Source organism: Streptomyces sp. NPDC054932 (assembly GCF_053610205.1).
In genome coordinates this window covers 28386-78217 of the sequence record NZ_JBSGXU010000016.1, presented here as the reverse complement: position 1 = coordinate 78217, position 49832 = coordinate 28386, and the positions used below count along the sequence as shown (strand labels likewise).

The 49832-nt window shown below is 72.4% G+C and carries 44 protein-coding genes and 2 pseudogenes; 23 read left to right on the top strand and 23 right to left on the bottom strand.

The genetic code is table 11. The features are described from left to right. From ACWGE1_RS07250 to ACWGE1_RS07240, 3 genes are all read left to right on the top strand, one after another. Window positions 1-3293 (top strand): response regulator (locus ACWGE1_RS07250; RefSeq protein ID WP_453419561.1); only part of this gene is annotated, 3293 nt, incomplete at its 5' end. Further along, entirely contained in the window at window positions 3253-5880 is a 2628-nt protein-coding gene (locus ACWGE1_RS07245; RefSeq protein WP_453419560.1) for a SpoIIE family protein phosphatase, read from the top strand. The genes ACWGE1_RS07250 and ACWGE1_RS07245, both read left to right, overlap by 41 nt. Before the next feature lie 86 nt (window positions 5881-5966). After that, on the top strand, window positions 5967-6521 hold the full coding sequence (locus tag ACWGE1_RS07240; RefSeq protein ID WP_453419559.1) for a YbaK/EbsC family protein: 555 nt from the start codon (window positions 5967-5969) through the stop codon (window positions 6519-6521). Window positions 6522-6539: 18 nt separating this feature from the next. Here ACWGE1_RS07240 and ACWGE1_RS07235 read toward each other — a convergent pair whose 3' ends face one another. Beyond that, complete coding sequence (locus ACWGE1_RS07235) at window positions 6540-7253, bottom strand: intradiol ring-cleavage dioxygenase (RefSeq protein WP_453419558.1); 714 nt, start codon at window positions 7251-7253, stop codon at window positions 6540-6542. 212 nt (window positions 7254-7465) lie between these two features. Between ACWGE1_RS07235 and ACWGE1_RS07230 the strand changes: the two genes are divergently transcribed. Then, on the top strand, window positions 7466-7996 hold the full coding sequence (locus ACWGE1_RS07230) for a VOC family protein (protein WP_453419557.1): 531 nt from the start codon (window positions 7466-7468) through the stop codon (window positions 7994-7996). 31 nt (window positions 7997-8027) lie between these two features. Here the strand turns inward: ACWGE1_RS07230 and ACWGE1_RS07225 are convergent, their stop codons facing one another. Then, a complete protein-coding gene (locus tag ACWGE1_RS07225) occupies window positions 8028-8879 on the bottom strand; it encodes an aldo/keto reductase (protein ID WP_453419556.1) in 852 nt (283 codons plus the stop codon). A 95-nt stretch (window positions 8880-8974) separates the two neighbouring features. On the opposite strand from ACWGE1_RS07225, the gene ACWGE1_RS07220 reads away from it, so the two are divergent. After that, window positions 8975-9097, top strand: a complete 123-nt coding sequence (locus ACWGE1_RS07220; protein ID WP_453419555.1) for a hypothetical protein — start codon at window positions 8975-8977, stop codon at window positions 9095-9097. Here the strand turns inward: ACWGE1_RS07220 and ACWGE1_RS07215 are convergent. Beyond that, window positions 9087-10106 carry a hypothetical protein gene (locus tag ACWGE1_RS07215; RefSeq protein ID WP_453419554.1) on the bottom strand — a complete coding sequence of 340 codons (1020 nt, stop codon included), beginning with the start codon at window positions 10104-10106 and terminating at the stop codon, window positions 9087-9089. The two genes, ACWGE1_RS07220 and ACWGE1_RS07215, sit on opposite strands and share 11 nt — an antisense overlap. Before the next feature lie 730 nt (window positions 10107-10836). Between ACWGE1_RS07215 and ACWGE1_RS07210 the strand changes: the two genes are divergently transcribed. From ACWGE1_RS07210 to ACWGE1_RS07190, 5 genes are all read left to right on the top strand, one after another. Continuing rightward, window positions 10837-12408 (top strand): S8 family peptidase, encoded by a 1572-nt coding sequence (locus ACWGE1_RS07210; RefSeq protein ID WP_453419553.1) that lies wholly within the window; start codon window positions 10837-10839, stop codon window positions 12406-12408. Between the two features lie 398 nt (window positions 12409-12806). Continuing rightward, a complete protein-coding gene (gene rox, locus ACWGE1_RS07205; protein ID WP_453419565.1) occupies window positions 12807-14234 on the top strand; it encodes a rifampin monooxygenase in 1428 nt (475 codons plus the stop codon). 82 nt (window positions 14235-14316) lie between these two features. Continuing rightward, window positions 14317-14685 carry a hypothetical protein gene (locus ACWGE1_RS07200; protein ID WP_453419552.1) on the top strand — a complete coding sequence of 123 codons (369 nt, stop codon included), beginning with the start codon at window positions 14317-14319 and terminating at the stop codon, window positions 14683-14685. A 21-nt stretch (window positions 14686-14706) separates the two neighbouring features. After that, complete coding sequence (locus tag ACWGE1_RS07195) at window positions 14707-15612, top strand: AraC family transcriptional regulator (protein WP_453419551.1); 906 nt, start codon at window positions 14707-14709, stop codon at window positions 15610-15612. Window positions 15613-15769: 157 nt separating this feature from the next. Beyond that, window positions 15770-16519, top strand: coding sequence for an SDR family oxidoreductase (locus ACWGE1_RS07190; RefSeq protein WP_453419550.1), 750 nt, complete (start codon window positions 15770-15772; stop codon window positions 16517-16519). 10 nt (window positions 16520-16529) lie between these two features. On the opposite strand, the gene ACWGE1_RS07185 is transcribed toward ACWGE1_RS07190, so the two are convergent. The 3 genes from ACWGE1_RS07185 to ACWGE1_RS07175 form a co-directional block, all read right to left on the bottom strand. Further along, entirely contained in the window at window positions 16530-16847 is a 318-nt protein-coding gene (locus ACWGE1_RS07185) for a hypothetical protein (RefSeq protein WP_453419549.1), read from the bottom strand. Between the two features lie 109 nt (window positions 16848-16956). Then, window positions 16957-17520: a hypothetical protein gene (locus tag ACWGE1_RS07180; RefSeq protein ID WP_453419548.1), complete on the bottom strand. Its 564-nt coding sequence runs from the start codon at window positions 17518-17520 to the stop codon at window positions 16957-16959. Between the two features lie 490 nt (window positions 17521-18010). Continuing rightward, window positions 18011-18748, bottom strand: a complete 738-nt coding sequence (locus ACWGE1_RS07175) for a VOC family protein (protein WP_453419547.1) — start codon at window positions 18746-18748, stop codon at window positions 18011-18013. Window positions 18749-18953: 205 nt separating this feature from the next. Here ACWGE1_RS07175 and ACWGE1_RS07170 point away from each other — a divergent pair, with 205 nt between their 5' ends. The 3 genes from ACWGE1_RS07170 (at window position 18954) to ACWGE1_RS07160 (ending at window position 20750) form a co-directional block, all read left to right on the top strand. Further along, window positions 18954-19520, top strand: a complete 567-nt coding sequence (locus ACWGE1_RS07170) for a TetR/AcrR family transcriptional regulator (protein ID WP_453419546.1) — start codon at window positions 18954-18956, stop codon at window positions 19518-19520. Window positions 19521-19544: 24 nt separating this feature from the next. Beyond that, the gene (locus tag ACWGE1_RS07165; protein WP_453419545.1) at window positions 19545-20456 is read left to right on the top strand and encodes an SDR family oxidoreductase; all 912 of its coding nucleotides are present in this window, start codon (window positions 19545-19547) and stop codon (window positions 20454-20456) included. Window positions 20457-20522: 66 nt separating this feature from the next. Continuing rightward, window positions 20523-20750 carry a hypothetical protein gene (locus ACWGE1_RS07160; protein ID WP_453419544.1) on the top strand — a complete coding sequence of 76 codons (228 nt, stop codon included), beginning with the start codon at window positions 20523-20525 and terminating at the stop codon, window positions 20748-20750. 22 nt (window positions 20751-20772) lie between these two features. Here ACWGE1_RS07160 and ACWGE1_RS07155 read toward each other — a convergent pair whose 3' ends face one another. Together ACWGE1_RS07155 and ACWGE1_RS07150 are read right to left on the bottom strand one after the other, a co-directional pair. Continuing rightward, window positions 20773-21495: a hypothetical protein gene (locus ACWGE1_RS07155; RefSeq protein WP_453419543.1), complete on the bottom strand. Its 723-nt coding sequence runs from the start codon at window positions 21493-21495 to the stop codon at window positions 20773-20775. A 28-nt stretch (window positions 21496-21523) separates the two neighbouring features. After that, window positions 21524-22147, bottom strand: coding sequence for a hypothetical protein (locus ACWGE1_RS07150; protein WP_453419542.1), 624 nt, complete (start codon window positions 22145-22147; stop codon window positions 21524-21526). A gap of 239 nt (window positions 22148-22386) precedes the next feature. On the opposite strand from ACWGE1_RS07150, the gene ACWGE1_RS07145 reads away from it, so the two are divergent. Beyond that, window positions 22387-24930, top strand: coding sequence for a bifunctional serine/threonine protein kinase/MFS transporter (locus ACWGE1_RS07145; RefSeq protein WP_453419541.1), 2544 nt, complete (start codon window positions 22387-22389; stop codon window positions 24928-24930). 6 nt (window positions 24931-24936) lie between these two features. Here the strand turns inward: ACWGE1_RS07145 and ACWGE1_RS07140 are convergent, their stop codons facing one another. The 3 genes from ACWGE1_RS07140 to ACWGE1_RS07130 all read right to left on the bottom strand — a co-directional run bounded on the left by ACWGE1_RS07140 (window position 24937) and on the right by ACWGE1_RS07130 (window position 29201). Then, the gene (locus ACWGE1_RS07140; protein WP_453419540.1) at window positions 24937-26208 is read right to left on the bottom strand and encodes an NAD(P)/FAD-dependent oxidoreductase; all 1272 of its coding nucleotides are present in this window, start codon (window positions 26206-26208) and stop codon (window positions 24937-24939) included. 164 nt (window positions 26209-26372) lie between these two features. Next, window positions 26373-28010: a LuxR C-terminal-related transcriptional regulator gene (locus ACWGE1_RS07135; RefSeq protein ID WP_453419539.1), complete on the bottom strand. Its 1638-nt coding sequence runs from the start codon at window positions 28008-28010 to the stop codon at window positions 26373-26375. A 150-nt stretch (window positions 28011-28160) separates the two neighbouring features. Next, window positions 28161-29201 (bottom strand): AraC family transcriptional regulator ligand-binding domain-containing protein, encoded by a 1041-nt coding sequence (locus ACWGE1_RS07130; protein ID WP_453419538.1) that lies wholly within the window; start codon window positions 29199-29201, stop codon window positions 28161-28163. Window positions 29202-29435: 234 nt separating this feature from the next. Here ACWGE1_RS07130 and ACWGE1_RS07125 point away from each other — a divergent pair, with 234 nt between their 5' ends. Continuing rightward, window positions 29436-30053, top strand: coding sequence for an RICIN domain-containing protein (locus ACWGE1_RS07125; protein WP_453419537.1), 618 nt, complete (start codon window positions 29436-29438; stop codon window positions 30051-30053). Window positions 30054-30088: 35 nt separating this feature from the next. Here ACWGE1_RS07125 and ACWGE1_RS07120 read toward each other — a convergent pair whose 3' ends face one another. Together ACWGE1_RS07120 and ACWGE1_RS07115 are read right to left on the bottom strand one after the other, a co-directional pair. Further along, a complete protein-coding gene (locus tag ACWGE1_RS07120) occupies window positions 30089-30544 on the bottom strand; it encodes a hypothetical protein (RefSeq protein WP_453419536.1) in 456 nt (151 codons plus the stop codon). After that, the gene (locus tag ACWGE1_RS07115) at window positions 30541-31623 is read right to left on the bottom strand and encodes an AraC family transcriptional regulator ligand-binding domain-containing protein (protein WP_453419535.1); all 1083 of its coding nucleotides are present in this window, start codon (window positions 31621-31623) and stop codon (window positions 30541-30543) included. Before ACWGE1_RS07115 ends, ACWGE1_RS07120 begins: the two co-directional genes overlap by 4 nt. A 257-nt stretch (window positions 31624-31880) precedes the next feature. Here ACWGE1_RS07115 and ACWGE1_RS07110 point away from each other — a divergent pair, with 257 nt between their 5' ends. Further along, entirely contained in the window at window positions 31881-32012 is a 132-nt protein-coding gene (locus ACWGE1_RS07110) for a hypothetical protein (protein ID WP_453419534.1), read from the top strand. A 123-nt stretch (window positions 32013-32135) separates the two neighbouring features. On the opposite strand, the gene hemC is transcribed toward ACWGE1_RS07110, so the two are convergent. Beyond that, window positions 32136-33068: a hydroxymethylbilane synthase gene (hemC, locus tag ACWGE1_RS07105; protein WP_453419533.1), complete on the bottom strand. Its 933-nt coding sequence runs from the start codon at window positions 33066-33068 to the stop codon at window positions 32136-32138. A gap of 434 nt (window positions 33069-33502) precedes the next feature. Between hemC and ACWGE1_RS07100 the strand changes: the two genes are divergently transcribed. Further along, complete coding sequence (locus ACWGE1_RS07100) at window positions 33503-34720, top strand: PP2C family protein-serine/threonine phosphatase (RefSeq protein WP_453419532.1); 1218 nt, start codon at window positions 33503-33505, stop codon at window positions 34718-34720. A 50-nt stretch (window positions 34721-34770) separates the two neighbouring features. After that, window positions 34771-35451, top strand: coding sequence for a M15 family metallopeptidase (locus ACWGE1_RS07095; RefSeq protein ID WP_453419531.1), 681 nt, complete (start codon window positions 34771-34773; stop codon window positions 35449-35451). A gap of 56 nt (window positions 35452-35507) precedes the next feature. On the opposite strand, the gene ACWGE1_RS07090 is transcribed toward ACWGE1_RS07095, so the two are convergent. Continuing rightward, window positions 35508-36650: a hypothetical protein gene (locus ACWGE1_RS07090; protein ID WP_453419530.1), complete on the bottom strand. Its 1143-nt coding sequence runs from the start codon at window positions 36648-36650 to the stop codon at window positions 35508-35510. Between the two features lie 270 nt (window positions 36651-36920). Here ACWGE1_RS07090 and ACWGE1_RS07085 point away from each other — a divergent pair, with 270 nt between their 5' ends. Beyond that, window positions 36921-37556, top strand: a complete 636-nt coding sequence (locus tag ACWGE1_RS07085) for a hypothetical protein (protein ID WP_453419529.1) — start codon at window positions 36921-36923, stop codon at window positions 37554-37556. Between the two features lie 47 nt (window positions 37557-37603). Here ACWGE1_RS07085 and ACWGE1_RS07080 read toward each other — a convergent pair. The 3 genes and pseudogenes from ACWGE1_RS07080 to ACWGE1_RS07070 form a co-directional block, all read right to left on the bottom strand. After that, window positions 37604-38823: pseudogene (locus ACWGE1_RS07080) on the bottom strand (cytochrome P450 family protein). Window positions 38824-38938: 115 nt separating this feature from the next. After that, a complete protein-coding gene (locus tag ACWGE1_RS07075; protein ID WP_453419564.1) occupies window positions 38939-40171 on the bottom strand; it encodes an FAD-dependent oxidoreductase in 1233 nt (410 codons plus the stop codon). Window positions 40172-40275: 104 nt separating this feature from the next. Continuing rightward, complete coding sequence (locus tag ACWGE1_RS07070; protein WP_453419528.1) at window positions 40276-40641, bottom strand: PRC-barrel domain containing protein; 366 nt, start codon at window positions 40639-40641, stop codon at window positions 40276-40278. Between the two features lie 302 nt (window positions 40642-40943). Between ACWGE1_RS07070 and ACWGE1_RS07065 the strand changes: the two genes are divergently transcribed. Beyond that, window positions 40944-41099 (top strand): DUF6131 family protein, encoded by a 156-nt coding sequence (locus ACWGE1_RS07065; RefSeq protein ID WP_453419527.1) that lies wholly within the window; start codon window positions 40944-40946, stop codon window positions 41097-41099. A 164-nt stretch (window positions 41100-41263) separates the two neighbouring features. Beyond that, window positions 41264-41734 (top strand): DUF5709 domain-containing protein, encoded by a 471-nt coding sequence (locus ACWGE1_RS07060; RefSeq protein ID WP_453419526.1) that lies wholly within the window; start codon window positions 41264-41266, stop codon window positions 41732-41734. A gap of 78 nt (window positions 41735-41812) precedes the next feature. On the opposite strand, the gene ACWGE1_RS07055 is transcribed toward ACWGE1_RS07060, so the two are convergent. Both ACWGE1_RS07055 and ACWGE1_RS07050 read right to left on the bottom strand, forming a co-directional pair. Next, window positions 41813-42766 (bottom strand): nucleoside hydrolase, encoded by a 954-nt coding sequence (locus tag ACWGE1_RS07055; protein WP_453419525.1) that lies wholly within the window; start codon window positions 42764-42766, stop codon window positions 41813-41815. 46 nt (window positions 42767-42812) lie between these two features. Further along, window positions 42813-43052, bottom strand: a complete 240-nt coding sequence (locus ACWGE1_RS07050; RefSeq protein WP_453419524.1) for a DUF6213 family protein — start codon at window positions 43050-43052, stop codon at window positions 42813-42815. A 150-nt stretch (window positions 43053-43202) separates the two neighbouring features. On the opposite strand from ACWGE1_RS07050, the gene ACWGE1_RS07045 reads away from it, so the two are divergent. Next, complete coding sequence (locus ACWGE1_RS07045; protein ID WP_453419523.1) at window positions 43203-43454, top strand: hypothetical protein; 252 nt, start codon at window positions 43203-43205, stop codon at window positions 43452-43454. Between the two features lie 222 nt (window positions 43455-43676). Here the strand turns inward: ACWGE1_RS07045 and katG are convergent, their stop codons facing one another. Then, complete coding sequence (gene katG / locus ACWGE1_RS07040; RefSeq protein ID WP_453419522.1) at window positions 43677-45866, bottom strand: catalase/peroxidase HPI; 2190 nt, start codon at window positions 45864-45866, stop codon at window positions 43677-43679. Between the two features lie 319 nt (window positions 45867-46185). On the opposite strand from katG, the gene ACWGE1_RS07035 reads away from it, so the two are divergent. Next, a complete protein-coding gene (locus ACWGE1_RS07035) occupies window positions 46186-46614 on the top strand; it encodes a Fur family transcriptional regulator (RefSeq protein ID WP_453419521.1) in 429 nt (142 codons plus the stop codon). Window positions 46615-46635: 21 nt separating this feature from the next. On the opposite strand, the gene ACWGE1_RS07030 is transcribed toward ACWGE1_RS07035, so the two are convergent. Beyond that, window positions 46636-48201, bottom strand: coding sequence for a DUF4139 domain-containing protein (locus ACWGE1_RS07030; RefSeq protein WP_453419520.1), 1566 nt, complete (start codon window positions 48199-48201; stop codon window positions 46636-46638). Window positions 48202-48208: 7 nt separating this feature from the next. Further along, window positions 48209-49723: pseudogene (locus tag ACWGE1_RS07025) on the bottom strand (DUF4139 domain-containing protein); the annotation flags it as partial. Window positions 49724-49832: the final 109 nt, after the last annotated feature.

Sequence of the window (49832 nt, the reverse complement as noted above, 5' to 3'; positions counted from 1 at the left end):
CGATGGTCGACCAGCTCTCCGCGTTCGCCGACGAGGTGACGCGGGTGGCCCGGGAGGTCGGCACCGAGGGCCGGCTGGGCGGCCAGGCGGACGTCAAGGGCGTCTCCGGCACCTGGAAGGACCTCACCGACAACGTCAACGTCATGGCGTCCAACCTGACGGGCCAGGTGCGGTCCATCGCCCAGGTGGCCACGGCCGTCGCCCGCGGCGACCTCTCGCAGAAGATCATGGTCGAGGCGAAGGGCGAGGTCGCCGCACTGGCCGGCGTCATCAACACGATGGTCGACACCCTGTCCGCGTTCGCCGACGAGGTGACGCGGGTGGCCCGGGAGGTCGGCACCGAGGGCCGGCTCGGCGGCCAGGCCCAGGTGCCCAACGTCGCGGGCACCTGGAAGGACCTCACCGACAACGTCAACTCCATGGCGAACAACCTCACCGGCCAGGTCCGCAACATCGCCCTCGTCACGACGGCCGTCGCCAACGGCGACCTGTCCAAGAAGATCGACGTGGACGCGCGCGGGGAGATCCTGGAGCTCAAGACCACCATCAACACGATGGTCGACCAGCTCTCCGCCTTCGCCGCCGAGGTCACCCGGGTCGCCCGCGAGGTCGGCAGCGAGGGCCGGCTCGGCGGCCAGGCCGAGGTCGAGGGCGTCTCCGGCACGTGGAAGCGCCTGACCGAGAACGTCAACGAGCTGGCCGGCAACCTGACCCGGCAGGTCCGGGCCATCGCCGAGGTCGCCAGCGCGGTCGCCGAGGGCGACCTGACCCGCTCGATCACCGTCGACGCCTCGGGCGAGGTCGCCGAACTCAAGGACAACATCAACTCCATGGTCGGCTCGCTGCGCGAGAGCACCCGGGCCAACCAGGAACAGGACTGGCTCAAGTCCAACCTCGCCCGCATCTCCGGCCTGATGCAGGGCCACCGGGACCTCGCCGTCGTCGCCGAGCTCGTCATGGACGAGCTGACGCCGCTGGTGGCCGCCCAGTACGGCGCCTTCTACCTCGCCGAAGAAGGACGCCACGGCACCGTACTCACCCTGGTCGGCTCCTACGGCCGCCCCGCCGGCACCGCCCTGGGCGTCGGCTTCGCCCTCGGCGAGTCCCTGGTCGGGCAGGCCGCACGCAGCCACCGGATCATCGCCACCGACCGGGTCCCCGGCGACTACGTCATCTCCTCGGGCCTCGGCCACACCACCCCGGGCAGCCTGATCATCCTGCCGATCGTGGTGGAGGACCAGGTCCTGGGCGTGATCGAGCTCGCCTCCTTCTCCGCCTTCACCCCCGTGCACCGCGACTTCCTCGGCCAGTTGATGGAGACCATCGGCGTCAACGTCAACACCATCGTCGCCAACGCCCGCACCGACGAACTCCTGGAGGAGTCCCAGCGGCTGACCGGGGAGCTCCAGGCCCGCTCGGAGGAACTGCAGGTCCAGCAGGTGGAACTGCAGCGCTCCAACGCGGAGCTGGAGGAGAAGGCGGCCCTCCTCGCCAGCCAGAACAGCGACATCGAGGCCAAGAACCTGGAGATCGAACAGGCCCGGCAGGAACTGGAGACCCGCGCCCAGCAGTTGTCGCGCGCCTCCACGTACAAGTCGGAGTTCCTGGCCAACATGAGCCACGAGCTGCGGACACCGCTCAACAGCCTCCTGATCCTCGCCCAGCTGCTCGCACAGAACCCGACCCGCAACCTCTCCCCGAAGCAGGTCGAGTACGCGGGCGTCATCCACTCGGCGGGCTCCGACCTGCTGCAGCTGATCAACGACATCCTCGACCTCTCGAAGGTCGAGGCGGGGAAGATGGACATCAACCCCGAGCGGGTGCACCTGCCGCAGCTGCTGGAGTACGTCGAGGCCACCTTCCGCCCGCTGACCACGCAGAAGAGCCTCGACTTCACCGTCACCACCGCCCCCGACGCCCCGGCCGACCTGCTCACCGACGATGCGCGGCTGCGCCAGATCCTGCGCAACCTGCTCTCCAACGCCGTCAAGTTCACCGAGCGCGGCGGCGTCGAGCTGCGGATCGAACCGGCCGCGGGCCCCGAGGTCCCCGCCGGGCTCACCGGCCGCGCGCCCATGCTGGCCTTCCGGGTACGGGACACGGGCATCGGGATTCCCGAACAGCAGCTGGAGTCCGTCTTCGGAGCCTTCCAGCAGGCCGACGGAACCACCAGCCGCAAGTACGGCGGCACCGGCCTCGGCCTCTCCATCAGCCGCGAGATCGCCCAACTGCTCGGCGGCGCCGTCACCGCGGAGAGCACACCGGGGCAGGGCAGCACCTTCACCCTCTACCTGCCGGTGAGCCGGGAGGACTACGAGGACGAACCCGCCACCGACACCCCCGCGGCGGCCCGGCGGTCCACTGCCGCCGGACCCTCCGCTCCGGTGGGCGGCGCGGGCCCGGCCGTCACCCCCGTTCCGCCGCAGCGCCAGGCCCGCCGGCTGCTGGTGATCGAGGAACGTCCCAACGGCCTGCTCTCCCTCGTCGCCGAGAGCGCCGACCGGGACTTCGCCCCCGGCCACCAGCCGCCCGGGGACCACCGCGAGGGCCTCCAGGTGGTCAATGCCACGAGCTCGCTGGAGGCCGCCGCCGCCCTGGCGTCGAACTCCTTCCACTGCGTCGTCCTCGAACTCGACATGCCGGACGGCGAGGCCCTGCGCTTCCTCGACGCGCTCGACGGGGACCCGGCGCTCTCCTCCCTCCCGGTCCTCGCGCACAACAACCCCCGCCTGAAGACCGGGCAGGAGCGGGCGCTGCGGGAACGGGCCGTGTCACGCCGGCTGGAACTGCTGTCGAGCCTGGACGAGCTCCGGGAACGCATCGTGCTGCACCTGTCCGCCGACCGGCCCGGCGACGTACTGCCCCTCGCCCACGGGGAGGCGGACCGCCGGCAGACCACGCACGTGCTCGACGACGGCCTGGCCGGACGCACCGTCCTCGTCGTCGACGACGACGCGCGCAACCTGTACGCCCTCAGCGGCGTGCTGGAACTGCACGGCATCCGCGTCCTCCACGCGGAGGACGGGCGCAAGGGCATCGAGACGCTCACCCGCAACGAGGGCGTCGACCTGATCCTGATGGACGTGATGATGCCCGAACTGGACGGCTACGCGGCGACCGCCGAGATCCGGCGCATGCCGGCCTACTCGGGGCTGCCCATCATCGCCGTCACGGCCAAGGCCATGCCGGGCGACCGGGAGAAGAGCCTCGCCGCGGGAGCCAGCGACTACGTGACCAAGCCGGTCGACGCCGATGACCTCATCGCCCGCGTCCGGCACTGGCTCACCGCATGACCGCCGCACCGGCCGCTCAGGTCGCCCCGCCCGCTCAGACCGCTCCGTCCACCCCGTGCGCCCCCACCGCCCCGGCCACCCCCACCGCCCCGTCCGCCCGAGCACGTCCCCCGTGGCCCGCCCCACCGGGCCACGGCCGTCACAGCAAGGAGCCGGCAGCACGGTGAGCACCCCCGACACACAGCAGCACGACGATGCGCGGTCGCCGCAAGCGGTGGTCGGGGAGCCGTGCCGCGGCGCCGCCCCGCACCAGGCCCCCACACCCCTGGGGCGCCTGGTCGCCACCGTCGAACGGCTGCGCCGCGAGGTGCGGGAGGCGCAGGCCGCCGCCGACGGCAGGGCCCTGGTCGAGCTGGCCAAGGGCATCCTGATCGGACAGCTGAGCTGCACCCCCGCCGCTGCGGCCCGGCAGCTCGACGAACTGTCCCGCGAGACCGGACTGTCCCCGCTCGAACTCGCCGCCGACATCGTCAACCAGGCTGCCCACGACCACGTCAGTGAGGTCGCGGCCGAGTTCGTCGAGCGCACCGGCACCCCGGAACCCGCCGAGCGGTCCACCGCCGTCGCGGTACGGCTGCGCACCGCCGAGAGCGGGGTCCTGGCCGCGGCCGCCGACACCCAGGCGGTGGCCGGGTCCCTCCTGACCAACGCTTTGGGGCCCCTGGGAGCGGTCGCCGTCGCCGTGTGGAGCGCGGCCCCCGACGGCTCCCTGGCCCTCGCGGGGCACGCCGGGTTCATGCCCGGGGAGGCCGCCCGCTGGTGCCACGTGCCCCCCGGTGTCTCCACCGTCGCCCGGCTCGCGCTGCGCGAGCGCCGCCTGGTCGCGCTCGCCCGCCTGAACCGCGAGGGACTTCCCTCGATCGGCCACCTGCAATGGCCCGACGGCGGACGGATGGCCGTACCCGCCGGGACCGGCGGACGGATACACGGAGTCCTGGAGATCTGCTGGCCGCAGCCCCTGGCACCGCAACCCCCGCAGATCGAGCGCCAGGTCGAAGCCCTCGCCGAACTGTGCGCCCGCACCATGGACGCCGCACCCCCCGGCGATCCCGGCATCCCCGAAGCGGTGCTCCCGGACGTCGTCGAGCTGATCGACCTCGCCGAGGGCCTGCACGATCCCGCCGTGGTCCTCACCCCGGTGCTCGACCCCGAGGGCCGGCTGACCGACTTCCGCATCCGCCATGCCAGCAGCAGGTTCGTCGACCCCGCCGGGCGCCGGCGCGGCGACGTGAACGGAGCACTGCTGCTGGAGGCCTACCCGATGGCGGCCGGCGAGAGAGGACTGTTCGACATCGTCGAGCACGTCCACGCGACGGGTGAGCCCTTCCGCGCCGAACGCATGAGCCTGACCGCGCTCGTCGACCAGATCCCCCTCACCTCGGTCGCCGACATCAGCGTCAGCCGGCACGGCGCGGCCGTCCTGCTGATCTGGCGCGTCGAGGACGAGACGGCGCGACTGGCCGACCTCCTCCAGCACGCCCAGCGACTGGGCCGGATCGGAGGCTTCGAGGAGAACCTCAGCACCGGCGAGACCACCTGGAACGCGCAGCTGTACGCGCTCCACGGACTCCCGGCCACCGCACCGCCCGTACGGCTGCGGGAACTTCCCGGCTACGCCCACCCCGACGACTCCGCCGCCCTCGGCCGCTTCCTGCGCGCCGTGCTGCGCTACCGGCGTCCGGCATCCGTCAATCTCCGCCTCCGGCGGTCCGACGGGATCACCCGCCACATCCGCGTCGTCGCCGAGCCCGTCCTCGACGCCGACCAGCGGCTCCACGCCGTCCGCGGCGCCTACCAGGACATCTCCGCGCAGCACTGGACCGAGGTCGCCCTGGCCGCGACCCGGGACCAACTCGCCCACAGCGAGGCCGAGTCCGCCGAACGCAACCGGCTCGCCCTGCAGCTCCAGCACGCCATCATGCCCCCCACCCCGCCGGCCATCGAGGCGCCCGGCCTGCGCGTGGCCGTCCGCTACCGGCCCGCGGAGACCGAGTCGCTCGTCGGCGGCGACTGGTACGACACCGTGGTCCTGCCCTCCGGGCTGATCATGCTGTCCGTGGGCGACGTCGCCGGACACGGCATCGAGGCCGCCACCGGCATGGTCGTCCTGCGCAACGCCCTGCGCGGCCTCGCAGTGACCGGAGCGGGCCCCGCCCAGCTGCTCTCCTGGCTGAACACGGTCACCCACCACCTCGCCAAGCACGTGACGGCCACCGCGGTCTGCGGACTCTTCGACCCCCGCACCAGGGTGATGCGGTGGGCGCGGGCCGGGCACCTGCCGCCCGTACTCGTCCGCGGCGGCGAGGCCGAGGCCTTCCCGCTCATCGAGGGGCTGCTGCTCGGCGCCCTCCCCGAGGTGACGTACGCCGAGCGGGAGGTGCAGCTCGAACAGGACGACACCCTGCTGATGTTCACGGACGGCCTGGTGGAGCGGCGGGACTCCTCGGTGCAGGACTCCCTCGGTCACCTCGTGAACGCGGCGGCCGCCTGCGCCGGAGACCTGGACCGCCAATTGGACCGGCTCCTCGCCGAGAGCCGGTCCGACACGGACGACGACACCTGCGTCATCGGGATCCAGGTCGGCTGACGGGTCGGGCGACACCCCGCTCACCCGGTGACGGGCGCGGGCGGACGGCCCCCAGGGGCGTGAGGGGGCCGTGTTAGCGTGCGGGCATGCGCGCTCCCATCGGGCCCTTCGACAACGCCCTGCCGGCACCCGACTGCCTTGCGGAACTCACCCCGCCCGTGGCCGCAGCGGTCGGCGGCTGGGCCGGGGACGTGCCCGCCGAGCAGATCCTCTACGTGGACACCGACCCCGCGATCGCCGACACCGGAGCCTTCGTCGCGCACTACGGTCAGGAACTGCTCGGTCAGTCGGCGAACTGCGTGGTGGTCGCCGCCAAGCGCGGCGGCGAGGTCACCCTCGCCGCCTGTCTCGTGCCCTCGGGCGGCCGGGTGGACGTCAACGGGGCCGTCCGGCGCCGCCTGGGTGCGCGCAAGGTCTCCTTCGCGCCGATGGAGACGGCCGTGGAACTGACGGGCATGGAGTACGGGGGCATCACCCCGCTGGGCCTGCCTGAGGGCTGGCCGCTCCTGGTGGACGCGGCGGTCGCCGACATGCCGTACGTGCTCGTCGGCAGCGGACGCCGCCGCGGCAAGCTCATCGCCCCCGGGAAGCTGTTCGCGCAGCTCCCCGGCGCCGAACTCATCGAGGGCCTCGCGCTCTGACGCTCCGACGCTCTGAGGTCAGGCGATTCCCACGGTGTACGCGGCGCGGTAGCCGTCACCGTCGGGGACGAGGGCCAGCGTCATCGCGGCTCCGGCGGCGCGGTAGCGGCTGTCGCGGGCATTGGGGTGCTTCGGCGCGCGGCGGTCGGTGTACGGCGGGCGCGCGTACGCCTTCACCAGGAGGTCCTCGGGGAAGAAGAACTGCGAGGTCGTCTCGGTCCGGCTGTCGGGCCGCACCTTGAAGTGGATGTGCGGTGCCAGTCCGGCGTACCAGCCGGGCACGATCGTGCGGAACGTGCTGCGGCCGGCGCCGTCCGTGACCTGCGTACCGCGCAGGAAGGTGGCCCCGCCCGTGGAGTAGGCGCCCGAGGCGTCGGCGTGCCATACGTCGACGGCGGCGTCCGCGACCGGCCGGCAGCCCGCCGAGACCCGCACCACGGTCACGTCCAGCCGGAACGGCACACCCTTGCGGCCCTCCGTGATGTCCGAGCGGACCCGGTCCAGATCGAGGTAGTACGGGCCGGCTCCCGCCTTCACGGCGAGGACACAGGCCGGGGTGCTGCCCCCGGGCGACGGCGACGGTGAGAGGGACGATGACGCGGACGGCTGCCCTGCCGCCCCTCGGGTCCCGGCCGGGCCGGAACAGGCCGCCGTCAGCGCTGCGACCCCGGCCGATCCGGCGGCCAGCAGGAGGGCGCGGCGGCTGGTCGGGGAACTGCCGTTCTCGGTCATGCGAACCTCTCCCGCACGCTGCGCGGCCGCCGCACGGGACGCGGCGGCCACCGCCCGCGCCCACCGTGCCGGACGGAAGGCACCCCGGCCACCACCGACACACCCGGTCGCGTCGACACGTCCGGGATCCACACCCGAAGGAGGACAGGAACTGACCTCATTCGTGCCTACGGTGGTGATGTCACGAGGAGCGACGGAAGAGGACGAGGCCGATGAACCAGGACCACTCCGCACCCGAGGGCTACACCAGCGTCGCGCCGTGGGTCGTCACCGACGACACCGGAGCACTGCTCGACTTCATCACCGCGGCCTTCGACGGCGAGGAGATCGCACGGGTGTCGGTCGAGGACGGCAGCATCGGCCACGGCGAGATCCGGGTCGGCGACACGGTCGTGCTGGCCTTCGACCGACGGCCCGACTGGCCGGTGATGCCCTCCCTGCTGCGCGTCTACGTGCCCGACGCGGACGCCGCGATGGCCGCTGCCGTCGCTCACGGAGCCCGGGTGATCACCGAGCCCGCCGACAGTGCGTGGGGAGACCGCGGAGGTCGGGTGAGGGACCCCTTCGGCAACATCTGGTGGGTGATGAGCCGGGTCGAGGAGGTCGCTCCGGACCAGGCATGGCAGCGCATGGCCGAGCCGAAGTACGCCGAATCGATGCGCACGGCCCAGCAGACCCTCGACGCCGAACTGAGCGGCCGGGCGTCCGGCGTCGCCAGCACCCCGCAGCGTCCGCCCCTCTAGACAGCCTCTGCACCGGGGGTCCGGACGCCGGTCAGACGGCCAAACGGTCGAGGGCGGCCCGCTGCGCCCGGCTGAGCCGGAGGTCCGTCGCGGCGACGTTCTCCTCCAGATGGGCGAGCGAGGCCGTGCCCGGGATCGGTACCACGACCGGGGAACGGGCGAGCAGCCAGGCGAGCAGGAGCTGCGGTGTCGTCGCGCCGGCTTCAGCGGCGATGGCATCAAGTTCCATCGCGCGGGCGGGTGTTGCCGCGGCGACGGGACGCCAGGGGAGGAAGGCGATCCCGGCGGCCTCGCACGCTTCCAGGACGGGCTCGTACTCCCGGTCCAGCAGGTTGTAGCGGTTCTGCACGCTCGCGATCTCGGCCGTCCGCCGGGCCTCGGCGAGTTGCGCGGCGGTGACCTCGGACAGCCCGATGTGCCCGATCTTCCCTTCCTGCTGGAGGTCGCGCAGCGCACCCACCTGTTCGGCGACCGGTACCTCCGGGTCGATCCGGTGCAGTTGGAGCAGACCGATCCGTTGCGTACGGAGCCGCCGCAGTCCGTGCTCGACCTGCTCGCGCAGGCTGTCCGGACGTGCGTCGTAGCTCCAGCCCTCGGGGCCGTCGTTCCGCACGACTCCCACCTTGGTGGTGATCAACAGGCCGTCGGGGTAAGGGTGCAGGGCCTCGGCGAGGAGTTCCTCGTTGGCTCCCCACCCGTAGAGGTGGGCGGTGTCGATCAGACCGACCCCCAGCTCGACCGCGCGCCGGGCGACCACGATCGCGCCGTCCCTCGCGGCACCGGCTCCGGTCGGCAGGCGCATGGCGCCGAACCCGAGCCGGGACACCGGGAATTCACCGCCGATGGAGAAGGCTCCGGCCGCTGCGGGTGTGCTTGAAGTCATCGGTTTCCCCTCGTCGGTGCGACCATACCCGGCCCGCCCCGGACCGGGCCGCGGATCCGGCGCCCGGGGGGAGGGGCCCCGGGGCCGGGCACTTCATGCTGCGCAGCACCGTCAACACCAAGTGCCTGGTGGTGCAGGGGCGCGAGGCGGCCCGTCCCGCGGTGCAGGCGTCCTGCGGCGAGGAGTACCGCGACCAGTGGCGGCACCTCAGGACCTGACGGCTGCTCCAGGCCCTGCCGGCACGCCCGGACCGGGTGCGCCGGGGATCCCGCGGACGAGTGTCCGCAGCATCGCAGCGCCCGCCACCACCGCGCAGAGATGCAGCACCATCGCGACGACAGGTTCCTCGGGCCGGCCGGCGCCAACCGGTTCCGCCCATGCCATGTAAAGCGTGATGGGCAGCTTCCAGCCGCTCCACGCGAACAGCGACCCCGACCCCACCCAGCCGAACACCAGCGGCAACCACCGTGGCAACCGGGCAGGCCGCGTCCGGGCGATCATCCCGGCGGCGACGGATCCGGCGAGTGCCCAGAACCCGGAGACGGCCCCCAGCACGTACCAGTCCGTGATCCGCTCCGCCGGGCGCGCGATTCCCACCGTGCCTCCGGCCGCCCAGTAGAGCCAGGCCAGTCCGACCGCCGTACCGAGGGCGGCCGCCCACAGCGGCGCCGTGCGCGGGCCGTCGCCGACCCGCCCGGCGAACGCCTGCGGCCAGCGCCGCCTCAGATACGCGGGGACCGCGAGGGCCAGCCCCAGCCCCATTCCCAGAAAGCTGAACTGGACCAGTACGCCCTCCCACACCGGCATGGCCGGATCCGCCGGCGCGGCCGGTGCGGCCGGATCCGCGCCGCCGGCCGGTGGCCCGCCCGCGTCCAGGAGCGATCCGAGCACGGCGAACGGCAGTATCGAAACGAGGAAACCCGACCCCACCCACGCGCAGAACACGACGGCCGCTCCCGGTATCCGCATCCCCCACGGCCGCACCAGAGCGAGCCCCAACGCGATCCCGATCGCCGCCATGCCGATCGTGACGGTGTTGAGCACCACCCACTGCGCCTTGCCGAAGCCACTGCCGACCGGCAGCACCCCCATGAGCGAGCCGGCCACCCACGAAACCTTGATCAGTAAGTACGGCAACAGCGCCAAGGCCGCCCCGTAGGCCGCTCTCCGCCCGACCCGATCCCACCGCTCCACCCCGGAACCCCTTTCCACCAGCAGGAATTCCATCTTCGAAGGTCCCTCCGACCGGCCACATCCCCCGTCGGAGGGACCCGCCTCCCCCGGCCGGGGGAGGCCACGCCGTGCCGCGCAGGGGGAAGGGCCGAGCCCCCGCACGAAAGTTTCACAATTCGGCCCGGCCGGGGCTCCGGACGCCTCCGCCGGAGCCCCGAGCGACTCCGCCGCTCGCCGTGGCCCGCTCCGGACCCGCCCGCGTGGGCCGCTGCCGAGAGCCTCTGCGGGCCCCGGTCCGCGAACGACGGGATCGGCACGGGGAAGCCGGCTTGGCGTGAACCCGCCCAGCCCGCGGAACCGGCGGAGTGCGCCCCTCCGCCAACGACACCGAGAACGGCCCAGGCAGGGGCGGCACCGGCCCGTACCGCCGGGAGCGAGTCCGGCTCGGCGGCCGGTTGCGGCACCGCGGCCGGATCCGGCGTGAAATCGAGGTCCCAGGGGCCACCGTGGTCGGGGCAGTGCGAGTGCAGTGTCCGCGCGTCGGCGCACGCCCCGTCCCGGGGACGGTCCGACCGGTCCGTGCCCGCGTCATGTGCGTCACGTCTTTGCTGAATCATGGCCGGGGCATGGCAAGGATGTTACGCGTCCGTCGGCCTCTTGTGGGTGAGCCGGAGGTGGGTCAACCTTTCGAAGGCGGCCGCCTGTTGGACTCATTGTCATGAACATGTCCTACGGGTCGTCGTCTCATCCCCGCAGTGCACCACCCATGAGGAGGACCCCCCACATGTCCGTGATGCGTCACACCCGCCGGAGGATCGCCGGCATCAGCGCGACCGCCGTCGTGGCCCTCGCGCTCGGCGCGGCCGCCGCGTTACCCGCATCCGCGGCCGACGGCGGCGCGCAGGGCGTCATCGAGAACGCCGGTGCCGCCGGAACCGTCTCCGGCAGCTACATCGTGACCCTGAAGGACTCCGCGGCCCGGTCCACCGCCGACAGCGGCAAGGCCGTCGCGAAGCGGTACGGCGCGCGGATCGACAAGACCTACAGCGCCGCCCTCAACGGCTACTCCGTCGAGGTCTCCGAGGCGCAGGCCAAGAAGCTGGCCGCCGACCCGGCGGTCAAGTCGGTCGTGCAGAACCGTGTCTTCACCGTCGACGCGACCCAGCCGAACCCGCCGTCCTGGGGCCTCGACCGCATCGACCAGCGTGCGCTGCCGCTCAACCAGAGCTACACCTACCCCGACCAGGCCGGCCAGGGCGTCACCGCCTACATCATCGACACCGGTGTCCGCATCACCCACCAGGACTTCGGTGGCCGCGCCACCTACGGCTACGACGCCATCGACAACGACAACACCGCCCAGGACGGCCACGGCCACGGCACGCACGTGGCCGGCACCGTCGCGGGCGGTGCGTACGGCGTGGCCAAGAAGGCCAAGATCGTCGGCGTCCGCGTCCTCGACAACAACGGCTCCGGTACGACCGCCCAGGTCGTTGCGGGCATCGACTGGGTGACCGCCAACGCCGTCAAGCCGGCCGTCGCCAACATGTCGCTCGGCGGCGGCGCCGACTCCGCGCTCGACACCGCCGTGCGCAACTCCATCGCCTCCGGCATCACGTACGGCGTCGCCGCGGGCAACGAGTCCACGAACGCATCGACGAAGTCCCCGGCACGGGTGGCCGAGGCCATCACCGTCGGCGCGACCACCAACACCGATGCCAAGGCGAGCTACTCCAACTACGGCTCCGTCCTGGACATCTTCGCGCCGGGCTCCTCCATCACCTCCTCGTGGGGTACCGGAGACACCGCGACCAACACCATCTCCGGCACCTCGATGGCCACCCCGCACGTGGTCGGCGCAGCGGCGCTCTACCTGTCGCAGAACCCGGGCAGCACCCCCGTCCAGGTGCGCGACGGCCTGGTCGCCGCCGCGACCCCGAACGTGGTGACCGGCCCCGGCACGGGCTCGCCGAACCTGCTCCTCAACGTCGGTGCCGGTGGCACGGTCCCGCCGGGCAAGCGCTTCGAGAACACCGCCGACTACGCGATCAACGACAACGCGACCGTCGAGTCGCCGGTCACCGTCAGCGGGGTCGCCGGTAACGCCCCGGCGGCGCTGACCGTCGCGGTCGACATCAAGCACACCTACATCGCCGACCTCAAGGTGGACCTGATCGCGCCCGACGGCACCGTCTACAACCTGCACAACCGCACGGGCGGCAGCGCGGACAACATCATCAAGAGCTTCACCGTCAACGCCTCCTCCGAGGTCGCCAACGGATCGTGGAAGCTCCGGGTGAACGACAACGCGAACATCGACACCGGCAAGATCGACTCCTGGGCGCTGCAGTTCTGAACCATCGGAACGGCGCGTGACTTCTGAGCCGCGGTGAACAGGCGGGGGCGACCACAGGGCGGTCGCCCCCGCTGCGTTGTCCCCACGCACCAGCCGCTCCCCGCGGTGTTCCCGGGCGGCGTTCTCACGCGGCGCGGGCACAGCACGGCAGAGGGCAAAAGAAAAGGCAAGAGGGGAAAAGCGCCTCTTGCCACTCTCAAGATATAGCGCACCAGGGGCCTTGCGGCAAGACCCCGGTCGTGCTGCAGAATCTCCGATCGAAGCCAGTACCTGCCCAAAACAGGGCTCGCGGTGCATTTGCGGGCACTCGGGGCGCAGGCGTGCCTGAGCACGCCGCCCCACTGCGCGGAACGACTGGCACAACGCACCTTGTTGAATGGGGGATTCTGATGATCGACGTGATCGACGTGATCGTCGCCGGCGGCGGACCGACCGGCTTGATGGTGGCCGCCGAGCTGAGGCTGCACGGTGTGGACGTGCTCGTGCTGGAGAAGGAGACGGAGCCGGCCGCCTTCGTCCGTGCGCTCGGCCTGCACGTGCGCAGCATCGAGGTGATGGCCCAGCGCGGTCTGCTGGAGCGGTTCCTCGCGCACGGCCGGAAGTACGAGGTCGGCGGCTTCTTCGCGGGCCTCGGCACGTCATGGCCCGACCGGCTCGACACCGCCCATTCGTACGTCCTCGGCATCCCGCAGACCACCACCGACCGCCTCCTGGCCGAGCACGCCACCGAGCTCGGCGCCGAGATCCGGCGCGGCTGCGAACTGGTCGGGCTGAGCCAGGACGAGGACGGGGTGACCGTCGAGCTGGCGGACGGTACGCAGCTGCGCTCGCGCTACCTCGTCGGCTGCGACGGAGGCCGCAGCACGGTGCGCAAGCTGCTCGGGGTCGGCTTCCCGGGCGAGCCCTCGCGGGTCGAGACGCTATTGGGAGAGATGGAGCTCACCGAGGCACCGGAGCAGCTGGCCGCTGTGATGGCCGAGGTCCGCAAGACGCATCTGCGGTTCGGCGCAGCGCCCCTCGGGGACGGGGTGTACCGCGTGATCGTGCCCGCCGAGGGGGTGGCCGATGACCGTACGGTCCCGCCGGACTTCGAGGAGTTCAAGCAGCAGCTGCGGAAGTTCGCCGGCACCGACTTCGGCGTGCACTCACCGCGCTGGCTGTCCCGTTTCGGCGATGCCACCCGGCTGGCCGAGCGCTACCGGACCGGCCGGGTGCTGCTGGCCGGCGACGCGGCGCACATTCACCCGCCGACCGGCGGCCAGGGCCTCAACCTCGGCATTCAGGACGCGTTCAACCTCGGCTGGAAACTGGCCGCCGCGGTGGGCGGCTGGGCGCCGGAGGGCCTGCTGGACACCTACCACGACGAACGGCACCCGGTGGCCGCCGAGGTGCTGGACAACACCCGCGCGCAGATGGAGCTGATGTCCACGACGCCGGGCGCCCGGGCGGTGCGCCGGCTGATGTCCGAGCTGATGGAATTCGAGGAGGTGAACCGGTACCTGATCGAGAAGATCACCGCGATCGGGCTCCGCTACGACTTCGGCCGGGGCCACGACCTGCTCGGCCGGCGGATGCGGGACATCGAGCTGAAGCGGGGACGCCTCTACGGGCTGATGCACGGCGGCCGCGGGCTGCTGCTCGACCGGACCGGCCGGCTCTCGGCGGCGGGCTGGGCGGACCGGGTGGACCACGTCGTCGACGTCAGCGACGAACTGGACGTGCCCGCGGTGCTGCTGCGGCCGGACGGCTACGTGGCGTGGGTCGGCGAGGACCAGCAGGACCTGCTCGGCGGGTTGCACACGTGGTTCGGTGCTGCGGATCATTGACCGTCCACGGGGCGCGGGGCGGTCATCCACCCCGCGCCCCGCACGTCGCATCCCCGCATCCCGACGGCCCACGGAGAACCACATGGCAGCGAACCAGGGAACGAGTCCGGCCCGGCGGCTGCGCGTCGGCATCGCCGCCGGACTCGCCCTCGATTTCCTGGCCACCCTCGTGATCTCCTTCGGACTGTTCGCCATCGGGCTCCTGCTGCCCGGGATCACCGAGGACTACGGCCCCGCCACCGGCCCCGGCTCGCCCACAGCCCTCGCCTTCTTCGGGGCCGCCGTCGCGCTGATCTGCTCCCTCGCCCTGACGGCGGGTCTGCTCTCCCGGGCCAGGACCGATCGCGCCCGCCGCCTCGCCCTGTCGCTGTCGGCCGGCCGCCTCACGCTGCTGGTGGTCGGCGTGGCGACTCTCGTCGTGTACGGCATCGTCACGATCGAGCTCGCCTGACCCGGTGCTGCAATGAAACGCATGTACCTCGAAGAGCTCCGCACCCTCCTGGCGGGGCACGCACGCTCCGACTGGACCACCGCCATCGACGGCGTCCTGATCTCGAAGGTCGACCGGCCGGATCCACCGGCTCCCTCCATGTCCGGCACGGTCCTGGCGGTCATCGCCCAGGGAGCCAAACGGCTCGCACTGGGCGAAAGGGTCTACGAGTACGGCGCCGGCCAGTACCTGGTGGCATCCGTCGACCTCCCCGTCACCGGGCAGTTCACCCAGGCCGACCCGGAGCACCCGGCCCTCGGCTTCGGCCTCGTGCTCGAACCGTCCGCCGTCGCCGAGCTGCTCCTGCAGGCCGGGCCCGGAGACACTCCCCGAAGCGGCGCGAGCGCCCCGTCGGGAATCGCCGTCAGTGACGCTTCGCCCGCTCTGCTCGACGCGGTGGTCCGGCTGCTGCGCCTGCTCGACGAGCCCCGCGACCGCGCCGTGCTCGCCCCCCTGGTCAAGCGCGAGATCCTGTGGCGTCTGATCACCGGAGAGCAGGGGGCGACAGTGCGCCAGCTCGGCCTCGCCGACAGCGGCCTCAGCCACGTCTCCCGGGCCGTGCGCTGGATCCGCGAGCATTACGCCGAGCCCTTCCGGGTCGAGGACGTGGCGCGGCTGGCAGGCATGAGCGTCTCCGCGTTCTACCGGCAGTTCCAGGCGGTGACCGCGATGAGCCCCATCCAGTTCCAGAAGCAGATCCGCCTCCAGGAGGCCCGGCTGCTGCTCGCCACGCACCCGGGCGACGTCACGGGGGTCGGCCGGCGCGTCGGCTACGACAACCCGTCGCAGTTCAGCCGCGAGTACCGCCGCCGGTTCGGCGCACCCCCGAGCCGGGACGCGGCCCGCCTGCGCAGCACCGTACGCACGCCCGCGGGTGTGCTGCCCTGAGGACAGCAGACCGAGGGGGAGAGGATCGTGCAAGGGCCCGCGAGGATAGTTCTACTGTTTCCGCAGGTCAGAGCGATTCAATGGGATCAGTAGTTCTTCCGCCGAGCAGGAAGATGCCTGACGATCCGCGGATCCCACCACTCGCAAGGGGCTCACCATGAAGACCGTTCTGATCACCGGTACCTCCTCCGGATACGGGCGGGAGACCGCCCTGTACTTCCACGAGCAGGGGTGGAACGTCATCGCCACGATGCGCACACCGCGTACGGACGTCCTGCCCGCGTCGGACCGGATCCGCGTCCTCGAGCTCGACGTGACCAGGCCCGGGTCGATCACGGCCGCGCTCGCGGCGGCCGGACCCGTCGACGTCCTGGTCAACAACGCGGGCGTCCCCTCGATCGGCGTGTTCGAGGGCACCCCCACGGCCCGCGTGCGGGAGGTCTTCGAGACCAACACGTTCGGGGTGATGGCCATGACGCAGGCAGTGCTGCCCCGGTTCCGCGAGCGGGGCTCCGGCGTGGTGGTCAACGTGACCTCCAGCGTGGTGCTGGGCGACATGCCGCTCTCGGCGGTCTACAAGGCGAGCAAGATGGCCGTCGAGGGCTTCACGGCGTCCCTCGCGCTCGAACTCGCGCCCTTCGGAGTGCGGGCCAGGACGGTTCAGCCGGGCGCCTGCCTGACGACGAACTTCGCGGTCAGGGCGACGCACGGCGGGGCGCCGGACGAACTGGTTCCGGCCCCCTACGCGGCCTTCGCGAAGCAGGTCATGGACGAGTTCACGGGCCAGGACCTGTACACCACGGAGAGGGACGTCGCCCGGACGGTGTGGCAGGCCGCGCACGACACGACCGGTCGGCTGCACTTCCCGGCCGGAGCCGACGCGGAACGGCTCGCCCGGGCGAAGTGAGGCGGAACGGTCAGGGAGCCGGTGCGGGCGGGACCCGGTGGATCACCTCGGGCAGGTCGCGCGGAACCGAGGCGGCCCCACCGGCGCGCACGGCGTCCACCACCGCCTGGTGCAGGAGGCGGCTGCCCTCCTCGGATGCGCAGGGCACCGGACTGCCGGTCACGGTGAACCAGTCCGAGCCGCCGCTGTACTGCACGGCCACATGCGCCTCGGGATCCGACCAGGTGGTGTGCACGGTCAGGTCCCCGCTGAGGACCCCCGCCTCGTCGGTGCGTACTCCACCTCTTCCGGCGAAGACTCCTGTCGTCGTCCACGAAGCCCAGGTCATGGCGCATCGCCCCTCACCGCGGAGTGATCTGATGCTTCCACGCTACGGCGGGTCCGGGGTTCTCGCGTCCTCGCGCCCCGGGCGGGCCGTAGAGGGCCGCGGGCCGGGATCAGTGGCCGGCGGCGGCCTTGACCAGGGCGACCGCGGTGCCGATGGCCGCGTCCAGGGCGCCGGCCAGGAGGGCCAGACCCGTGCCGCCGCCCATGCGGATGCCCCCGTACCAGCCCCAGGCGAACAGACCGGCGACGCTCACCCCGGCCGAGATCAGCAGGGCGGTGTCCACCGCCATCACCCCGAGCGCCGCCGCACCGATCAGGACCAGCGGTCCCACCGCGGACAGCAGCAGCGGGCTGCTGACGGACAGCATGCGGCGCAGCTCGCGGCCGGTCGCCAGACGGCCGTGGACGACGCGATGGGCCTGCTGGTCCGCGACCAGCGCGGCCAGCCAGAGGCCCACCGCGGTGGTCAGCACGGTCGCGGCGGCTCCGGCGGCGCCGGTGTGGTCGGAGCCCGCGAGCCCGATCACCACCGAGATCATGGTGATGGTCGCGTACAGACGCTCCTTCAGCTGCGCGGCGGCGAACCGCGGATCGCGGTCGAAGGCGTGCCCGGGGGCCGGTCCGGGGGCGGCGCCGCCGGGGGACCCGGCCGGGGGCGTCTGGTCAGGGGCCATGCCGTCCACCGTAGGGCCGGGCGGCGGCCGTGCCCCGGAGGCGGGCGGGCAGCGCGCCGTCCGGCCCGCGAACGCAGGGACCGTGACCGGGCTCGCGGTGTGCTCCCGCCTCAGGTCGAGTTCGTGCTGCGCCGCATCGAACACCGGCAGCTCACCCGGCCGGCCCCTGACGACACCGACGCGGACGCCGTGTTGCTGCACATCGCAGGCCAGTGGGACTCCCGTACGACGCCCTCGGCATCCCCCTCCGAGCTGGCGGAGGTCACCGGTCCGGGCCCCAGCAGGCTCCGAGCAGCCCTGGCCCACCTCAGCGCTGTTTCAGAGGTGCAGTTGTCCCGCGGGAATCCACCAGGGTCTGCCGACCCGATGAAGGTGGCCCGGGCCGCTCGCCTTGAGGTTCTGGCGGACTGGCAGATGATCAACCACAGGCGCCCGCGCCCCGGAGCGCAGGCGCCGTCGGCCCGAAACCGGCCGGAGCCGTTGCCCGAGGTCAGAGAGGGGTGAGGAGGCAGAACTCGTTGTTCTCCGGGTCGGTCAGAACCGTCCAGGGGATTGCAGACTGGTCGATACCGGGGTCGGTGGCGCCCAGGGCGCGCAGGCGGGCTTCCTCAGCTGCCGGTTCGTCACCGGGGTAGGGGCGGATGTCGAGGTGGACGCGGTTCCACACGCTCTTGGTGTCGGGTGTGCGGACGAACTCCAGGTAGGGGCCGACGCCTTTGGCGGAACGCATGGCCGCGTGGTCGTCCGTGACCTCGTGGAGCGTCCAGTCCATCGCCTCGCCCCAGAAGCGGGCCATGGCCCGGGGATCGGCGCAGTCGACCACCACCGCGGCGATCGGCCCGGTGTCCCGGTAGATCGGACGGGGTTCCAGGACGCAGAACTCGTTGCCCTCCGGGTCGGCCATGACCGTCCAGGGGACGTCGCCCTGACCCACGTCGGCGAGCGTCGCGCCCAGATCCTGCAGGCGTGCGACCAGCTCTGCCTGATGGGCGGTCGAGGTGGTGGCCAGATCAAGGTGCACCCGGTTCTTCACCGTTTTGGGTTCCGGGCCGGCGACGATGTCGATGCAGACGGCCACGGGGTCGGGGTAGGAGAAGCCCACGGGTTCGAGGTTGGTCACGCCGGGCGCCTCGCTGTCGACACCCCACCCGAGCGCCTCCGCCCAGAACCGGCCGAGCGCGGAGTCGTCCCGGGCCTTCATATTGATCTGTACGAGTCGTGTTGCCATGCCGGAGATCCTAGAAGCTGACCTCGGCCCGCGCCGCGGTGACCGGCCACGGACCGCCGGCTGCCGACGACTCCGCCGACGCCCACGAACGCAAGGCGGACCACGTCTTCCGTGACTTCCCGGACCGCCGATGCTTTAATAAATGAACAAGCATTTATTAAAGAGGAGGAGCGGCGTGGTCGGACGCCCCCGTGGAGTGGAAGACGTGGTCATCCTGCGTGCGGCGACCGAGGTGATGGGGCGATCGGGTCCTGCCGGACTCACCCTGGCGGCGGTGGCCCGCGAGGTCGGTCTGGTGCCCGGCACGCTGGTCCAGCGTTTCGGCTCGAAACGCGGACTGATGCTGGCGCTGGCCGATCAGTCCGTACGGGACGCGGACGCGCCGGCCGACCGGGTGCGGGAGGAGCAGGATTCCGCGCTGGACGCCCTGGCGGCGCTGATCGCGCAGTGGATGGCACCCGTGGTCACTCCGGAGACCTTCGCCCACCATCTGGCGTTCCTGTGCATGGATCTCACGGACCCGGAGCTCCATGAGCGGGCCCTCGCCGTGCACCGGGCCCAGCGCCGGGCGATCGGGACACTGCTGGCCGAAGCCTCTTCCGCCGGTGAGCTCGATGCCGCGACGGACGTCGAGGCACTCACCGCGACCGTGCAGGCCGTCACCTCGGGCGCAGGTCTCGTCTGGGCCCTCGACCGCCGGGGCACTCTCGTCCAGCGCGTCCGGCAACAGCTCGACACGGTGCTGGCCCCGCACACCACCACCTCCGGCTGAACCGCTGGAAGACCTGGAGAACACATGACGACGCAGACACGACAGCTGGCCGGAAAGGTGGCGCTGGTCGCGGGCGGTACCCGGGGTGGCGGACGGGGAATCGCCGTCGAGCTCGGAGCCGCCGGCGCGACGGTCTACGTGACCGGCCGCAGCAGCGGAGCGCAGCGCTCCGACCTCGACCGCCCCGAGACCATCGAGGAGACGGCCGAGAGGATCACCGCCGCCGGAGGCCTGGGCATCCCGGTCCGCACCGACCACAGCAGCCCGGACGAGGTCCGGGCCCTGGTCGCGCGGATCGCGGCCGAGCAGGACGGACGGCTCGACATCCTCGTCAACTCCGTCTGGGGCGGGGACCCGCTCACCGACTGGGAACACCCCCTGTGGGAGCAGGACCTGGACCAGGGCCTGCGCCTCCTGCGCCAAGCGGTGGAGACCCACGTGATCACCAGCCGGTACGCGCTGCCGCTGATGGTCGCCCGGCGGAGCGGCCTGGTCGTGGAGGTCACGGACGGCAACACCGCCCGCTACCGTGGCTCCTTCTTCTACGACATGGCGAAGTCGGCGGTGATCCGCCTCGCCGTCGCACAGGCCGCCGAGCTGCGGCCGCACGGGGTTGCGGCCGTCGCCCTGACGCCGGGGTTCCTGCGCTCGGAGGCGATGCTGGAGCACTTCGGCGTCACCGAGGCCGACTGGCGGGACGGTGCGGCCCAGGACCCGAACTTCGCCCATTCCGAAAGCCCCGCCTACCTGGGGCGGGCCGTGGTGGCCCTGGCGGCCGACCCGGACGTCATCGCCAGGACCGGCCGGGCGCTGGCCACCTGGAACCTCTACAAGGAGTACGGCTTCACGGACGCGGACGGCACCCGGCCCGACTTCGCCGCGCACTGGGCCAGGAACCTGGAGGGGGAGTACGGCCCCCTCGGCGACCCGCTCTGAGGCGGCCGCGCGCTCACCCCGGGGCGCGAGGGTGACCCCGTAGGGGCGTCCGGTGTTGATGACGGCATGGACGATGTGGACGATGTGCTGGACGTGCTGGACGTGTTCCTGGATGGCGTGACGGAGCCGCGCCTGAAGCTGATCAGCGGGGACGAGGCACGGGCCCTGATGGTGCTCCTCGGGCTGCTCGACCACGACGAACAGCCGGAGGAGATCCGCCGGGCCGCGGGCGAGATGCGGTTCCGCATCGCGTCCCGCCTCGGCAGACCGGCCCAGGCCGACGGCCGGTTCTGAGGGCTCTCCCGGCGCCCGCGGTTCAGCCGGTGCCGTTCTCGAAGTCCAGGTTGACGGGATGGAGGGGAACGGGGGAGGTGGTGTCGGTTGCGGGCACGGAGTCGTCAACGACATCGATCCGCAGGTCATCGAGCCAGATCTGCCCCGTTCGCTCCATGACTGCGCCGAAGTTGATGTAGGCGGCGGATTCGGGGACGTCCAGCACGATGGCGTACCTGCGCCAGCCCGAGCTTCCGGCGATCCGGCGTTCCGGATCACGCATGTTGTCGAAGGCGAGAGCGTGATCGCGGGCGTCGTCCACGCGCATCCAGATGCCCGCCCAGCCGACCACGTCCCGCGCCTTCACCATCGCCGTCAACCGGAGCCGCGTACCCCGGTAGGCATCGGCCTTGAACGTCTGCACCAGAGCCCCGTAGCCCGTGGGGTTCTCGTGGCGGGAGCGGATGAAGGCGCCGGCCCTGCCCGTGGAGAACACCTCGAAGTCCAGGCCGACCTCGTAGTCCTCGGGAACCGACCCCGAGACGCTCCAGCCCCTCGGCGTGGTGTCCTGAGGGGCGACGGCCGGCCGGCGCACGTCCATCTCGGCGAGGATCCTGGTCGTCTCGGCCCGCGTCCGGTCGGCTTCGGCCTCGAGCTTGCGGGTCTCCGCCCGTACCCGGGGCCGGGTGGTCCAGTAGGTGGTGAACGCCACCGCGATGCCGCCGACCACCGGTCCGAGGATGCCTATCAGTGCTGTCGTCCCCATGAGCCCCCCGCAGGTGCCGTTCCGTCCGTCAGTACAGCTTGTTCACCGCGGTGCGCAGCACGTTCTTCCACGCCTCCACCGGCGGGGCGCCCCAGTAGCTCGACCAGCGGACCAGGGTGACGGTGTCCCCGTCGCGGCCCACACCCCACAGGTAGTTGAAGTGAGGTCGTTCCTGGGCGAGCGTGTCGAAGGTGTACATACCCTGGAGGGTGGCGCCCTCCTCCACGTTCACCGCGCCGTGGTCGTAGCCCGTCGCGTTGATGCCGGGTCGCTGGCCCTGGCGTCCCGGGCAGTCGGCGTAGTTGCGCCGGGCCGCGTCCGCGAAGGCGATGGCCTCGTCCTCGGTCGCGAAGACCACCACCTTCTGCTCGGCGGTGGCGGTCTCGGAGGTGGAGAACTCCCGGTGCCAGACATTGACTTCGGGCCGCTGGACCGGCCAGTCCGCCAGGCAGTCGTACGACGGGCCCCATTCCCGCTGGACCGGCGGCGCGTACCACCCGATTCCGTCCCCGAGGCGGATGTCGGAGATGTACAGGGTCCCCGGCCTCGGCCGCCACTGGTCGGCGCTCACCGCCGGCCCCGATGCCACGACGGCCAGCAGTGCGGCCCCCGCCACGACGGCCGATCCGCGCGTCCATGTGCGTACGCCCATCAGCTTTCCCCCGGTTCGTCTGCCTCTCCCCGCCCCGACCGGAACGCGGATCACTCCAGCGTGCGGCAGGGCGACCCCGGGTGCGGATGCCTTTCGGGCTTGATGACCTGAATTGTCGGCGCACTGTCCGAAAACGACAAAGACCTCAACGAGGAATCTTTTCCTCCGGCCGGCGTGTGCCCGCGCGTGATTCGGGCGAGGGCCTGACTCGTGTCAGAGGCTTGGACTACCTTTCTCCCGTGGACCAGCTGATCGCCGAAGACCCGACCCGCATAGGCCCGTACCGACTGATCGCCCGGCTGGGCGCGGGCGGCATGGGCCTGGTCTATCTGGGCCGTTCCGAGGGCGGACGTACCGTCGCCGTGAAGGTCGTACAGGCCGAGTACGCCGGGAATCCCGAATTCCGCAAGCGCTTCGCCCGCGAAGTGGCCGCCGCGCGGCGGGTGGACGGGAACTGGACGGCGGCCGTGCTCGACGCCGACCCCGATGCCGCCGTGCCCTGGGTGGCCACCCGGTACATCCCCGGGCCCGACCTGCGCACCGTGGTCGCCGAGGACTTCGGGCCCCTGCCCGAGCACTCGGTCCGTACCCTCGCCAACCGCCTCGCGCTCGCCCTGCAGGCCGTGCACGAGGCGGGCCTGATCCATCGTGACCTCAAGCCGTCCAACGTCCTCATCACCGTCGACGGCCCCCGCGTCATCGACTTCGGCATCGCGCGGGCGATGGACAGCATGGCCGGGGACAGCCTCCTCACCCGCACCGGTACGTTGATCGGCTCCGCCGGCTTCATGTCGCCGGAGCAGGTCCGCGGGCTCGAACTCACCCCGGCCAGCGATGTGTTCTGCCTCGGCGCCGTCCTCGTTTACGCCTCCACCGGGCGGCTCCTCTTCGGCGCCGGGGACACCGGCCTGAACGCCCACCTCTTCCGGGTCGCCGAGGAGGAGGCGGACCTGACCGGCGTACCGGAGTCCCTGGTCGATCTCGTAGGCGCGTGTCTGGACAAGGACCCGGCCCATCGGCCCACCCCTCAGGAGGTGGCCGCGCGCACGGCGCAGGACCAGGTCGCGGAATGGCTGCCCGGCGCGGTGCTCGCACAACTCGGACGCCATGCCGCCGAGTTGCTCGACTACGCCCCCGACACCCGCGACGCCCCCGACACCCGCGACGTGCCCGACGCTCCTGACGCACCCGCCGAGGCCGTACTGCCGGACCCGCGTGTTCCGCCCGCGCGGCCCCAGCTGCCGCCACATCTGCCGCCTCCGCCGCCCGCCCATGCCCCCGCGGTCCCGGCGCACTTCGCCCCGGGCCAGGGCTTCGGGCCGCCACCGGAGCCGTATTCCCACCACCCCAGGCGGTGGTGGGGCCTGGTGGTCATCGCCCTGGCACAGCTGATGGTGCTGCTCGACGCGACGACCTTCAGCATGGCCGTGCCCGCCGTCCAGGCCGACCTGCACATGTCCGCCGACGCTCTGGGCCCGGTGTTCAAGGCCCATGTGTTCGCCCTCGGCGGCCTGCTGCTGCTCGGCGGGTACCTCGCGGACCTCATCGGGCACCGACTCGCACTGATCATCGGCCTGGTCGGATGCGCGGCGGCCTCGGCCCTCGCGGGTTCGGCCGGCGATTCCGGCACGCTGCTCTGGGCCCGGGCCCTGCAGGGCGCCTTCGGGGCGCTGCTGACACCGGCCGCGCTGGCCCTGGTGTCCACCGGCTTCACCGACCCGAGGGAACGCGGCAGGGCCTTCGGGATCTACGCCGCGGTCATCGGTGGCGGTTCGGTGCTCGGGCTGCTCACCGGCGGATGGCTGCTGGTGTCCCTGAGCTGGCGCTGGTCCCTGTACGCCGGGATCCTCATCGCGGTGGTCGCGCTGATCGGCGCGCTCACCCTGCTGCACGAGCGCCCGGGCCGCACCGGCGCGGGCTTCGACGGGCGCGGCGTCCTCGGCGTGCTGCTCGGCACCGGCGGACTCACCGTCGTCGCGTACGGACTCACCGAGGCGGGCACGGGTGGCTGGACCGATCCGCTGGTCCTCGTCCTGCTGACGCCGGGCGTCGGCCTGCTCGTGGCCTTCCTGTGGTGGCAGACCAGGACGTCGGGCGCGTCCTCGCCTTCCCCGGTCAAGGGCCACGACCGTGTCGGCTGCGTCCTCGCCGTGTTCCTGACGGGCCTGGCTGTCATCGCCTCGCTGCCGGCCCTGACCTTCTACCTGCAGCGGTTCCTCGGCCATGACCCGGTCATGACCGGCGTGGCCCTCCTGCCCATGGTCGCGGCGGTGGTCATCGGCTCCACCCAGGTCGCGGCCCGCATACTGCACCACGTCGCGCCCCGCGTGCCGATCGTGGCGGGCCTGTTGGTCATGGCCCTCGGGCTGCTGCTCCTGACCGGCCTCGAGCCCGAAGGCGCGTACGTGACCCACGTACTGCCCGGCACCCTCGTCACCGGTTTCGGCATCGGCCTCGCGTTCATGCCGCTCTTCGCCACCGCGACCGCCGGCGTCGCCCCGGGGCGCGCCGGCGCGAACTCGGGGACCGTCCTGGTGGCCCAGCACGCGGGCGCCGCGGTCGGCTCGGCGCTGTTCAGCAGCGCCCTCGCCGACCACGTGCGCCGTTCGTCATGGCCGTCCGGGCAGATCACGGGAAGCCTGCTGGACGGCTACACCGCCACCCTCGGGTGGGCGGTCGGCGGATTGGCCCTCGCGGCCGTCGTCGCCGGGCTGACGATCACCGCCAAGGCACCGGGCGATAGCGCCACCGACGCCCCCGACCTCATACGGCAGTACACCTGAGTACACCTAGGCCGCGGCCAGGAGCCGGTCGAGGCTCTCGTCCGAGAAGAACTCCGCGGGCGAGGTGACCCCCGCCGCCACCCTGGCGAACCCGTCCATGGCCGGACGGCTGCGCGACACCGCGCCGAGCAGCTGCCCCATCTGCGGAGACGGCGGGTCCAGGGAGGCCAGCCCGGCGGTGAACTCGTACATGGGCATGACCTGCCGGTCCCTGACCTCCTGGTAGTCCCTCATCGCCGCGTCGAAGGTCCGACTGCCGGTGAAGGTCTGGTCGAGCGCCCGTACGCACAGTTCCGCGTCGCGGAAGGCGTCCTGGATGCCCTGGGCGGTGATGAAGTCCTTGAGGTACCCGGCGTCGCCGACCAGCGCCCAGCCCGGGCCGTACGGCCGCCGGAAGTGGTTGGGGACCGCCATGCCGACGAGTCGTTCCACACGCGTGGCCGACCGGGCCCGCTCAGCGAAGGACGGGACCAGTTCCAGGGTGGCCAGATAACCCGCTTCGACGTCTGCCCGGTTGGCCTCGAAGTCCCGCATGGGCAGTCCGCAGATGACCAGGGTCAGATCGTCGTTGGTGGGCCATGCGGCGAAGGCCCGGTCGGGGCGGACGTAGGTCTCGAACCGGCCGTCCATCGGCAGCCCGGCCCAGTAGGAGTAGTAGCTGCACTGGAGTTTCGGCTTCGTCGCGTACGTGCCCGCGCCGACGCCTCGCGCGACCAGGGAGTGGATCCCGTCCGCGCCGACGACGACGCGGGCGTACTCCGTGACCCTCTTCCCGCCGCTGCCGCGGCCCCGGATGCCCGCCACCGCATCGCCCTCGATCACGAGGTCCTCGACGGTGAAGCCCTCGCGCACCTCCGCTCCGCACCGGTCGGCGGCGTCCACGAGGATCTTGTCCAGAACCGTACGGCGCGGTGCGTACGCGGCCCGGAAGCCGCAGCCGGCGGGGGACCCCTCGATGGTGAACGGTCCGAAGTCGAAGGAGTAGGTGTCGATCGCCGGACAGCCGCTCGCGATCACCGGGGCCAGCAGACCCCATCGGTCGAGGGCCGCGAGGCCGGGCGGGTGGACGAGATGGGTGGAGATCGTGTCGCTGGGGAAGGTCGCCCGGTCGGTCAGGAGCACCCGGTAGCCCTTGCGGGCCAGCAGCATCGCCGTCGGTGCGCCGGCGCAGCGTGCACCGACCACGATGGCGTCGTAGGTCCCGTTCCCCCGCCCCTCCCGGATCGGGTCGGGGTGCTCGTTCCGGATCTTGTCGTGGATCTCGTTCTGGTTCGGCATGACGTCACCTGCGCTGTTCACGGCACGCCCCGCCCGTCCGTCCGGACGGGTTCGTACCCTGAAACGCTAGGCGGCCGAGCCGTCCGGCCGCGTCCCCAGAACCTCCACTCCCGGGCATGGGCAATTCTTCCCACGTGTCCAGGGCCCCACGGACACCCTCGGCTTCAGACGAGGCCGTGCCGGTGGGCGTAGGCCGTGGCCGCCGAGCGCGAGGAGACTCCGAGCTTGACGAAGATGTTGCTGAGGTGACGGGCGACGGTCTTCTCGCTCAGGAACAGCTCGTCGGCGACGGCCCGGTTCGACTTACCGACGGCCACATGCCGCAGCACCTGCAGCTCGCGGTGCGTGAGCAGGCCCGCCGCCCTGGTCGTGGTCCTGTGCGCGAGCTCCTCGGCGCGCAGCAGGTCCGGTACGGCCCCCAGCTCCCGGAAGACCGATGTGGCGGCCCGGATCTCCAGCCGCGCGGTGACCTCGTCCCCGGTCTCCCGGCAGGACAGACCGATGAGCAGGCGGGTCCGCGCCGCGTCGTACGGTGTGTCGAGGTCCCGGAACGTCGCCACCGCATGGCCCAGCACCGCCTGGGCACCACGGGCGTCGCCGGCGGCCAGCAGCACCGCCCCCCGCGCCCGTCCGCCGAGGGCGCGCAGGAGCGGGGAGTCCAGGGCCTCGGCGCTCGCCGCCAGCTCCTCCGCGGCGGCCCGAGCCTCATCGACCTTCTCCGCCGCCAGCATGACCTCGACGTACGCCGGCAGGATCCGGCAGCGCGAGGCCCGGCCGCCGGCCGCGTCGAGTGCGGTGCGGATCGCCCGTTCGGCGGCTCCGGTGTCCCCTGCCGCGAGCAGGGACAGCGCGAGTCCCGGCTGCGCCGTGTGCCCGAGTCTGCTGGCCTCGGCGTAGGCGCGTTCGGCCCGTTCGTACTCCCCGGACAGCCGATGGAGCTCGCCGAGCTGGTAGTAGGCCGCATCGGCGGACTGCGCCGCCGGTGTCGAGCGCATCCATTCGCACGCCCGGTTCGCCTCGTCCAGGGCGTCCGCCCAGTCCCCGTGCAGCCGCATGATCTCGACGCGATGGGCCATGCAGACCCCGCGGTACGGCACCAGCTCCTGCTGGGCCGCGCACCACCGGGACAGCTCGGCGGTCCATTCCCGGGCCCGGCGCAGATCGAAGGCGTCGTGACAGGCCGCGATCACGGCGCAGTACGCGAGTCCGGCCACGATCGGGGACACCTCGCCCGCCGTCACCGCGACCATGGCCTCGTCGAGGAGCGGGACCCCTTCCCCGCTCCGCCCGAGCGCGATCATGCTCTCGCCGATGCAGACCAGCGCGAAGGTCGTCAGGTCGGGATCCCCGAACCGCGTGGCGAAGGCCAGGGCCCGCTCGGCAACGGCCAGGGAGTTCGCCGGATCCCCGGCGAAGTGGCTCCGCAGCCCTTCCAGCGCCAGCAGGTACCCCTGCTCGACGCAGTCCGGCTGTCCGGCATCGAGCAGCCGCTGCGCCCTCGCCGTCCAGCCGGAGCCACGGGACCACTGCCCGCTCAGAACGAGGTCCAGCCCCAGCCAGAAGACGCAGCGGACGGCCCGGGGCGCATCGCCGCGGGTCAGCCACGCATGGTGGGCCCGCGTCCACAGGTCGCTGCTCAGGGAACCCTTGCCGGTCAGGTGCGCGGCGAGCGCGAGGCGCTCAAGGTCTTCGGGAGGGAGCGGCTGGTGCCGGTCGGCCTCCGAGAGGATCGCGAACACGTCCCCCCAGGCGTTCCGCGACCGTGCTTCGTCGGCAGACCGTCGCGCGGCGGCTGGCTTCATGTACCCAGTCTCACAGCCCCGGGAGAAGCGCCCCGAGAACCACACCGGCACGCCCGCAGGCCGGGTGCCTCCGGCGGAGCGACCCCGGCCGGGTACCTCCGGCGGGGTGCCCGTGCGCGGCCCGGCGGCCGAGGTGGCGGGACGCGCCCGTCAGACGGCGGTCGATGTCCGCTCAGGGGCCTTGCGGACATCGCGGGGGGCCTGCCCCTCCCAGCGGTGGACCGCCCGCCGCAGCGCCCGGACATCGCTGTATCCGACTCGGTCGGCGATCGACCGCAGGGGCAGGTCGGTGGTGTGCAGCAGTTCGAGCGTGTGTTCCTGCCGTACGGCCTCGACCTGGGCCCGCCAGGTCGTGCCGTGTTCCGCCAGCCGTCGTTGGAGGGTGCGCGAGCTCATCGCCAGCTGCTCCGCGACGTGCTCCAGGGTCACGGTGTCCGCCCGAAAGGCCCCGGCGAGGACCATGCGGAAGCGGTCGTGCCATTGCAGCACGGGCTGTGAGGATGCCAGCGTCAGTTCCGCGTGACGGGCCAGGACGCGCTCCATGCCGGGCTGGGCCTTGGGCAGCGGCGTACGGACGTCGTCCTGGGCGAAGGAGATCGAGTTGTAGGGGGCATCGAAGTGGACCCGGGTGGTGCCGAAGAGCTCGGTGAGCCGCCGGATCCGGGCAGGCGGCCGGTGGGTGATGGTGACGCGTGACGGCACGATGTGGGAGCCGGTTGCGGCGCGCGCCCGGGTCAGGAACAGGAAGAGCGCGAAGATGTCGACCGCCTCCACCACGTCGGGCCCCCAACTGCCGGTCGCATGGCGGACCGTGAGGTGCGGCCCCTCGTCCACGACGATCAGCTTTTCCTGGTCCGGATCGCCGATGACGGCTATGAGTTCAACGGCCTGCCTGAGCGACTCGCGAAGGGTGGGGCCGCTGGTGATCAGATAGTCCCAGAGGCCGAACGTACCGGCCGGTGCGTGCTCGAGGAGTTCCGCGCCGATGAGCGTGCCGTGTTCGGTCAGGACCAAGTGCTCCCAGACGGCCACGAGGGAGGAAGTCGAGATCCGGGCCAGGTCGTTGCCGAGTACCTCGGCCGAGAGGTCGGACAGCCGGGAGAGCTTGCGGACGCCTGCACCGGTCGCGGCGTTGACGAGGCAACGTGCAAGGTGAGCCGAGACGGTGCCGTCGATACCGGGAGATCGCATAGGAAGCCGAGGATATCAACCGGCGCGACACGCCTGCCGGAACCGAAGGCGCCCCTGCGGGCGGGCGGGAGCTGTTCCGGAGACTCCAGGCCCCGGTGGCCGGATCGGCGCTCTGACACGGAGGGGCCGGGCTGTGTTCAGCTACCTCCCGGCACCCGCAGCACCGGCACTCGGACCACATGGGCGTGCCCGGCTGCCGCAGGACTGCCGCACCCGGAGAACCAGGAGGAGAACATGCCGCGCATGATCCGATCGGCGGTCACCGCAGTCACCGCCGTCGCCTTCGCCACCGCTCTGACGGGAACCGCCGGTGCCGATGCCACCGGGGCGAACTCCGTCCCGGCCCCCACCACACCACGGCCCGTGTACTGGACCGCACCGCCCCAGGGCGCGACGGCCGCCGCGCCGCAGCGATTGATGAACCAACCCGTGCGGATCACCAACGACTTCGCCAAACGCCCCACCACCCAGTGTCTGGACGTGGATGCGAACGGCGGCGGCAACGGCACGGTCGTCCAGGTCTGGCAGTGCAACGGCACCACCCAGCAGCGTTGGTACCTCTGGAACAACGGCGCTCTGGAGAGCTACCGCTTCCCGGGCAAGTGCCTGGACGCCGACCTCAACGGCGGTGGCCGCAACGGCACCAAGGTGCAGATCTGGGACTGCAACAACACCCCGCAGCAGAGCTGGTCCCACCCGTCGGGCGACCGGGCGATCTACAACGCCCGCTTCTACGGCGGCGGCAACATCGTCATGGACCGCGACGCGAACGTCGTGGGCAACGGGGCCCGCATCCAGCTGTGGCAGAAGAACTTCCAGTCGCAGCAGTGGTGGGACGTCTGGGTCGACTGATCCCGGCAGACGGCAGTTGCCGGCGGAGGCGACCCTCAGCCGCGGACGCGGCCCGAGAGCCACGGCGTGAGCGCGACGCCCTCGATGCGCTCCCTGTACGTCTCGTCTCCCGGCAGAGGGACCGAGAGCCAATAGCCGGGCGGGAAGAACCGTCCCTTCACGAAGGCCAGTCCGCTGTAGACGGACCTCAGGAACGGCGGTACGGAATCCCGGGGGACGTCGTGGAACTCCACCCCGTCCACGGTGATGTTCGCGTCATCCTCCGGGAAGATCCGCACACTGACCGCCGGGCTGCCGCCCAGTTCGACGAATGCCTCGTGGGGGAGAGATCCGTCGGGATCGGCAACGGCGAACAGGGCCGCGGAATCCCTCCGTGACGTCCGGTCGGCGCCGATGTCGTCGGTGACGGCCATGGCCAGCCGGTACTCGGCCGCGATGGCACGTATCGCGGCGACGGCCGACTCGGTGGTCGGCAGGGAGGGGTGCGTCATGATCCAGATGATGTCGCATCCGCGCCGCGGGCGCTCGCCCCGCCGGCCGGACGGCCGGTCCGGCGCAGGGCGGCCGGCGTGGTGCCGTACCAGCGCTGGACGGCCCGGCGCAGGGCGCGCGCGTCGGCGTAGCCGCTGCGCGCGGCGATCGCGTCCATGCTGAGGTCGGTGCCGTGCAGCAGCCGTGTGATGTGGTCCCGGCGCGCGGCCTCGACCTCGTTGCTCCACGTGGTGTCGTGTTCGTCGAGGCGGCGCTGCAGGGTCCTCGGACTGACGGCCATGCGGCGGGCCACTGCGCCCAGCGTCGGAACGGTCTCGTCGTGCACGGAGGCCAGGGCGGTGCGGAAGAGGTCCAGCCAGTTGTGCAGGGGGATCGATGTGGCGAGGGTCTGCTCGGCGTGACGCCGGAGCACGGTCGACAGGCCGGGCTGCGCGTGCGGTGTCGGCCTGGTCAGGTCGCGGGCGAGGAAGGTGATGGAGGTCGCCGGGGCCTCGAAGTCGATGGTGCGCGTGCCGTAGAGCTCGATCAGGGCCTCGTGCCGGCGCGGGGCCCTGGCGGCCAGGGTGACGCGGACGGGGACGAGTCGTCGGCCTGCTGCCTCGCTGAGGCGCCGCTGGTACAGGCCGAGCGCGTAGGCGCGGATGGCGCAGGCCGCCTCGTAGGTCAGATCGGCCTCGTTGACGTGGCTGATGACGACCTGCTCGCCGTCCTCGGTGATCCGCATCGTGTCCGTGCTGGTGTCGGCGACGATGGCGAGGTAGGCGGCGGCGTCCCGGATCCCCTCGAGCGGAGTGGGCGCAGAAGTGATCAGGTAGTCCCAGACCCCGAGGGCGCCGATCGTCGACTGCTCCGCCAACTGCGCGGACAACTCGGTCCAGGGCGTGTGCACGGTGGTCAGTTCCGCGATACGGATGCCCGTGGCCGCGGGAGTTCGGCACAGGTCGTCGTTGAGGTGCTCCGGCGCCAGGCCGAGCAGGTGCGCGTATCCGCGCGTGGGTATGCCGAACCGTTGCGCCGCGTTGACGCTCAGACGGGTGAGGGCCGAGGACGTGGTCCCCTGGTGTGCGTGCAAGATCACAGGGGCTGAGCATAGACCAGAAGGAATTACCAGATCAGCAGCCTTGCCCGGCGCCTGAAGTCCCCATCTTGGCGTGTTGAGTCCCCCCTTGGCGCGCAGGGTCCCCAGGCTGGCGTGAGCTGCCCTGGGTCACGCGGTTTGTGCGGCCATACCTTGGTGATCGTTCTCGCAGGGCGCACCGCACGGACGAACCACTGCCGGAACGTGATTCCCCACTGCGGGGAACCTGCCAGTGATCCGTTTGACGAGGAGTACCCATGGAGTTGACCCGAGACGATTTCGCGCTGGCCGCGGTGGTCCCGGCTCCGGCGCAGGCCCCGGCGTCCTTGCTTCCCGCCCCGTCCTCGACTGCGGGTACGGGTGCGCAGGCGGGTGCGGCCGCCGCGTAGACCGCCCGACGGCGACGACGGCGCCCGGAGGGGTCTCGGCGCACGCACTGCCCCGGACGGGGGTCTGGGCAGTGCGGGGTGCCGAGGCGTCCTGCGGACGCACTGACCCGTACGGGGGTGGGGTCAGTGCGGAATGCTGTCGATCACTTCTCGGGCGCCCTGCCGGAGGAGGGCGACGGCGACGGACGTGCCGAGGGTGGCCGGGTCGAGACGGCCCGCCCACTCGTGGGCGTTCAGGGCCACCTTGCCGTCCGGCGAGAACACGCAGGCGCGGAGGGAGAGATCCCCTCCGCGTTCCGCCCGCGCGTACCCCGCGATCGGGCTGTTGCAGTGGCCTTGGAGGACATGGAGGAGCATCCGCTCGGCGAGCGTCTCGCGGTGGGTGTCCGGGTGGCCGAGCGCGCTGACGGTGTCGATGAGTTCGGCGTCGTCCTCCCGGCACTGGAGCGCGAGGACACCTGCGCCGATGGGCGGCATGAGGGTGTCGACAGGGACGATCTCCGTGATGACGTCCGCCCGGCCGATGCGGTGAAGACCGGCGACGGCGAGGAGGAGGGCGTCCGCCTCGCCGTCGGCGAGCTTCTCCAGCCGCCGGTTCGCGTTGCCGCGCATCGGTACGCACTCCAGGTGCGGGTACGCGGCGGCGAGTTGGGCGGTCCGGCGCACGGATGAGGTCCCGATGCGGGTGCCCGGCGGGAGTTGGCCGAGGGTGAGACCCGCCGGGTGGACCAGGGCGTCGCGGATGTCGTCGCGCTCCAGGAACGCGGCGAAGACGGTTCCGGCGGGCAGCGGACGGTCGGCCGGCACGTCCTTGACGCAGTGCACGGCGAGGTCGGCCTCACCGGCGAGGATCGCGGCGTCGACCTCCTTGGTGAACGCCCCCTTGCCCTCGACCTGGGAGAGGTCTCCCATCCACTTGTCACCGGTGGTCCTCACCGGCAGGACGGTGGTCTCGATCCCCGGATGGAGCGCGGCGAGCTCGGAGCGAACGCGCGCCACCTGGGCGAGGGCCATCGGCGAATCGCGGGACACGATGCGGATCGGATCAGCGGGCATGCGGGCACGATACGCCCTCGGGCCGGGGCGGCACGCATCGACTCCGAAGGGTCATCGCCTGTGCTGTGCACGGAAGTTGACGCTTTCGTGAAGCCGTTCGAGAAGCACCTCGCACCCCGGAGCGGTGGCGCCGACGGTCTCATGTGGCATCGTGCGCCGCTCCTCCCGCCTTGACGGAGGCGACCGGGCGCGGCTCGCCGGCCGTACCGGTTGCCCCGGCGCCCGATCGCCCGGGCCAGGGCTGTGCCGGGGGCGAGGTGCGAGCGTGAACGTCACGTCCAGAGCGGCGAGCCCTGCCGGACCGTCGCGCCCCACCCCGGTCGGCGCCCCACCGGGCCGTGCCCCGAAGACCCCCCGCGGGGCGCGGCGTGTGCGCCTGTGGCCGGCACTCCTGCTGGAATGGCTCCTTCGGCGGTCCGTGGCGAGGAGGTCTGGTGCCGCAGCGTGACGGGGAGTCCAACGGGTCCGCCGGTGGGCAGGAGGGGCTGTTGGCGCGCGTCCGGGCGGCCGAGGACGCCGTCGGGCAGATCGGTACGACCCTCGACGCGGTGACCACGTGCGAGGAGCTCGCCGGCTTCCTGTTCCGGAACGTGTGCGATGCGGTCGCCGTGGACCTCCTGGCGGAGGACGGCCCTTCCCTCCGCGCCGCGACGGCGGGAGCCGTCGGGCTGCTGGCGACGGGCACCGCCGCGTCGCCCTCGGTACGGGCGACGGACGGCGGACACCAGCTCTCCGAGTGGACGACGGTCACCGACGGCATCCCGGTCCACGTCCTCTCGGTCCCGCTGCCGGACCGGGACCGGGTCCACGGCGTGCTGACCGTCGTACGGGCCCGGTCGGGATTCGGCGACCACGAGGCGGCGACGGTGCATTTCGCGGCCCGGCTGGCGGCGGTGCACCTCGGGCACGCACGGCAGCTGGCCGCCACGGAGGACACCGTCTCGCACCTCCAGCGGGCCCTCGTGGCAGAGCCGGGTCAGCCGCACCCCAATCTGGAGGTGGCCAGCCGCTACCTGCCGGCCGGCCCCCGGGCGCTGGTGGGAGGCGACTGGTTCGAGACGGTCCGTCTCCACTACGGCCGTACCCTGCTCGTGGTCGGAGACGTGATGGGCCACGGGCTCGACGCGGCGGTGGACATGAACGCGTACCGCTCCACCCTGCGGGACGTGGCGTCGACGGACCTCGCCCCGCACCGGGTGCTGCGCCAGCTCGATGCGCTGGCCGCCGGCGATGCGGCCCGCAGGCCGGCGACCTGCCTGCTCGTACGGTTCGACCCGGCGCGCGGCGTCGCGATGTTCGCCAGCGCCGGCCACCTGCCGCCGGCGGTGTTCGGGGCCGACGGATCGGCCGCGCTGGTCGACGTGCCGGTCGGCCCACCGCTGGGCACCGGGGTCGGCGGCTACGAGGCCGTCAGCCGCGCCGTCACCCCGCAGGAGACCCTGCTCATGTTCACCGACGGGCTGGTCGAACGACGGGGCGAGGACATCGACGTCTCGCTGGCCCGGCTGGCGGGAGTGCGGCTGCCGGTGGGGGCGGGGGTGAACGCGGTGGTGGACGCCGTCGTCCAGGGCCTCGACGCCGACCACGCGGAGGACGACGTTGCCGTACTGGCCGCCCGCACCCGTACCCGCCCGCCCGCGGGCGGACCGTAGGGGCACGGCTCCGGCATGCCCCGGGGGCCGGGCGAATCTACGGTGGAGGGGTGAGCCATCGCCTCGCATGTGTCGCCCTCACCGGCGTCCTGTGCGCATCGGCGTTGTCCTGCACGGCGGCGAGCCCCGAGCCGCAATTCCAGATCGCCCCGAAACCGGCGGTGAAGACGCTGTCCGCGCAGGTCACGGGCGTTTCCCGGGAGCAGCTGGGAGCCACGCTGCGCAGCGGGTGTCCGGTGCCGCCGGAGCGGCTGCGGCTCGTCCGGATGAACCACTGGGGCTTCGACGGCAAGGTGCACCGGGGTGAGCTGGTGGTTCACGAGGACGTCGTGGCCCCGGTGCTGCAGGTCTTCGGGAAGGCGTTCGCCGCCCACTTCCCGATCCGCCGCATGCGGGTGATGGCCGAGTACGGCGGCAGTGACGCCGCCGCCATGGCCGACGACAACACCTCCGCCTTCAACTGCCGACCGGTCACCGGGGACGCGGGCCGGTTGTCACGGCATTCCTGGGGTGACGCCATCGACATCAACCCGGTCGAGAACCCGTACGTCGACGTCCAGGGCACCAGCCACCCCCCGAACGCCCGCGCACATCTCGACCGCAGCCGCGCCCGCCCCGGAATGATCACCGCGGACGGCGTGGTGACCCGGGCCTTCCGGGAGGTCGGCTGGTACTGGGGCGGCCGGTGGAGCCCGCCGGACTACCAGCACTTCTCCGAGCAGGGAGGCTGAACCGGCCCCGGCCCGCCGGGCTGCCCGGCCGCAGTGAAGGTCAGCCGCCGTGAAGGTCAGCCGCGCGGCGGCCAGGGGCCGGCGAGCAGCCGCTCGGCCTCGGCGACGATCGCCCCGGCCAGTGGCCCGCGTGCCCGGCGGCGGACCTCCGCCGAGGCGTTGTACACGTCGACCTTGCAGACCAGCGGCGTGAGCGCCGCCGGGTGACCCAGCGCGCGCCAGCCCTCGTACGTGATGATGTCGCCGCCGGCCCCGGGAGCCAGGCTGCCGTTCACGACGAGCCGGAGCCACCAGCGCACGAGCTCCCAGCGCGCCGCCTCCCCGGGGATGCCGGAGTCGTCGGCGGGCAGGCCGTCGGTCGGGCCCAGCTCCGTCACCACCTGGTCGAAGAGCGCATCGGCGCGATCGTGCTCGGTGTGCAGCAGGCCCGCGAGCAGCGGCAGGGACGAGGCCCCGACGTCGAACGCCAGCGCCGCGAGCCCTGCCTCGACGAGGTGCTCGGGGCGCAGCCGCCGGCCGATCCGGCGTTCCAGCGCCAGCATCCGCAGGTACTCGACTGCCTCGTGCGCGTCGACGGCGTACGGGGTGTGCGGCGTGGGCGCGGTGACGTCGATGCGTGGACCGCAGTCCTCGACGAGATCCGACCAGAAACCGACCGTCGCGCGTGCCCGCAGGCTGCTCGACCGGCCGCTGAACTCGTACCGGATGTAGTCGGCGAGATCGTGCCCGTAGAGGATGACGTCGCTCTGGTGGACGGACAGCACGGGGTGGCCCCACTCCCCGGCCGTGCCGGGCAGGAAGCGGTGCCCGAAGACGGGGACCAGCTGCGGCACGGTCGCCAGCTCGGACCGGGCACGCCGCAGCGCGTCGGACTTCGCCGCGGGCCTGGGGCCCCAGGTTCGGGGCCAGAAGCCGTGCTCCACGTCGAACAGGACCCCTTCGCCGGGCCCGGAGAGCCGCCCGGCCAGGTCCTCCGGGTCACCGCCCCGCCAGTCGGGCCAGCTGCGAGAGCCGAGCGGCAGCCCGGCGGCGAGGAAGACGCGGTGGTCCGCCGAGAAGACGAAACCGAACCGTGCCTCGACGGCGTCGAGTTCCCCCTCGCTGAGGCCCGGACCGATCTCGGCCCCGAGCATGCGCTGCAGCTCTCGCGCGACTTCCGGGGTCAACGGTGGGGGCTGCCGGCCCGGTGGCATGATCATGCTGGTCAGCCTAGGGAGTGTCCGCAAAGTGGCGTCGTCCGCCCGGAGGGCGGGCTCGGCGGGGCCTGGTGCGTGCGATTGCAAGGCGGAGGAGGGAGTCGATGCGGAGCATCGGCGACCGACGACAACGCGGCAGGCGTGCGTGCCAGGCCCCGCCGAGCAGACGGGACTTTGCGGACACGACTTAGGGGCTGTCGGTCCGGGGCCGACCGCCGCATCTACACTTCTCGGCGTCTCCTCAACGTCCCTTGCTGAAGCCGGAGTACGCCCATGTCGGCCATCGAGTTCGGTTACGAGGTGCTGCCGGGCACGGCCCTGGACACCCCCGGGGTGGAGGACGTTCTGCGGCGGCGCGAGCGGGGGCTCCGGTGGGGCGTCCTGGCCGCCGGCGCCGAGACCGTGATGCTCGGGGTCGTACTGGCGCTGCGCGGGCCGTCGTCGCCGGAGTCCGTGGCGGCCGTCGCCGTACTGGCGCCCCTGATGGTGGTGACCGTGGGGCTGGCGCTGCTGTGGCGCAGGGCGCGGCGCAAGGAGCGCCGGGTCATGGCGGCGTACGGGTGGCAGGTGTGGCCGTGCGCCGGGCGCGACGTACGGGTCGTCTCCGCCGAGGGCCGGCGTGCCGGCGGGCGACGCTGGGCGAACGAGGGCCGGATCGTGCTGCTCGGGCCCGACGGGCAGAGCCACTGCTCCTTCCCGCCGCCCGGCGACGGCTGGGACGGACCGCAGGTCCCGCAGCAGGGGCAGTCCGCCGACGTGGTGTGGTTCGCCGGGGACACCCGGTTCGGCGGCATGCTCGCCCTGCCCGGCGGCCTGCCCTTCCGCTACGTGAGCCGCTCCCGGCCGAGCCGGCGGGCCGGGTCGGCGACCGAGGACGAGACCGCCCGCCGGGCGGGCCTGATGCGCTGAACCCGGGGCCGGGCGCGGGGCCGGGCGCGGCACTCCTGGGGAGCGGCTCAGCCGCCGGGGGTGAACGTCACCGGCAGGCTCTCGGGGCCGCGCAGCCCGCCGGGGCGCCAGCTGATCCCGTCCGGCGGTACGGCGAGGGCGAGTCCGGGAAGCCGGCGCAGGGCGGTGCCGATGGCGATCTGGCCCTCCAGCCGGGCCAGCGGCGCGCCCAGGCAGTAGTGGATGCCGTGCCCGAAGGCGAGGTGGGCGTTGTCCTGCCGGGTGATGTCCAGGCGGTCGGGGTCGGGGAACCGCGCCGGGTCGCGGTCGGCGAGGGCCGAGCCGATCAGTACGGTCGCGCCGCGCGGGATGCTCACGCCCGCGAGCTCGACGTCCTCGCGCGCGAAGCGGGCGATCCCGGGGCTGACCGGGCCGTCGTAGCGGAGGAGCTCCTCGATTGCGCCCGGCAGCAGCTGCGGATCGCAGCGCAGCCGGTCGAGCTGGTCGGGGTGGGCGAGCAGCATGGCGATGCCGCCGCCGATCAGGTTGACCGTGGTGATGTAGCCGGCGACCAGCAACAGGAACACCATGGCGATCAGTTCGTCCTCGGACAGCCGCTGCTCCTCGTCCCGCGCGGTGACGAGGCCGCTCAGCAGGTCGTCGCCGGGACGGGCCCGTTTGGCGTGGATGAGGTCGCTCACGTAGCCGCGCATGTGCTTCCACGCCTCGTCGACCACGGCGGGATCCGGCGGCTCCGTGCCCCGCCTGATCATGAGGTCGGTCCAGCGCTGGAAGTCGCGGCGTTCGTCCACCGGCACCCCGAGCAGTTCGCTGATCACCGCGACCGGGAGCGGCAGCGCGAAGTCCGCCACGAGGTCGGCACGGCCCGCCGGAACGACCGCATCCAGCAGCCCGTCCGTGAGGGACTGGATCCGTGGCCGCAGGCCGGCCACCCGGGGGCGGTGAACGCCTTGGAGACCAGACGGCGCAGGCGGGTGTGGTCGGGCGGGTCGCTGCGGAGCATGTTGCTCAGCATCGACTCGCGTTCCGTCGAGGGCAGTTGCCGCAGCAGCCGGGTGTCGGAGGCGTCCCGTACGTTGCTGCTGAGGCGGGAGTCGGACAGCGCCGCGAGTCCGTCCTCGTAGCGGGTGACGAGCCAGGCCTCCAGGCCGCCCGCGACGACGACGCGCCGCACGGGGCCGTCCTCGCGCAGCTGCCGGTACAGCGGGAACGGGTCCGCCACGAAGGCCGGGTCGGTGTAGGGCAGAAGGGCCGGCTGCTCATCCATGAAGCCTCCCGAAGCGCGTCGTCCTCGCTGTGGGAGCGAGGGTATATGTCCAACCCTTCCGATACGTTCGTTTTCGGCCGTGCCCCGCCCCATCGAAGGGGCGGGGCGAACCGGGTCAGCGGAGCGATTCCTTCGGGGGCCGCTCGCGCAGGGCGCCGTAGGCGAGGAAGTAGGCCGGCAGCCGGTTCAGCCGGGGCGAGTCGGTGAGAAGCTCGGTCAGCCGCTTGGCCCGCTGGGGATCGCCGAACGCGACGTCGCCGGACAGCAGCGGCCCGATGACCTGGGCGTGGGCAAGGCGCTGGAGGCCCTGGGTCGCCACCGTGGTGGGCAGCCTGCGGCGCTGCACGCGGCGTACGTCCCGCAGCCCCACGGTGCCCTCGCGCAACGGACCCACGAGGTGGCGGGCCGCGGCCACCGCGTCCTGGACGGCGAGGTTGATGCCGATGCCGAAGACCGGCGACATGGCGTGAGCGGCGTCGCCGATGCACAGCAGCCCCGGGCGGTGCCAGCGGCGCAGCCGGTCGAGCCGTACGTCGAGCAGCTTGACCTCGTCCCAGGACGTGACGGCGTGGACGCGGTCGGCCAGCCAGGGGACGGCCTCGGTGAACCGGGCCATGAAGCGCTCCAGGCCCTCGGCGCGGCGGGCGACGTCGGTTCCCTTGGGGATCAGCGCGGCGCACTGCCAGTAGTCGCCGCGGTCGATGAGAGCGGTGAAGAAACGGTCTCCCAGGCCGCCCACGAGTCCGCTGGGGTCCTGCTCGTGGCGCGGCAGCCGGAACCACCAGGCGTCCATCGGACACGCGAAGTCCTCCAGCCCGAGCTCGGGCAGAGCCCGGGCCAGCGAGCCGCGGCCGTCGCAGGCGACCGTCAGAGAGGCCCGGAGCTCGCCGGTGCCGCCGGCCGCGGTGCGGTACCGCACGCCCCTGACCCGGCCGCCCTCGATCAGGAAGGACGTCGCCTCGGTGTTCATGCGCAGATGGAACGAGGGCTCCCGGGCCGCCTCGTCGGCGAGCAGGTCGAGCAGGTCCCACTGCGGCACCATCGCGATGTAGTTGTACTTCCCGTGCAGCGCCCCGATGTTCCCGACCGTGACCAGGGACCGGTCGGGCCCGATCGGCAGCTGCACCGAGGTGACCCGCCGCTGCGGCAGTCGGGCGAACCGCTCCGCCAGGCCGATGTCGTCGAGCAGCGACAGCGTGGAAGGGTGCACGGTGTCGCCGCGGAAGTCGCGCAGGAAGTCGCCGTGCTTCTCCAGTACGGTCACCTCCACCCCGGCCCGGGCCAGCAGCAGGGCCAGCACCATTCCGGCGGGCCCGCCTCCCACCACACAGCAGGCCGTGCGCTCCACGGCGACCACTCCCTTCGCAGGCATCGGCTACGTCCGTCCCACAGGACGTATACCCCACCCGCGGCGGCCGGGGCGGTAGCGCCGGCGCGCGCCGTGCCGAACCGTCACCGCCACCCGTGCGGGATGATTCCGTAGTAGCCGCCGAGCAGCTGGCGGTAGTCGGTGTCGTGCAGGTGATCGTCCCGTACGAACTCCGGGGCGTCCTTGATCTGTTCCTTGGTCAGTCCGACGTGGACCTTCTCCTGCGCCACATCGATGCCGATGACCGTCCCCGCCGGGAGGAGGACCTCCTTGCCGAAGATCCAGGGGCCGGTGTCCACGACCAGATAGGCGGATCCGGCCTCGTCGGAGTGCTTGTCGACCTTCCCGATGCTGCCGTCGGTCGCCTCCACCTTGTAGCCGGACAGGTCCACATCCACGATGCGGCCGACGGCGGTTCGGTAGACCCAGACGTTCTCGGACTCGGACATGGGCGAAACAGCTCCTTCGTCGATCCGTACCGGTCATCGCCCGCCTGCCCCGCGTCGCCGGGCCTACACGTCACCCCTCCCGATCCGATGCCCTGCGCCGATCCGCGGCCCGGGACACGGAGCGACGGGTGGCGTACGGATCGCCACCGCGGGGACGGGCCGGCGAGATCGCTGCTGGCCGTTTGCGTGCCGACCGGCATGAGGCGGGCGGAACCGGGTAGCCGCCCGGTCTCGGGAGGAATCGGTGATCGGCCCGGACATCCGTCACGTGCCGCACACTCGTTCTGGATCGGAGCACAGCCATGATCATTCTCGGCGTCATCCTCCTGGTGATCGGTTTCCTGCTCGGGATATCGATTCTCTGGACGATCGGTCTCATCCTGGTCATCGTCGGAGTCATCCTCTGGATCCTGGGAGCCGTGGGCCACACCGTGGGCGGCCGCAAGCACTACTACTGAGGTGGTCACCACTCCCGCAATCGGCCGCTCGGAGATCACCGACGGAGCGCGAGGGCGGGCCTCCGAGGCCCGCTCGCGATCATCGCCAGCAGTGACATCCGCCCCTTCGTCCCCATCCACCTCGTCCACGCCGTCGCGCTGGACCCCTGACCCGGGGAGACATCATGAGCAGCACCGAGTCGCGCGGCGACGAGGTCTATCAACCGCACGACGGGGACGATCCCGCCCAGGGGTCGCCCGACATGGACAACGCCCTGGACGAGCCGGGCCTCGACGAGATGCTCGACACCGGATACTCGCCGCCCGAGCGGCCCTTCGCGGTCAACGACTCCGCAACCACCGCCGAGGGGCGCCACACGGGCGAGACCCTCGACCAGCGTCTGGCCCGCGAGGTGCCCGAACCCGAGGGCGACGCGGCCGCCTGGAACGAGTTCGCCGACGAGAGCGCCGACGCCCCGAGGTCCGGACCCGTACGGGCCGGCCGGCTGGCCCCTGCGGAGGAGACCGGGCCCTCGCGCAACATCTCCGTCGTCGCCCACGACGTGGGCGTGAACGGTGGGGCGGCATCGGCCGAGGAGGCCGCCATGCACATCATCGAGGAGCCCGGCGAGGCCGGGGAGCTCGACGACGTGTGAGGCCCGACGACGTGTGAGGCCCGGCGATGCCTGAGCCGGGCAGGGCGTCGTCCCGGCGCTGCCCGGTGCCGCCGGCGGTCACGGGGCCGGCGACCCGCCCGTCCCGAGCGCCGTGACGGCGGCGACCATCCGGTCCCAGAACGGGCCCGCCTCCAGCGCCACCGCGGCGCGCGCGTTGACCGGCCGGCCGGTGGTGCCGTGCAGGTCCACGACGGTGGCGCCGCGGGTGTACCGGCCGTGCAGTTCCACGACGACGTTCGCGTCGGCACACCGTACGAGCCCGGGATCGATGACCCGGGCCACCGCGACGGGGTCGTGCAGGGGCGGACTCGGGAACCCCCAGATCGTGCGGTACGTGGATGCGAAGAAGGTCAGCAGCTCGGCGCACACACGGCCGAGGGGTGTGCCGAGCCCTTCGAAGCGCGCCACGACCTCCGGTGTGGCCAGCGCCTGATGGGTGACGTTCAGCCCGCACATGGTGACCGGTACCCCGCTGCGGAAGACGATGTCCGCGGCCTCCGGATCCGTCAGGACGTTGAACTCGGCGGCCGGGGTCCGGTTGCCGCCCTCCGTCGAACCTCCCATCAGGACGATCTCCCGGATGCGGGACGCGTCCTGCGGGTAGCGGGTCAACAGCAGGGCGATGTTGGTCAGCGGCGCGGTCGGGACGAGGGTGACCGGCTCGGGGTGCTCGGCCAGCACCCGGTGGATGAGGTCCACCGCGTGCTCCGGAACCACGCCGACCGTGGGCTCCGGGAACATCGGCCCGTCGAGTCCTGAGGCACCGTGCACGTCGTCCGCCACGGCGAGCGGCTGGACGAGCGGCCGGTCGCAGCCGGCCGCGATCGGCACGCCGGTGATCCCGGCGACGGTGCAGACGCGCCGCGCGTTCAGGGTGGTCTTCTCGAGCGTCTGGTTGCCCGCGACCGTGGTGATGGCGAGCAGATCGACCGCCGGGTCGCCCGCCGCCAGCATGATCGCGAGGGCGTCGTCGTGTCCGGGATCGCAGTCGATGATCATAGGAACGGGCACGTCACTCCTGCGGGTCCGGGGGCGTGGGGCTCCAGTCTGCCGCGGCTCAGTAGCCCGGCTCCTGCTGCGAGGCGCAGGCGATGCACTCCGCGTCGATCTGATCGGCGAGCTGGGTGAGGACCTCCGTCAGGGCGTGGACCGTCTCGAGATCGGCCTTCGCGGAGTCCTGTTCGGCCGCGGTCTCCCAGTCGGTGGCCAGACCCCGCAGCAGGGCCGTCACCTGCTCGGCCGGGATGAGCAGTCTGCCTTCGTCCGTGGGGATCAGCGGTAGGGCGAACGCGTGCATGACACCACTTCTCCTCTCCTGGAGAGCGGACCCGCTGTGGTCGCGCCCCCTGGAACGGGTACCCGGTCGACACGGCCCCAACCGGCCGGTTTCCGGCAGCCCCGTCCGGGCAGGCGCAAGGCACCAGCACGACGAGCAAGGAGGAAGGCCATGGAAGACCAAGGTGGCGCCGGCGGAGCCCCCCTCCACGGCCATGACGACGAGCAGCGCCGCCGGTCCCCGCACGTCGCGCGCCGGGCCGGGGCCGCGGACAAGGACCGGCCCCCCGTCCGTGCGGCGGACACCGACGAAGCCAGCCGACTGGACCGCCCGGCCGAACCGGCCGAACCGGCCGAACCGGCCGAACCGGCCGAACCGGCCCGCAGGACCGGCAGGACCCGCCGCGAGCAGTCCGGCGGCTGAGCCCCGGAAGGGAGCGGGCGCACCATGCGCACCGCAGCGGCGCGGGCACCGGGTGTGACCGTGCCCGGCCACCGGGCGTACGCGACCCGGTCATCGGCGCCGCGCTGGTGACGGTCCCCGGGGGCAGGCCCGGACCCGAGCCGGCGCACGACGCCCCGGCCTCCGTCAGTCCGGGCCCGCACGCCCCGGTCGGCCGGTGCTCGGCCGACCGGGACGTCGGGCTCAGGACAGGTCGAAGCGGTCGAGGTTCATCACCTTGTCCCAGGCGGTCACGAAGTCACGTGCGAACTTCCCTCCGGCGCCGCCGGACGCGTAGACCTCCGAGATGGCCCGGAGCTGGGAGTGCGAACCGAAGACGAGGTCGACGGCGGTCGCGGTCCACCTGGCCTCGCCCGTGGCACGATCCCGGCCTTCGAACACGTTCTCGGCAGTGGCCGACGCCTTCCACTCCGTCCGCATGTCGAGCAGGTTGACGAAGAAGTCGTTGGTCAGCGCCTCCGGCCGGTCGGTGAGGACGCCGTGCGGCGACTGCCCGAAGCCCGTCCTCAGCACCCGCATGCCACCGATCAGGACGGCCATCTCTGGAGCCGACAGCGTCAGCAGGTTGGCGCGGTCCAGCAGGAGGGTCTCCGGCGCCAGCTTCTCACCCGCCCGGAGGTAGTTGCGGAACCCGTCCGCCCGCGGTTCCAGCACGGCGAACGCCTCGACATCGGTCTGCTCCTGCGAGGCGTCCGTGCGCCCCGGCACGAAGGGCACCGTGATGTCGTGCCCGGCGTTCCTCGCGGCCTGCTCGACCGCTGCGCACCCGCCGAGGACGATCAGGTCGGCGAGGGAAACCTTCGTCCCGCCGCTCTGCGCGTCGTTGAACTCCTGCCGGATCCGGTCGAGCGTCCGCACCGCCTCGGCCACCTCCGGTACGTCGTTCACCTCCCAGTCCTTCTGGGGTGCCAGCCGGATCCGCGCCCCGTTGGCCCCGCCGCGCATGTCGGTGCCGCGGAAGCTCGCCGCCGACGCCCACGCGGTGGTGACCAGCTGGGGGACCGACAGGCCCGAGGAGAGGATCGTGGCCTTGAGGGCGGCGACGTCGGCGTCCGTGACCAGTGCGTGATCGACCGGCGGGACCGGGTCCTGCCAGAGCTGGGGCTCGGGGACCCACGGGCCGAGGTAGCGCGAGACCGGCCCCATGTCGCGGTGCAGAAGCTTGTACCAGGCCTTGGCGAAGGCATCCGCCAGCCGCTCCGGGTTCTCGTGGAAGCCCTTCGCGATCGGCCCGTAGACCGGATCCAGCTTCAGCGAGAGGTCCGTCGTCAGCATCATCGGAGCGTGCCTCGTCGACGGATCGTGGGCATCGGGCACCGTGCCCTGGGCCGCAGGATCCGTGGGGGTCCACTGCTGCGCCCCGGCCGGGCTCGTCGTCAGCTCCCAGTCGTACCGGAACAGATTGTCCAGGTACCCGTTGTCCCACTTCGTCGGCTCCGAGGTCCACGCCCCCTCCAGCCCGCTGGTGAGCGTGTCGACGCCCGCGCCGCTGCCGAAGGTGTTCTTCCAGCCGAGGCCCTGCTGCTCGATGGGGCAGCCCTCGGGCTCCGGGCCGACGTACTCGGAGTCGACCGCACCGTGGCACTTTCCGAAGGTGTGGCCGCCGATGATGAGCGCGGCCGTTTCCTCGTCATTCATCGCCATGCGCCTGAACGTTTCGCGAATGTCCCGGGCTGCGGCGATCGGATCCGGATTGCCGTTGGGCCCCTCCGGATTGACGTAGATCAGTCCCATCTGTACGGCACCGAAAGGACCGGCGAGTTCCCGGTCACCGCTGTAACGCTCATCTCCGAGCCAGGTGTCCTCGGACCCCCAGAAAACCTCCTCCGGCTCCCAGATGTCCTCCCGCCCGAAGCCGAACCCGAACGTCTTGAATCCCATCGATTCCAGGGCGCAGTTACCGGCGAAGACCAGCAGGTCGGCCCAGGAGACCTTCTGTCCGTACTTCTGCTTGACCGGCCAGAGCAGGCGGCGTGCCTTGTCGAGGCTCGCGTTGTCCGGCCAGCTGTTGAGCGGGGCGAAACGCTGGGCGCCGGAGCCGCCGCCACCCCGGCCGTCCTCGATGCGGTACGTGCCCGCGGCGTGCCAGCTCATCCGGATGAAAAGCGGACCGTAGTGCCCGTAGTCCGCGGGCCACCAGTCCTGCGAGGCCGTCATCACCTCGAAGACGTCCCGCTTCAGCGCGTCGACGTCCAGGGTCGCGAACTGCTCTGCGTAGTCGAAGTCCTCATCCAGCGGATTGGACCGGGGCGAGTTCTGGTGGAGGACCTGGAGGTCCAGCTGGTTCGGCCACCAGTCCCGGTTAGTCCTGGGGTGAGTCGGCGCGGGCTCCGGGGAGGGGATTACCGGGTTCTCGCTTTCGCTGCCGGACACGTCCGTCCTTCTTCCTGTCGCGGTGTTTCCGTCCGCCGGCCGCCTGCCCTTGACGTCTCCTGCCATTTCGTTTCGAGCACTGCGACTCGGCGTCCGTATGGTCGCGCACCGCAGACCGCACTGCCACGAGAAACACGCAGAGCACCACCGCCTATCAAGCAGCCGAAGCCCCAATTCGTTCGGACCCGGCCCAATGGGTGAATTCTTCCGATCATCACCGTTCGCCGGCTGACGTGAAAACCGGGCACGGAATTGTAGGGTGGCCGGCATGTGGGCGAGAGGCCCCGCCGTCCCGCCGAGCCCGAACAGGTGAACCGACATGAGTGACCTGCTGAAGCGACTGCGCGGGCACGGCCGGCGCATGACGCCCCAACGTCGTGTCGTCGCCGAGGTCCTCGACGGCGAGCACGTCCACCTCACGGCCGACGAGGTGCACGCGCGCGCGGCACAGCGGCTGCCCGAGATCTCCCGCGCGAGCGTCTACAACACCCTGGGCGAACTGGTCCAGCTCGGCGAGGTCGCCGAGGTCTCCACCCACGGCCGCGCCAAGCGCTACGACCCCAACGCCCACCACCCGCACCAGCACCTGGTGTGCTCCGGCTGCGGCCTCATCCGCGACGTCCACCCGACCGGCGACCCCCTGGCCGCGCTCCCGGCACGGGACCGGTTCGGCTTCACGGTCTCCGAGGTCGAGATCACCTACCGCGGGCTCTGCCCGGACTGTGCCCAGGGGCCACCGCACGAGTGACCCCGGGACCGGCCGCCCGCCTCAGATCCCGACGACCTTGGCGCTCGCCGACAGCTCGTAGACCAGGGTGACCGTGCGGCGGCCGCCCGGCGGGAGGGCGACGTCCCAGCGGACGATGCCCTCGGCGTCGACCGCGGCGGGCACCGGCGAGCAGGCCTCCTTGCGCAGGCGCACCTCCACCGCCGAGACCTCCGAGACCGGGATCCGCTCCCGGAGCACGACCACCCGCTCGCCCCGGTCGCCGGGGGCGGAGAACCGGGACACATGCAGCCGCACCGTGCGGGTGACCACCGTCCGCTGACCGAATCCGGCCGCATCGCGGGACTCCTCCGTCCGCCGGACCACCCTGTGGTCGTCGCAGCTGCCGAAGGCGAGCTCGACGCGCGCGCCCGGGGCGGCGAAATCCAGCGTTCCACGGCCGCTGAATCCGCTGCCCCGCACCAGGTCCACGGGACCGGCGAGCAGCGCGTGGCCGGACAGGTTGTCGTACGACACCACCTCGGTGACCAGCGGCGACAGCTCGGGCGAGCAGGCGTACTCGCGGTCCGCGGCGGTGGTGAAGACGGAGAGCGGCACCCGGTGGGCGCGCCCGTCCGCACGCACGGAGACCGGCACCGGGGAGTGCAGCACGCGCGCCTCACCGCCGTCGTCGACCCCCGGCAGGCCGAGGACCGGGGCCGCCGGGCCGAGGTCCCCGATCTCCTCCTCGCGCAGCTCGACGTCCACCGTGCGGCGCTCCGCCGCCGTGCGTTCGCCCAGCGTGAGGCGGTCCTCGCCCAGCCGCGGCGGATCGGTGGCCAGGGTCGACCGGGCCGTCGACAGGGTCAGGCGCACGTCGGACCAGTCCTCGCCGGTGCGCTGCCAGACCATCGCGTCGGTCTCCAGCGTCAGCGAGTCCCCGTCCAGTACGGCCCGGTAGGCGGGTCGCCACAGCGCGCACGGGGTGAGGTGGGTCAGGCGCAGCCGGACCGGACCGGCGGCCGCCGTCCGTACGGTCAGCTCGACGTGGCCGACCAGTTCGGCGGGCTCGGTCTCGGAGAGGGCCATGGCCTGCCGGGTCTCCCCGAGCTCGACGGAGAGGGCGGCCAGTCGGGCGTTCACGGTGCGCAGCCGCTCGCCGTACGTGTCGCGCTCGCCGTCCACCCGGTCCAGTTCTCGGGCCCAGCGGAGGCCGTCGGTCTCGCCGGAGCCGGCGCCCTCACCGATCTCCCGGAGCAGGTCGGCGGCGAGGCGGCCGAGTACGTCGAGGCGGGCGTGCAGCCGATCCCGTTGCCGCCCCAGGGCGAGCTGCTCCTCCTCGAGGACGTGCACACGGTGGCGCAGGACGGAGTCGTCGTCGGCGGAGGGCAGCGGCCCGCGCGGCTCCCAGCTGCGCACGATCCGTACGTCGAGCACGGTGGCCGGGTGATCGGCGGTCAGCTCGGCGTGGAGGGTACGGTCGACGGCCAGCGCGCTGACCGGTCCGAGACGCAGCCGCTGGACCCCCGCCTCCAGGTCCAGGACGACGGCGCGCTCGACGTGGGCGCGGTCCTCCAGACAGGTGACGGCGGTGACGGGAAGGGCGATCGGCTTCGGGGCCGTGGACATGGTGGGTTCAGCTCCTGCGGTTGCCGCCGACCAGGGCCTTGCCGGCCGGGATGCGGATCTCGTAGCCGCCGTCGAGGGCGGTGGTCCCGCCGGCGGGCAGGTCCATCCGCCAGACGCGGGTGCCCGGCGCATGGTGTTCCGGACCCGCGCCCTCCTCGGGCGTCGTCCAGTCGGCGCGTTCCTCGATCCGGACGTCCGGATCGGAGGTGACGGGCACCCGCTCGTGGACCTCGACGGTGACGGGTGCGGCGAGCCGGTTGGCCAGTTCCACGTGGACGTGGTGGTCGAGCACGGTGGTGTTGTTGCGCAGGCCCGCGGTCGACTCGCGCAGGTTCGTGCGGCGGGTGACGCGGACGCCCTCGGCGGGCCCGAGCCCGACCCGGCGGACACCGCCGGGGGCGAGCGTGGGCAGGGCGGCGGTGAGCAGGAAGTCGTCGTCGACGGTGACCTCCACCGGGCCGGCCAGCAGGGCCTGATCGGTGGCGTTGGAGAGCACCAGCGTCGCGTAGACGGTCTGCTCCACGGACGGCACGCACACGTATTCGGTGCGCAGACCGACCGGGATCTCGCCGACGGTGACGGTGTGCCAGGTGCCGTCCGACGGAATGTCGGCGCGGGCGGCGGCATCGAAGCGGTGGTCGAAGGAACCCGCCGACTCACGGGGCCGTACGGCGTGCCCGGGCAGCGGCAGACTGCCCACCGTTCCGGCGCGGCGGCGGTGTTCGGCCGCCACCGGGTCGGAGGGGGAACCGGGGAACAGCCGGCCCCTGCGAGCACTCTGCTCGTCGGGGCCGCACAGGACGAGGGCGGCGTAGTCGAGCTCGGCGCCGCTCGGCTGCGGCGGCCCGGCCGGCGGCGGGGGCGGGGGCGGGGGCGCTGCGGGGGCCCCGCCGGGGGCCGCGGGCGCCATGGGGGCGGGGGCACCGGCGAAGCCCCTGCCTCCCGCACGCGACCTGGCGGCGCCCGGCCGTGCGGGCGGCGCCTGCGCGAAGTCGGCCATCGCGCCGCCGACGCCCTCCGGAGCCGCGCCGTACGCACCGCCGGGCACCGGGAGCGCGGCGGCCGGCGCACCGTAGGCCTGCGGCGCCGGAGCCGGAGCGGGCGCGAACGAGGGCGCGGGCGCGGGTGGTGGGGGCGGCGGGGGCGGCGGTACGGGCCCGGCCGCCGAGCCGACCGGCACCCCTGCGGGTACGGCGGTCCGGACCGGGCGCGGACCGGCCGCCGCGTACCCGGTGAACAGGTCGGCGAGACCCGCCGGGGGCTCCCGCCAGCCGGAAGGCGCGGGGGCGGGCTGACGGCGCCCGATCCGGACCGAGCGGAGCCTCGGCAGGTCGGTACGGCGCCGGAGGTCGGCGGTGGCCAGGGCGATCCGCACGCCGGTCCAGTCCTCGCCGGTGCGCTGGGCGACCGAGGCGCGGAGCACCAGGCGGCCGTCGCCGTCGCCCCGACGGTGGGTGAGCCGGTACGCCGGCACCCAGACGGCGCCCGGAACCCCGTACTCCAGCTCCAGCTCGACCTCTGCGTCCCCCTCGGCGTGGACGCCGCGGGCGCGCCGGTCGAGGGCGGTCCCCCGGGACGGCGAGCGAGTAGTAGGAGAGTGGGGGGGGGTGCAGGGCGGTGGGACGGGTGGG

What these genes read in the sequence shown, in the direction of transcription:
- ACWGE1_RS07245 (WP_453419560.1), top strand. Translation starts at nt 3,253, where the DNA reads ATGACCTCATCGCCCGCGTCCGGCACTGGCTCACCGCATGACCGCCGC.
- ACWGE1_RS07240 (WP_453419559.1), top strand. Translation starts at nt 5,967, where the DNA reads ATGCGCGCTCCCATCGGGCCCTTCGACAACGCCCTGCCGGCACCCGAC.
- ACWGE1_RS07235 (WP_453419558.1), bottom strand. Translation starts at nt 7,253, where the DNA reads ATGACCGAGAACGGCAGTTCCCCGACCAGCCGCCGCGCCCTCCTGCTG.
- ACWGE1_RS07230 (WP_453419557.1), top strand. Translation starts at nt 7,466, where the DNA reads ATGAACCAGGACCACTCCGCACCCGAGGGCTACACCAGCGTCGCGCCG.
- ACWGE1_RS07225 (WP_453419556.1), bottom strand. Translation starts at nt 8,879, where the DNA reads ATGACTTCAAGCACACCCGCAGCGGCCGGAGCCTTCTCCATCGGCGGT.
- ACWGE1_RS07220 (WP_453419555.1), top strand. Translation starts at nt 8,975, where the DNA reads ATGCTGCGCAGCACCGTCAACACCAAGTGCCTGGTGGTGCAGGGGCGC.
- ACWGE1_RS07215 (WP_453419554.1), bottom strand. Translation starts at nt 10,106, where the DNA reads ATGGAATTCCTGCTGGTGGAAAGGGGTTCCGGGGTGGAGCGGTGGGAT.
- ACWGE1_RS07210 (WP_453419553.1), top strand. Translation starts at nt 10,837, where the DNA reads ATGTCCGTGATGCGTCACACCCGCCGGAGGATCGCCGGCATCAGCGCG.
- ACWGE1_RS07200 (WP_453419552.1), top strand. Translation starts at nt 14,317, where the DNA reads ATGGCAGCGAACCAGGGAACGAGTCCGGCCCGGCGGCTGCGCGTCGGC.
- ACWGE1_RS07195 (WP_453419551.1), top strand. Translation starts at nt 14,707, where the DNA reads ATGTACCTCGAAGAGCTCCGCACCCTCCTGGCGGGGCACGCACGCTCC.
- ACWGE1_RS07190 (WP_453419550.1), top strand. Translation starts at nt 15,770, where the DNA reads ATGAAGACCGTTCTGATCACCGGTACCTCCTCCGGATACGGGCGGGAG.
- ACWGE1_RS07185 (WP_453419549.1), bottom strand. Translation starts at nt 16,847, where the DNA reads ATGACCTGGGCTTCGTGGACGACGACAGGAGTCTTCGCCGGAAGAGGT.
- ACWGE1_RS07180 (WP_453419548.1), bottom strand. Translation starts at nt 17,520, where the DNA reads ATGGCCCCTGACCAGACGCCCCCGGCCGGGTCCCCCGGCGGCGCCGCC.
- ACWGE1_RS07175 (WP_453419547.1), bottom strand. Translation starts at nt 18,748, where the DNA reads ATGGCAACACGACTCGTACAGATCAATATGAAGGCCCGGGACGACTCC.
- ACWGE1_RS07165 (WP_453419545.1), top strand. Translation starts at nt 19,545, where the DNA reads ATGACGACGCAGACACGACAGCTGGCCGGAAAGGTGGCGCTGGTCGCG.
- ACWGE1_RS07160 (WP_453419544.1), top strand. Translation starts at nt 20,523, where the DNA reads ATGGACGATGTGGACGATGTGCTGGACGTGCTGGACGTGTTCCTGGAT.
- ACWGE1_RS07155 (WP_453419543.1), bottom strand. Translation starts at nt 21,495, where the DNA reads ATGGGGACGACAGCACTGATAGGCATCCTCGGACCGGTGGTCGGCGGC.
- ACWGE1_RS07150 (WP_453419542.1), bottom strand. Translation starts at nt 22,147, where the DNA reads ATGGGCGTACGCACATGGACGCGCGGATCGGCCGTCGTGGCGGGGGCC.
- ACWGE1_RS07140 (WP_453419540.1), bottom strand. Translation starts at nt 26,208, where the DNA reads ATGCCGAACCAGAACGAGATCCACGACAAGATCCGGAACGAGCACCCC.
- ACWGE1_RS07135 (WP_453419539.1), bottom strand. Translation starts at nt 28,010, where the DNA reads ATGAAGCCAGCCGCCGCGCGACGGTCTGCCGACGAAGCACGGTCGCGG.
- ACWGE1_RS07130 (WP_453419538.1), bottom strand. Translation starts at nt 29,201, where the DNA reads ATGCGATCTCCCGGTATCGACGGCACCGTCTCGGCTCACCTTGCACGT.
- ACWGE1_RS07125 (WP_453419537.1), top strand. Translation starts at nt 29,436, where the DNA reads ATGCCGCGCATGATCCGATCGGCGGTCACCGCAGTCACCGCCGTCGCC.
- ACWGE1_RS07120 (WP_453419536.1), bottom strand. Translation starts at nt 30,544, where the DNA reads ATGACGCACCCCTCCCTGCCGACCACCGAGTCGGCCGTCGCCGCGATA.
- ACWGE1_RS07110 (WP_453419534.1), top strand. Translation starts at nt 31,881, where the DNA reads ATGGAGTTGACCCGAGACGATTTCGCGCTGGCCGCGGTGGTCCCGGCT.
- hemC (WP_453419533.1), bottom strand. Translation starts at nt 33,068, where the DNA reads ATGCCCGCTGATCCGATCCGCATCGTGTCCCGCGATTCGCCGATGGCC.
- ACWGE1_RS07090 (WP_453419530.1), bottom strand. Translation starts at nt 36,650, where the DNA reads ATGATCATGCCACCGGGCCGGCAGCCCCCACCGTTGACCCCGGAAGTC.
- ACWGE1_RS07085 (WP_453419529.1), top strand. Translation starts at nt 36,921, where the DNA reads ATGTCGGCCATCGAGTTCGGTTACGAGGTGCTGCCGGGCACGGCCCTG.
- ACWGE1_RS07070 (WP_453419528.1), bottom strand. Translation starts at nt 40,641, where the DNA reads ATGTCCGAGTCCGAGAACGTCTGGGTCTACCGAACCGCCGTCGGCCGC.
- ACWGE1_RS07065 (WP_453419527.1), top strand. Translation starts at nt 40,944, where the DNA reads ATGATCATTCTCGGCGTCATCCTCCTGGTGATCGGTTTCCTGCTCGGG.
- ACWGE1_RS07060 (WP_453419526.1), top strand. Translation starts at nt 41,264, where the DNA reads ATGAGCAGCACCGAGTCGCGCGGCGACGAGGTCTATCAACCGCACGAC.
- ACWGE1_RS07050 (WP_453419524.1), bottom strand. Translation starts at nt 43,052, where the DNA reads ATGCACGCGTTCGCCCTACCGCTGATCCCCACGGACGAAGGCAGACTG.
- ACWGE1_RS07045 (WP_453419523.1), top strand. Translation starts at nt 43,203, where the DNA reads ATGGAAGACCAAGGTGGCGCCGGCGGAGCCCCCCTCCACGGCCATGAC.
- ACWGE1_RS07035 (WP_453419521.1), top strand. Translation starts at nt 46,186, where the DNA reads ATGAGTGACCTGCTGAAGCGACTGCGCGGGCACGGCCGGCGCATGACG.
- ACWGE1_RS07030 (WP_453419520.1), bottom strand. Translation starts at nt 48,201, where the DNA reads ATGTCCACGGCCCCGAAGCCGATCGCCCTTCCCGTCACCGCCGTCACC.